Source organism: Streptomyces sp. NPDC058221, from assembly GCF_042882365.1.
In the GTDB taxonomy this organism is placed as follows: domain Bacteria; phylum Actinomycetota; class Actinomycetes; order Streptomycetales; family Streptomycetaceae; genus Streptomyces.
Genome location: NZ_JBHVWF010000047.1, coordinates 1 through 51,934 on the forward strand (window position 1 = coordinate 1; position 51,934 = coordinate 51,934).

Here is a 51,934-nt window from a genome sequence, read left to right on the forward strand (position 1 = left end):
GCCGGGGGGGGGGCGGGGGGGGGGCCGGCGCCCCCCCCCCCCCCCGGTTACGGGAGGAGTGGGGTCTCCCCTGCTCGAACGAAGTTGAGAGCTTGGGGACGGGCCAGGGGAGAAGGCCCGCCGCAGGCGCCACGCCCACCACGCGCACCCCGCTCACTCGTCCCCCTCCAGTTCCCCTTCGAGCTCCAGATACGTCGCCCGCAACCGCTCCAGCGTCTCCGCGTCCGGCTCCGCCCAGAGCCCCCGCTCCGCCGCCTCCAGCAACCGCTCCGAAATCCCGCGCAGCGCCCACGGGTTGGACTTCTTCATGAAGTCCCGGTTCTCCGGGTCGAAGACGTACTCCGCCGACAGCCGCTCGTACATCCAGTCGTCGACCACCCCCGCAGTCGCGTCGTACCCGAACAGGTAGTCCACGGTCGCCGCCATCTCGAAGGCGCCCTTGTACCCGTGGCGCCGCATGGCCGCCATCCAGCGCGGGTTCACGACCCGCGCGCGGAAGACGCGGTGGGTCTCCTCGCCCAGCGTCCGCGTCTTCACCTGATCCGGCGTGGCCGAATCCCCCACGTACGCCTCGGGCGACTCACCGGTCAGATGCCGCACCATGGCGACCATGCCGCCGTGGTACTGGAAGTAGTCGTCGGCATCGACGAGGTCGTGCTCTCTCGTGTCCACGTTCTTCGCCGCCACCGCGATCCGCCGGAACGCCGTCTCCATGTCGCCGCGCGCCGCCCGGCCTTCGAGCCCGCGCCCGTACGCGTAACCGCCCCAGACCGCGTACACCTCGGCCAGGTCCGCGTCCGACCGCCAGTTGCGCGCGTCGATCAGCGGCAGCAGCCCCGCCCCGTACGCGCCGGGTTTCGAGCCGAAGATGCGTGCCGTGGCCCGGCGGCGGTCGCCGTGCTCCGCCGTGTCCTCGTCGGCGTGCGCCCGTACGTAGTTGGCGTCGGCCGGCTCGTCCAGCTCCGCCACCGCCCGTACCGCGTCGTCGATCAGCCCCACCACGTGCGGGAACGCGTCCCGGAAGAAGCCGGAGATACGGACCGTCACATCGATGCGCGGCCGGCCCAGCTCGCTCACCGGCACCACCTCGAAGCCGGTCACCCGGCGCGAGGCGTCGTCCCACACCGGGCGGCAGCCGAGCAGCGCCAGGATCTCCGCGATGTCGTCGCCCTGGGTGCGCATGGCGGAGGTGCCCCACACGGTCAGGCCGACCGACTTCGGGTAGTCGCCCGTGTCGGCGAGGTACCGGGCGATCAGCGAGTCGGCGAGGGACTGGCCGACCTCCCACGACAGCCGGGACGGGATCGCCTTCGGGTCCACGGAGTAGAAGTTGCGCCCGGTCGGCAGCACGTTGACGAGCCCGCGCGTGGGCGAGCCCGAGGGACCGGCCGGTACGAAGCCGCCGTCCAGCGCCAGCAGGATGTGATCGATCTCGTCCGTCGTACGGGCCAGCCGGGGGACGACCTCCTCGCAGGCGAAGCCCAGGACGGCGACGGCGTCCGGGAGTTCGAGGCCCAGCACCTCCCCGACCAGACCGGCCGCGGCAGTCACGTCCCAGCCGCGCGCCTCCATGCCCTCCGCGAGGCGGCGGCACAGCTGCTCCAGCAGATCGATCGCGTCCGCGCCCGTCCGCGCCGGACCGTCCACCAGCTCGCTGAGCTCGGCGGGCACCTTCACGGCCGCGCCCGGCTTGCCGAGCAGCTCCTTCTCGCTGAGCCCGAAGTGCTCGGCGATGGCCGCCCGCAGGCCCGGCAGCGCGTTCGCCGTACCGCCCCACACCTGCGAGGCGCGCAGCACCGCGAGCACCAGGTTGACCCGGGCCTCGTCGACCGGGCCGCCGCCGAGGATGTGCAGACCGTCGCGGATCTGGACGTCCTTGATCTCACAGAGGTAGCCGTCGATGTGCATGACGAACGAGTCGAATTCGCCGTCGTCGGGCTGCTCGTCCACATGCAGGTCGTGGTGCAGCTCCGCGGCCTTGACCAGTGTCCAGATCTGCGCCCGCACCGAGGGAGCCTTGGTCGGGTCCAGATCGCTGACCAGCGCGTATTCGTCGAGCAGCTGCTCCAGTTTCGCCAGATCGCCGTAGGTGTCGGCGCGGGCCATCGGCGGGACGAGGTGGTCCACCACCGTGGCGTGGCCGCGGCGTTTGGCCTGGGTGCCCTCGCCCGGGTCGTTGACGATGAACGGGTAGATCAGCGGGAGTTCGCCGAGCACCGCGTCCGGGCCGCAGCCGGCGGACAGGCCGAGGCCCTTGCCGGGCAGCCACTCCATCGTGCCGTGCTTGCCCATGTGGACGACGGCGTCCGCACCGAATGTGTTTTCCAGCCAGCGGTAGGTGGCCAGGTAGTGGTGCGAGGGCGGCATGTCCGGGTCGTGGTAGATCGCGATCGGGTTCTCGCCGAATCCGCGCGGCGGCTGGATGAGCACCACCACGTTCCCGAACTGGAGCGAGGCGAGCACGATGTCGTCGCCGTCCAGGTACAACTGGCCCGGCGGCTCGCCCCAGTGCTCCAGCATGGAGTCCCGCATCGCCGGGTCCAGCTTCGCGAACCACGCCTGGTAATCGGCCAGTGGCACCCGCGCGGGTGCCGCCGCGAGCTGCTCCTCGGTGAGCCACTCCACGTCGTGGCCACCGGCGTTGATCAGGCGGTGGATGAGCTCGTCACCGTTGTCCGGGTGCCCCTCGACGCCGTAACCGGCATCGCGCAGCGCGTCCAGGACGCGGACCGCGGAGGCGGGCGTGTCCAGGCCGACCGCGTTGCCGACGCGGGAGTGCTTGGTGGGGTAGGCGGTGAAGACGAGGGCGAGCTTCTTCTCGGCGTTGGTCTTGTGCTTCAGCGCGGCGTGCCGCACGGCGATCCCGGCGACGCGGGCGGCCCGTTCGGGGTCGGCCCGGTACACCGGTACGTCGTCGGGTCCCTGCTCCTTGAAGGAGAACGGGACGGTGATCAGCCGCCCGTCGAACTCGGGGATGGCGACCTGCATGGCGGCGTCCATGGGGGAGAGCGCCGCGTCCGACGCGTCCCAGGCGGCGCGCGAGGACGTCAGGCACAGCCCCTGGAGCACCGGCACGTTCAGATCGGCGAGCGCGCCGATGTCCCAGGCCTCGTCGTCGCCCCCGGCCGAGGCGTCCGACGCGCGGGTGCCGCCGGCCGCAAGGACCGTGGCGACCAGCGCGTCGGTCCGGCCGAGCAGCTCGTACAGGGCGGGGTCCGCGCCGCGCAGCGAACCGCAGTACACGGCAAGCGCGTTCGCGCCGCGCGCCTCGACGGCGTCGCACAGGACATCGACGAACGAGGTGTTCCCGGAGAGCTGGTGCGCCCGGTAGAAGAGCACCCCGACGGTCGGCCGGCCCTCGATGAACTTCCGGTCGCCGTGCACCCCCCACTCGGGCATCTTCTGCGGTTCGGCGAAGCCGTGCCCGGTCAGCAGGACGGTGTCGGAGAGGAAGCGGGCCAGCTCCACGAGGTTGCCCGGACCGCCCTCCACCAGGTAGCGCAGCGCCTCGGCGACCACACCGGCCGGTGCGGAGGACTCGGCCATCAGCTCCGCGTCCGGCACCGCCTCACCGCCGAGCAGCACGGTCGGGATGCCGGACGCCTTGAGCGCCGCGAGTCCGTCCTCCCAGGCGCGCTTGCCGCCCAGCAGACGGACGACGGCGACGGCGGATCCCTCGATCAGCGCGGGCAGTTCCTCCTGGACGTCGATACGGGTCGGGTTGCCGATCCGGAAGGGTGCGCCCGAGGCGCGGGCGGCGAGGAGGTCGGTATCGGCGGTCGACAACAGCAGCACGGGGCTCGGCGGGGCGGTCGGCGGGGCGTTCATGCGAGTGCTCCAGGTGCTCCGGGGGCGATGAAGGGAAGGCCTGCCGGTGCGCCCGACTCGATGAGTCGCCACAGCGCATCGGTGTCCGCGTGTTCTTCGATGAGGTCGCCGAGCCGGTCGAGTTGTTCCTCGCGCAGCTCGGCGAAGCAGGTGTCGGGGGCGGCCACGAAGCGGCGGCCGGCGGTGTGCGCGATCTCGGTCAGGAAGCGCCGGCGGAAGACGTCGCTCTCCAGCGAGCCGTGCCAGTGGGTGCCCCACACGGCGCCGGACCGGCAGCCGTCGAGCGGCTGCCCCTGCCCGTCGGTGAGGAACGGCTCGCCGCCGCGCACATCGGCGACGCCGTGGTGGATCTCGTACCCGTCGACGGGGGCGCCGAGCGCCTCACCGGCCGGCCGGGCGAGGGTCTTCTCGCGGTCGAACCGGATGCGTACGGGCAGCAGTCCGAGTCCGTCGACGTGCCCGGCGCGCGACTCCACCTCGTCCTCGATGTGTTCGCCGAGGATCTGGTAGCCGCCGCAGATGCCGAGGACGGGGCGCCCCTCGTCGGCGCGTCGCAGCAGGGCGTCGGCGAGCCCGCGCTCGCGCAGCCAGGCGAGCGCCTTCACGGTGCCGCGGGTGCCGGGCACGATGACGAGGTCGGCGTCGTGCAGTTCCTCGGCGCGGTCCACGAACCGCACGACGACGCCCGGTTCGGCGGCCAGCGCGTCCACGTCGGTGAAGTTGGACATCAGGGGCACGGCGCAGACGGCGACGCGCAGGATGTCCTCGCCGTGCGGCGGGGCGAGGACCGACTCCCGTACGGTGCCGCGCATCGACACCCGCAGGCCGTCCTCCTCGTCGATGCCGAGACCGTGGGCGTACGGCAGTACGCCGTACGTCGGCCGTCCGGTGAGACCGAGCAGCATGTCAAGGCCGGGTTCCAGCAGGGACACGTCGCCGCGGAACTTGTTGACCAGGTAGCCGGCGATCAGCGCCTGGTCCTCGGCGGCGAGCAGTGCGGTCGTGCCGAAGAACGAGGCGAAGACCCCGCCGCGGTCGATGTCGCCGACGACCACCACCGGGAAGCGTGCCGCCCGTGCGATGCCCATGTTCACGATGTCCGTGCGCCGAAGGTTGATCTCGGCCGGACTGCCCGCCCCCTCGCAGATCACCGCGTCATACGTGCCCCGAAGCTGCTCCAGGCAGTCCACGACGGTGGACAGCAGCGTTTCCTGCCGGCCGCCGTGGTAGCCGCGCGCACTCATCTCGCCCACCGGACGCCCCATCAGGACGACCTGGCTGGAACGGTCGCTGCCGGGCTTGAGCAGCACCGGGTTCATCAGCGCGGTGGGCTCCACCCGGGCGGCCTGGGCCTGCATGGCCTGGGCGCGGCCGATCTCGGCGCCCTCGCGGGTGACGAACGAGTTCAGGGACATGTTCTGTGCCTTGAACGGTGCGACCTTCACGCCCCGGCGCACCAGCCAGCGGCAGATGCCCGCTGTGACGACGCTCTTGCCCGCGTCCGATGTGGTCCCGGCGACCAGCAGTCCGCCGCTCATGGCGCTCTCCGTCCTGAGGCACGAGGCCCTGCGGTACGGGGCTGTGCCGTGCGAGGTCCCGCGGTACGAGTTCCTGCGGTACGGAGTCCTTTCGCACGCCGCCCGGTGGTGCGGGCTCCCGCGATCCGGCGTGCGGCGACGGCCGTGCCCAGGCGGGCGGCCACGCTCACGCCGAGGGCCAGCACGCCGACGCGCCGCGAGAGCCGTACGGCACGCTCGATGTCCTCGGTCTCCACGGCCCGGCCCGTCTCCCCGTTGAGCACCGGGCGGTGCTCGACGCGGCCGCCGTAGGCGAGGGTGCCGCCGAGCCGTACGCCGAGCGCGCCCGCGAAGGAGGCCTCCACCGGACCGGCGTTGGGGCTCGGGTGCTTGGCCGCGTCCGCCCGCCAGGCCCGCAGTGCGCCGAGGGGCCGCCCGCCGGCGGCGACGGCGAGCAGAGCCGTCAGCCGTGCGCCCGGCCAGCCCGCGACGTCGTCCAGGCGGGCCGAGGCCCATCCGTAGCGCAGATAGCGGGGTGACCGGTGACCGACCATCGCGTCGAGGGTGTTGGCGGCGCGGAAGCCGACGAGCCCGGGGACCCCGCCCATCGCACCCCACACCAGGGCGCCCACCACGGCGTCCGAGGTGTTCTCGGCGACGGACTCCACCACGGCGCGGGCGATCCCCGGCCCGTCCAGGGACTGCGGGTCGCGGCCGCAGAGACGGGGCAGCCGCTCACGGGCCAGGTCGATGTCCCCGGCCGCGAGGGCGCCGCCGATGGAGCGGGCCTCGCGCCCCAGCGACGTACCGCCGACGACGGACCAGGTGGCGGCGGCGGTCAGGGCGACGGATGCGGCGGGTCGGCGGCGCAGCGCGCGGGCGGCCAGCGCCGCGCCACCCGCGGCGCCTCCGGCGCAGACCAGGGTGTGCAGCGCGCCCCACCCGCGGTGGTCGCGCCACAGACGGCGTTCGACGCCTGCCGCGGCCCGCCCGAAAGCGGCGACCGGATGTCCCCGGCGGGGATCACCGAGCAGCAGATCGCCGATCAGACCGGCCGTGGCGCCGTACGCGAAGATGCGATCGGCACGCACGGTTCAGCCGGCCGTTGCGCCTCGAAGGACCTTCGTACAGAGGACTTCTGGAAGGGGCGGCACAGATACGGACGCACGGCGGCCGGGCATGGCGATATGTCCTCACTCAGGGTCCGCGCCCTGGTTCGACGTGACCGGCGACGAGAGTCTCCTGGCTCCCGGATCCGCAGTTCCCCCGGCCTTCCAGTCCGCTTGCGTGGACCGTGACTTCCGTTGGTGGGGGACTGCTCCCCGGTGACAGTGGCGGGACCGCGCCGGATTCGCACCGGCTTCCTCTGCTGTCGCCGTAATTGGCTCCGGCAGTCCACCACGCTCTGCGAACGCCCGTCAACCTGCCGTTGACCTGCGGCGGTGCAGTGTGCTGAGACGCACATCGGGCCGGACGCACACGAGGTGCGTCCGGCCCGATGTGATGGATCGGTCGGAGGCCGCGGTTCAGGCGACGATCAGATAGATGCCGTACGCGACCGCCGCCGCGCACAGCCCGAAGCAGACGTACGCGCCCGCGCGGGCCAGCATCAGGGACCCGCCGGCCCGGCCGTCCTGTGCGGCCGGTTCGGGCTGCCTGGAGAGGCCGACGATGCCGAGGGTGAAGAGACCCACCAGGGCGACGGTGGCGACGAGGGAGACGCCGAAGACGGTGCCGAGGGCTGCCCAGTCGATGTTCATGCGGGATCTTCCTTACACCGTGGCAGGTCGTGCCGGGTCGGCTACGGACGGGGCCGGGATCGTGGTCTTGAAGTCCTGCTGTGCCTGGGCCGCGGTGGGCGGCGGGCTGACGGCCGCGATGGCGGTGGTGACGACGCCCGCGGGTTCGGCGTCCGGGGTGGCCGGAGCGCCGTCCTGGGCGCCGGGTGCGACATCGTCCTGGCCGACCGGCTTGCGGCGGGACAGGATCCAGATCGCTCCGGAGCCCGCGATCAGCAGTACGGCGACGAGCACGACACCCCAGGTGCCCTGCTTGGTGAGGTACTCCGCCCCCGCGCCGACCAGACCGGCGGCCGGCAGCGTCAGACCCCAGGCGACGAACATCCGGGTGGCGGTGGACCAGCGGACCACACCGCCCCGGCGGCCGAGACCGGCGCCCATCACCGCGCCGGAGCAGGACTGGGTGGTGGAGAGGGAGAAGCCGAGGTGCGAGGAGGCCAGGATGACCGTGGCCGCACTGGTCTGGGCGGCGAAGCCCTGCGGCGGCTTGAGCTCGGTGAGACCGCTGCCCATGGTGCGGATGATGCGCCAGCCGCCCAGGTAGGTGCCGAGCGCGATGGCCATACCGGCGCTGATGATGACCCAGACGGGCGGGTTCGAACCGGGGGAGAGGACTCCGCCGGTGACCAGGGCCAGCGTGATGATGCCCATCGTCTTCTGCGCGTCGTTGGTGCCGTGGGCGAGGGAGACCAGCCCGGCGGAGGCGATCTGTCCGGCGCGGTAGCCCTTGGCGGTCGCCTTCTCCTGGGCGCCGCCCGTGACCTTCCCGCCGATCCGGTACGTCAGCCTGGTGGCCAGCAGCGCGGCCAGTCCGGCGACGATGGGGGCGGCGACCGCGGGGAGCAGCACCTTGGTGACGACGGTGCCGCCGTCGACGGACGACCAGCCGGCGGACATCACCGCGGCCCCGATCAGACCGCCGAAGAGGGCGTGGGAGGAGCTGGAGGGGAGCCCGACCAGCCAGGTCAGCAGGTTCCACAGGATGGCGCCGACGAGCGCCGCGAAGATGACCTCGGTTCTGAGGCCGTTCTCATTGATGATCCCGCCGGAGATCGTCTTGGCGACCTCCACCGACAGGAACGCGCCTACGAGGTTGAGAACGGCGGACATCGCCACCGCTGTCTTGGGTTTGAGTGCGCCGGTCGAGATGGTGGTGGCCATCGCGTTGGCGGTGTCGTGGAAACCGTTCGTGAAATCGAACACTAGAGCTGTCACGATCACAATCGCGAGCAGCAGCGTGATGTGTTCCATTTACCCAGGCAATCGTTCGACGGCAGTGGCACGTGGAACGTAGGCAACCTGAGTGAACGGAAGATGAACTGAGAAGGGCGTTGCGGTGACTCCGATCGGAGTGCCGCCGCTCCGTTTGACCGGCGCGTGACAACGCCGAGCGAGCGGAGGGCGGTGCGGGCCCGGATTCCGGGGCCGGGACGACCTCTCGGGGAGGCGGAATCATGGGCTGCTCATCAGTGGAAAGGATCTTCGTATGAGCGAGCAGCGACGCGGACCGGTCGAACGGGCCCGGGACATCGAACAGATCCAGGACATCGAGTACGCCCGGGACATCGAACAGGCCTGGGGCGCGGTCGTCTCCACCGCCCGCAGGACGGCGAGCGAGGGTCTGGTCGTCGGGACCTCGGGCAATGTGTCGGCCCGGGTCGGCGCGACCGTCCTGGTCACCCCGAGCGGTGTGCCGTACGACCGGCTCCGCCCCGAGGATGCGGTCGGTGTCGATCTGGAGGGCAACCGGGTCCTCGGCGAACTGGCCCCCACCAGCGAACTGCCGCTCCACCTCGCCGTCTACCGGAACACCGGCGCGAACGCCGTGGTGCACACCCACGCGGTGCACGCCACAGCCGTCTCCACGCTGGTCCCCGAGGTGCCGCCGATCCACTACGCGGCCGCCCTGCTCGGCGGCCCCGTCCGGGTCGCCGCCTATGCCCGGTACGGGAGCGACGCCCTGGCCGGGAACATGCTCGCTGCCCTGCGGGACCGCACCGGCTGCCTGCTCGCCAACCACGGGACCGTCACCTACGGCTCCACCCTCGACGAGGCGTACGACCGCACCGCCCAGCTCGAGTGGCTGTGCCGCCTCTGGCTCGCCGCCAGCGCCGTCCCCGGCCGCTCCCCGGCCCTGCTCACCCCGGACCAGCTGAGCGACGTCGGGCAAGCGCTGAAGGGCTACGGACAGCCGGGCTGAGCCCGCCGTGCGCGCGACCGCCACCGGACGGCCCCCGCCCACTGGCCGAGCGGGGGCGCGGCCCTGACACTGAAGCCGTGCGCCCGGCTACAGCGACGGCAGCAGTCGTCACCTCCATCCTCGGCGCCGGTGCGGCAGCGGTCGCGGCCGGCCGGTACGCCAGCGACGTCGCCCTCGGGGCGCCGCCCGGCCGCCCCTTCCCCGCCGACCGCAGACTCACCGTGCACGCGACGGCGGCCGGGCAGGTCACCCTGACCCGGTCCTTCGCCGCGCTCAGGCCCGGTACCTACGGGCTGACCGGGGACGGCGTCCACGCCGTCGTGGGCCCGGTCATCGACCAGGCCCACCAGGCGGCCGACACCGTGGTGCGCCGGCTGGTGCGCGTCAACCGCGGCACCCTGCTGCCCGGGGCGAAGGTCCGTCTCACGCCCGAGCTGTACAGCGGCGACCCCGCCACGGCCCTCGGCCTCGGTCACCGCGACGTCGAGATCCCCGGCGAACTCGGCGCACTGCCCGCCTGGTTCGTGCCCGGCGCCCGCGACACCTGGGTCATCACCGTGCACGGCATCGGCACCACCCGGGAACACCCGCTGAACGTCATGGGCTTCCTGAACCAGCAGCAGCTGCCGGTGCTCGACCTCGCCTACCGCGGCGACGCCGGAGCCCCGCGCTCCCCGGACGGCCTCAGCCACCTCGGCGAGTCCGAATGGCGCGACCTGGACGCGGCCATCCGCTTCGCCGTGCGCTACGGCGCCGAGAAGGTCGTGCTGCACGGCTGGTCCACCGGCGCCTCCATGGCCCTGCACGCCTCGGCCAACTCCGCGCTCAGGGACCGGATCTGCGGCCTCGTCCTCGACTCCCCGGTGCTCGACTGGGCCGCCACCCTGCGCGCCCTGTCCTCCGCCCGCGGGGTGCCCTCCGCCCTGCTGCCCCTCGCCGTCCGCGCGGCCCAGGGGCAGACCGGACTGCACGGCGCCCGGCTCCTGGACACCTCGCTGCCCCGCACCCTGCACGTCCCGACGCTGATCTTCCACGGGCCCGACGACACCCTGGCCCCCTGGCTGCCCTCCCGCAGGCTCGCGGCCCGCCGCCCCGACCTGGTCGCGCTGCACGAGGTGGCCCAGGCTCCGCATGCGGCGATGTGGAACGCCGGCCCGGACCACTACGAAGAGACGCTGCGACGCTTCCTCACGCCCCTGATGTGACCTGATGTGCCGCTTCGGCCGGTTGCTCCGGACGGTGCGGACGCCCCGGAGTACCGGTGATCCGGGTTCCGTTTGGGCTTTCGGGCTGTCAGAGGCAAGACTGCTCCCGTGACGTCCCGTACCCCGCGCGACTCCAGGCTGCGACTTGTCCGCCCGCGACCCCTCGCCACCGCTCGCAAGGCTGTGATCACCCGGCGCACCAGGCCGGCTCCCCGCCCGCCCGAGGGCACCCCGCCCCGGGCGGAGCTGGCCCGGCAGGCCAGGACGGCCCTCGCCGACGCCGTGCGGATCGCCCGGTGGGCGGCCGGCGGCTCCCGCCCGGGCACGCCGCCGCTGGCCGCCCAGGCACTGGAACGGGCCGCTTCCGAGCTGCAACTGTCCCCGGACCAGGTGCGTTCCGGCTGGGACCGGGCCCGGCTCGCCGGTCTCGTCGAACTGCACGGAGAGACCGCACGCCCCGGCTGGCGGCTGCGCGCCTGGGACCGCGACGACTCCGCCGTGCTCCGTGGCTGGGTGGCGCTCTTCGACGCCTGGTCGCTCGTCCACCCGGCGCCGCAGGACATCGAGTCCACCGCGGTCGCCGAGGCCGTCGAGGCCGTGCCCCAGGTGCTCTCCCTCCTCCAGCTCTCGGCGGGCCCGGTCACCGTGCCCGCTCTGCTCGACCTGCTCGGCCAGCGCGTCGCCGAACTCCACGAGGAGCGCTGCGAGGTCCCGTACGGGCCGCAGCCGCTGCCCGCCCCCGCCGCCCACCCCGAGGCGCTGGTCGCTCTGCTGCTGGACTGGGCCCTGGAAGGACTGGCCGCGGTCGGGGCGCTCACCCTCGGCTCCGGGCACGCCACCCTCACCCCGCTCGGCAACTGGGCGGTCTGGGTCAAGCTGGAACAGATCTGCGTCGCCGCCCAGAGCCCCGCCGGGAACATCGAGCAGGCAGCCGCCGACATGCTCCTCGGCTGCGCCCGGCTCACTCCAGGCCCTGCCCGTGCCGAATACCGGGCCTGGCTGGCCGCCCGCCCCGTCGGCAGCGCCGTGGCCGAACTCCTCGCAGTGGCCCGGGGCGAGGACGCGCTGCTGCGCGGGCTCGCCTTCGAGGCTCTCCGAGTCGTCGGCGCACCCGCCGAGCCCGAGGTGCGCTCCGTCGTCGCCGACCCGTCGCTGCGGCCCTACGCGCTGCTCTGGCTCGCCGAGTACGACGGGGCCGACCCCGAGGACGCCCAGGAGGTGCTCAGCCGCGAGGAGGCCACCTGGCTCTGGGTCGACACCGCGGCGGCCGTGGCCGACCACGGTGAGACGGGGCTGCTGGTCCGCCACCTCGACTCGGCCGTACAGGGCACCGTCCCGGCCCTCCTCGACGAGGTACGGGCCGTCGGCCATCCGCGCACCGTCCAGGTCCTGGTGGCACTGGCCGCGGCGCACCCCGACCCCGCGCTCGCCAAAGCGGTCCGCAAGGCGGCGTTCCAGGTGCACACGGGCGGAGCCTGAATCGTCCGGCCGGCCGCCGGGGAGACCCACGGCCGGCCGGACCGGACCAGGCCCCGTGAGCCTGGCGTGATCCGACAGCCCTTAGCCCGCCGACCCCGGGGCGTACGTCCCGAAGCTCCAGACATTGCCCTCCGCGTCCCGCGCCATGTAGTCCCGCGAGCCGTAGTCCTGGTCGGTGGGCGGCATCAGGATCTCCACCCCGTACTCCACCGCCCGCGCATGGTGTGCGTCGATCTCGTCGACCACCACGTAGACGCCGGCCGGACCGGATCCCCGCATCGCCTTGGCGAAGATCCCCTCACGGCCCTTGGAGCCCAGCATCACCCTGCCGTTCCCGCAGGACAGCTCCGCATGCAGCACCGTGCCGTTCTCGCCCTCGTACACCGCTTCCTCGGTGAAGCCGAGACCCTCCGTCAGCGTCTTGATCGCGGCCTTCGCGTCGTCGTAGAGGACCGTCGGGTAGACCGACGGGACGCCTGCGGTGCCTGCCATCGCACTCACCCCTTCCTGTGTCGCCCGGGCGCTGGTACCTGACTCGCATGTGATCCGTGTCTCAGTCTTCCACCGGGCACTGACAATGCCCTGCCGGGCGCCGGGCCCGGAGGTGTTCTCCCAGGTCACACGTCAGCCGAAGGTGTTGCAGTCGGCCATGTCACCGCTGTGGAAGCCGGTGGTGAACCACTGCTGCCGCTGCGCCGCCGAACCGTGCGTCCAGGACTCCGGGGTGACCCGGCCCTGGAACTTCTCCTGGATCCGGTCGTCCCCGACCGACGCGGCCGCGTCCAGCCCGTCCCGGATGTCGGCCCGGGTCAGCTCGGTGACCAGCGGCCGTCCTGTCGACTCGTCCGGTGTGGTCGTCGCGTGGTGCGCCCAGACCCCTGCGTAGCAGTCCGCCTGCAGCTCCACCTTCACCGCGTTGCTGTTCTCGCCGGTCTGCCCGTCCTGTGCCCGGCCCAGCGTCCCCATCTGGTTCTGCACGTGGTGCCCGTACTCGTGCGCGACGACGTACGCCTGGGCGAACGGCCCGCCGCTCGATCCGAACTTGGTCCGCAGCTCGTCGAAGAAGCCCAGGTCCAGATAGACCTGCCGGTCCCCGGGGCAGTAGAACGGCCCCACGGCCGAAGTCGCCGAGCCGCAGGCGGTGCTGATCCGGTCGGTGAACAGGACCGTGCGGGCGTTGCCGTACGTCGCGTCGCGCCGGGTGAACTCCTGCTTCCAGTAGTCCTGCACGCTGTTGACCACTGCGACGATCCGGCAGTCGTCCTTGCTGTTGGCGTCCCGGCCGGTCCGGCAGTCCTGCTCGACCTGGGCGGCCGAGGACGCGGTGGCGGTCGTGCCCGAGTCGCCCGAGGAGAGGCCGAGCTGGTCGGGGCCGACGCCGAAGAGAAGCCCCAGGATCAGTGCGATCACCCCCGCGATACCACCGCCCACGGTGGCCTTGCCGCCCGGGATGCGGCTGCCGCGGACATCCCGGACCTCGGACGTGTCCAGATCGGCGTCGTCGTCGAACTGCATGGCACCACCCTCTGCTCGCCCGCGGCTGCCGATCGGCCCAGGGATCTGTCCGGCTGATCGGACAGGCCTTGACCGAGTATCGAATAAGTCACACCGCTATGCCCCTTTTTGCCCACGCGGTGGAGCTGATCACGGGCGCTGAGCGAGCTTTCGGCAACTGCGGTGGGAGCACGCGGAAAAGTGGTTGGACACCGCCAGTAGACTGGTCCTCATGGCAACCCTCCTTGTGCGTGTGCGTGAGTAGCGGCGTCGAGTCGTGAATCGCTAGCCGTTCCTCCGCTGTCCATTCCGCCCTGGAGTTTTCCCCGTGATCACCGCTTCCGGCATCGAGCTGCGCGCCGGCGCCCGCATGCTCATCGAATCCGCTTCCTTCCGCATCGCCAAGGGCGACCGCATCGGCCTCGTCGGCCGCAACGGCGCGGGCAAGACCACCCTCACCAAGTGCCTCGCCGGCGAGGGCACCCCCGCCGGCGGCACCATCACCCGCTCCGGCGAGGTCGGCTATCTCCCGCAGGACCCGCGTACCGGCGATCTCGACGTGCTCGCCCGCGACCGCGTCCTCTCGGCCCGCGGCCTCGACGAGACCCTCCGCAAGATGCGCGAGAACGAGGAGCGGATGGCGAACGGCAAGGGCGCCACCCGCGAGAAGGCGATGAAGAAGTACGAGCGCCTGGAGACGGAGTTCCTCACCAAGGGGGGATACGCCGCCGAAGCCGAGGCCGCCACCATCGCCGCGGCCCTCAGCCTGCCCGACCGGGTGCTCGGCCAGCCGCTCCACACGCTCTCCGGCGGTCAGCGCCGCCGTGTCGAGCTGGCCAGGATCCTCTTCTCGGACGCCGACACCCTGCTCCTCGACGAGCCCACCAACCACCTCGACGCCGACTCCATCGTCTGGTTGCGCGACTACCTCAGGAGCTACCGCGGCGGCTTCGTCGTGATCTCCCACGACGAGGAGCTGGTCCAGACCGTCGTCAACAAGGTCTTCTACCTGGACGCCAACCGCTCGCAGATCGACGTCTACAACATGGGCTGGAAGCTCTACCAGCAGCAGCGCGAGGCCGACGAGAAGCGCCGCAAGCGCGAGCGCCAGAACGCCGAGAAGAAGGCCGCCACCCTCAACGCCCAGGCCGACAAGATGCGCGCCAAGGCCACCAAGACCGTGGCCGCGCAGAACATGGCCAAGCGTGCCGACCGGCTGCTCTCCGGCCTGGAAGCCGTACGGGTCTCCGACAAGGTCGCCAAGCTGCGCTTCCCGGACCCTTCGCCGTGCGGCAAGACCCCGCTGATGGCGGAGGGCCTCTCCAAGTCCTACGGGTCGCTGGAGATCTTCACCGATGTCGACCTGGCCATCGACAAGGGCTCCCGGGTCGTCATCCTCGGCCTCAACGGCGCGGGCAAGACCACCCTGCTCCGGCTGCTCGGCGGCGCGGAGAAGCCGGACACCGGCGACATCATCGAGGGCCACGGGCTCAAGCTCGGCTACTACGCCCAGGAGCACGAGACCCTCGACCCGGACCGCTCCGTCCTGGAGAACATGCGATCCGCCGCGCCGGACCTCGACCTCGTCGCCGTCCGCAAGACGCTCGGCTCGTTCCTCTTCTCCGGGGACGATGTGGACAAGCCCGCCGGAGTGCTCTCCGGCGGGGAGAAGACCCGGCTCGCCCTGGCGACACTGGTGGTCTCCTCCGCCAACGTGCTCCTGCTCGACGAGCCCACCAACAACCTCGACCCGGCCAGCCGCGAGGAGATCCTCGGCGCGCTGCGCACGTACAAGGGCGCGGTCGTCCTCGTCACACACGACGAGGGCGCGGTCGAGGCGCTCCAGCCCGAGCGGATCATCCTGCTGCCGGACGGCGTCGAGGACCTGTGGGGTGCGGACTACCGGGATCTGGTCTCGCTGGCCTGAGCCGGTACCGCCTGCCGCCCACGCGGCGGCCGGGCCGAGGGCGCCGTCGCCCGCTGATCCACTCGCACTGGATCATTCGGCCTACACGTGATCCATCATCTGCGTGAGTACGTCTCGTACCTCGGCGCGGCGCCCGGCAGATACCTGCCGGGCGCACTCATTTCGGCCCGCAATCCCCTTGTGGCCCTGACCTGGACGTTCTTTCGGAGTCGTTTCCCGCAGGTCTCCACAGCCCCCATGGAATGCGGGATTCCGGTCGGCCCGGCGCACTCCCGGGGCGCGAATCCGGTTGCACTGACCTTGCCGAATGGGTGGCCAGGAAGCTCTGGAGGGGTGATCATGAGAGTCCAGAGCGCACTTCCCACGAGGAGGCACGGGTGGCCGAGACTCTGAAGAAGGGCAGCCGGGTAACCGGCGCCGCGCGCGACAAGCTCGCGGCAGACCTGAAGAAGAAGTACGACTCCGGTGCGAGCATCCGGGCGTTGGCCGAGGAAACCGGCCGCTCCTACGGATTCGTCCACCGGATGCTCAGCGAGTCCGGAGTGACGCTGCGAGGACGCGGCGGCGCGACACGAGGCAAGAAGGCCGCGGCGGCCTGACAGGCGTCGGCGGATCGGAGCAGGTCGCCGTACCTGCTCCGGGGTTCCACCGGTTTCGGTGGTGGCCACCCGGTCGGCCGTGCGGTCGACCGGGTGGTTACTGTTCAGTCACTTAGCTTCATGTGCTGACTGCACCCGATCCGGAGGCACTCCATGACCTCGCACGACTCCGTGCTCGACAAGGACGGCGTACGACTCACCGTCGATGACGCGATTGCCACGGTGACCCTCACCAATCCGGCCAAGCGCAACGCTCAGTCCCCCGCTCTGTGGCGGGCGTTGACAGAGGCCGGACGGGCCCTGCCCGGCAGCGTGCGGGTTGTCGTTCTGCGGGGCGAGGGTGTGTCCTTCTCCGCGGGTCTCGACCGGCAGGCGTTCACCCCGGAGGGGTTCGACGGCGAGCCGTCGTTCCTCGACATGGGGCGTGGCCCCGAGGCCGAGCTCGACGCTGTCATCGCCGAGTACCAGGAGGCGTTCACCTGGTGGCGCCGCAACGACATCGTGTCGATCGCGGCTGTCCAGGGGCACGCCATCGGCGCGGGCTTCCAGCTCGCCCTCGCCTGCGATCTGCGGATCGTCGCCGAGGACGTGCAGTTCGCCATGCGCGAGACCAGCCTCGGGCTGGTGCCCGACCTCACTGGAACGCACCCCCTGGTGCACCTGGTGGGGTACGCACGCGCGCTCGAAATCTGTGCCACCGGCCGCTTCGTGCACGCGGCCGAGGCCGAGCGCACCGGACTGGCCAATCTGGTGGTACCCGCCGATGAGCTCGACGGAGCCGCCCGCGACCTGGCCGGCGCCCTGCTGGCCGCACCGCGCGACGCCCTCGTCGAGACCAAGGCCCTGCTGGCCGGCGCCGTCTCGCGGACGTACGAGGACCAGCGCACCGCTGAACGGGCCGCACAGGGCCGTCGGCTGCGTGACCTGGCGGGCATGCTCGACTGACGTGCCACCCGGCCGGAGGCGCACCGCCTCCGGCCGCACCGCCGCGCCCGGCTTCAGCCCTCAGGCGTGCCGGGCGCACCCGGCTGTGCCGATTCTCCCGTTGCTGCCGTCACCGCCGTGACCAGCACCGCGACCGGTGGGTGCCCGTCCACCGCGTCCGCCACCGCGGCCCGTACCGCGCGTGCCACGTCGAGGGCGCGGTGGTCGCCCTCCGTCGCCAGTTCGACGCGTACGTGGTCCGCACCCGTGTGCACCGCCGCGCCCAGTACCCGGGTCAGCGTGGCGACACCGGCCACCCCGGCTGCCGCGCGGCCCGCCGTGTCCTCAGGTTCCGCCGCACGCACTCCGTCGGGTGCCTGGTCCGCCTCCTCCGGCGCGGTGTCGAGCAGCTCCGTGACCCGGAGGTCCACCTCGGCGACCACCAGGCCGAGCCGCGAGGCCGCAGCCAGCAGTGCCGAGCGGAGTGCCGCAGCGGCGATGGGCAGCGGCTGGTCCGCCGTCGCCGCCATGGTCGCCTCGATCCGCAACGGGCCCGGCGGCAGCGCGCTCGGCGGGGACGGCACCTGGGGATCGGGCGCCGCCGCCGGATCCGCCACCGCGATCCTCAGTTCCCCGAGCACCGGCCCCGGCCCGGGACCGCGCACCGCCCCGCGCAGCACAGCGGCCGCGGCCCGTTCCGAGATCCAGGCCCCGTCCGCCGGACCACCCAGAGGGAGTAGCCGCCCCAGGCCGAGTCGTTGCCGAACCGCAGCCGTCCATCCGTCGGCCCTGTGCGGGCTGTCAGCCGTCGTCATCACCCCAGCCTGCCGCATCCACGGCGCGAGTCGGGGCAAGCGCACCTAATGTGGGCAATGAAGTCCAGCCCTGCCCCCCGAAGGGAAGAACGGCGATGACCGAGACCCCACAGCGGAACCGGCCCGAGAACCCCGACACGGACGCGACGGGTGGCGACGGCAGGAATGCGCCACTGACCAAGCGCGGCGGTGGGGACCCCGCCACCCGCGGCCGTACGACGATCGCCGATGGCGTGGTGGAGAAGATCGCCGGCATGGCGGCCCGCGACGTGGTCGGTGTGCACGCGATGGGCAGCGGCCTCTCGCGCACCTTCGGCGCGGTGCGCGACCGGGTGCCCGGTGGCGGCAAGTCCGTCACCCGTGGTGTGAAGGCCGAGGTCGGCGAGTCGCAGACCGCCCTCGACCTGGAGATCGTCGTCGACTACGGCGTGTCGATCGCCGATGTCGCCCGTGATGTACGCGAAAACGTGGTCGCGGCGGTCGAACGGATGACGGGTCTCGAAGTCGTCGAGGTCAACATCGCGGTGAGCGATGTGAAGCTGCCCGACGAGGACGACGACGAGGACCAGCCCGAGCCACGACTCCAGTAGTTCTCCGTCCGAGGTAGTTGAGGAGCGCAGATGAGCATGGCTGTGGTCGGCATGGTGGCGGGCATGGCGCTCGGATTCGCCGGATATTTCGGCGGGTTCGGTGCCTTTCTGCTGGTGGCCGCCCTGGGGGCGATCGGCTTCATCGCCGGTCGCTTCCTCGACGGTGATCTTGAGCCCGGCGACTTCTTCCGGAGTCGCGATCGCGGCGACCGACGGCGGTGACGGCCGTGTCGGGGGCGAGCGGCCGGGTCGCCGCCGCGGAGCGGGGCGAGACCCGGATCGCCGACCGGGTGGTCGCGAAGATTGCCGCGCAGGCGGCCAAGGAGGCCGTCGACGAGCCGGCGGACGACGGCGCGTCGCCGCGCGCCACGGTCACCGTGCACCGGGACACCGCACGGGTACGGGTGAGTCTGGAGCTCGGGTACCCCAGTGACATCGGCCGCCAGTGCGGCGCGGTGCGTCACCGGGTCGCGATGCGGGTAAAGGCGTTGGCGGGGATGGAGGTGCCCGAAGTGGCCGTACAGGTCGAGCGCCTGCACCCCTCAGGAGCGAGCCTCGCGGCGCAGGGGAGGATCCGATGACCGAGCCCCAGAACCCGGAACACAGCACGCAGCGTCTGCCCACGGTCGAGCCGGTGGCCGGCGGTGACGTGCTCGAACTCGACCAGTCCGCCTCGGGTGCGTCGTACGAGCCGGTGCCGTCCAAGGAACGGGGCGAGGGCGGCTCCGGCCGTTTCTGGTCCGCACGCCGCATCCCGGCGGCCGTCCTGGCCCTGGTGGTCCTCGGCGGTGCAGGGCTGCTCCTCTACGACGTGGCTGCCGTCCGCGCCGACCACCCCGCGATGCAGTGGCGCCGCTCGCTGGCCGACGAGCTCGCCCGGCGGCCGCTGGACGACGTCTGGGTGCTCACCGGTGCGTCGGTCGCGGCGGCCATCGGCCTGTGGCTGCTCGCCCTCGCGCTCACCCCCGGCCTCCGTGACCTGCTGCCGATGCGTCGCGACCGCCCGGACGTACGGGCCGCGCTCGACCGGACCGCAGCCGCGATGGTGCTGCGCGACCGGGCCGTCGAGGTGTCCGGAGTGCAGTCGGTCCGGGTCGCGATGAGCCGGCGCAAGGCGAAGGTGCGGGCCGTCTCCCACTTCCGTGAACTCGACGACGTACGGGCCGATCTGGACACCGTGCTCACCACGGGCATCGGGGAACTCGGACTGACCCGGCCGCCGGGCCTGTCCGTCCATGTCCGCCGACCGGCGAAGAAGGGGTGAGCGGCGTGCTCAGAACGGTCAACCGGGTACTGCTGGGCCTCGCCGGACTGGTGCTGGTCTGCGTGGGCGGCGGAGTACTGGCCGCCGCCCTCGGACTCTCCGTACCGTCCTGGTGGCCCTGGTACGGCAAGCACGACGTACTGCTCAGCCGGGCCGACCGGTACCGCTGGCGCGCGGACGGCTGGTGGTGGCCGACGGTGATCGCGGTTCTGGCCGTGCTCGTCGTGCTCGCGCTGTGGTGGCTGCTGGCCCAGCTGCGCCGGGCCCGCCTCGCCGAAGTGCTGGTGGACAGCGGGGACGGTGAGGGCGCGCTGCTGCGCGGCCGGGCCCTGGAGGGGGTGCTCGCCGGGGAGGCGGGTGCCCTGGACGGGGTGGCCCGCGCCCAGGTCGTCCTGACCGGCAGACGCAGCACGCCGCAGGCCAGGATCAGGATGCTGATGGAGCCGCACGCGGCGCCCGACGCGGCGGTGGGCCGGCTGGCCGACGAGGCGCTCGCCCACGCCCGGGACTCGGCGGGGCTGGAGCGGCTGCCCGCCGAGGTACGGCTGAAGGCGGTCAAGCACCGCGCGGAGCGGGTGAACTGACGGACGGTACGGATCGCGGGGCGGGCCGGGGCATCCGGCCCGCCCCGCGTCGTACGAGCCGGAGGTGTTACGTCCCCGGGCCGGGCTCAGAAGCCGTGCCGGGAGCCGCCGTCGACCGGGACCATGATGCCCGTCAGGTACGAGGCGGCGGGCGAGAGCAGGAAGGCCGATGTCCGGCCGAACTCCTCCGGGGTGCCGTAGCGGCGCAGCGGGATGCGGGCCTCGTTGGCCCTGCGCGAGGCCTCCGCGTCGCCCGAGAGCGCGTCCAGTTCACGCACCCGGTCGGTGTCGATCCGGGCCGGCAGCACGCCGACCACCCGGATGCCCCGGGGGCCGAGCTCGTCGGCCAGCGATTTGGCGAATCCGGCCAGGCCGGGGCGCAGACCGTTGGAGATGGTCAGTCCGGCGATCGGCTCGTGGACGGAGCCGGAGAGCACGAACCCGATGACACCGCCCTCGCCGAGCACCTCGGCGGCCGCACGGGCGAGACGCACCGCGCCCAGGAACACCGACTCGAACGCCGACTGCCACTGCTCGTCGGTGTTGTCCGCGGCGGTGCCGGGCGCCGGGCCACCGACACTGATGAGGATGCCGTCGAGCCGGCCGAACCGCTCGCGCGCGGCGTCCACCAGCCGCTGCGCCGCGGCCGGGTCGCCGTTGTCGGCGGCGAGCCCGACGGCGTCCGGCCCCAGTTCCGCTGCCGCCGCCTCGGCACGCTTCGCGTCCCGGCCGGTGACGATCACCTTCGCGCCGTCCGCCGCCAGGGCGTGCGCGGTGGCGTTGCCCAGCCCCCGGGTCGCCCCGGTGACGATGTACACACGGTCCTTCAGTCCAAGATCCATGGCCCTATCCTGCCGCCCCGTCCTCCGGGACGTCCTGCGGGGTTCCCGCCTCGGCCAGGGCGACGGCCGTCCCCACCAGCCCGATGTGGCTGAACGCCTGCGGGAAGTTGCCGAGCTGGCGTCCGGCGGCGGTGTCGTACTCCTCGGCGAGCAGCCCCACGTCGTTGCGGAGCGCCAGCAGCCGTTCGAAGAGTTCGGTGGCCTCCTCGGTGCGTCCGGTCAGCCGCAACGCGTCCGCCAGCCAGAACGAACAGGCCAGGAACGCCCCCTCACCGCCCGGCAGCCCGTCGATGGAGGTGCCGTCGGTGCTGTAGCGGCGGACCAGCCCGTCGCTGCCCAGTTCGTCCCGGACGGCGTTCACGGTCCCCACGACGCGCGGGTCGTCCGGCGGCAGGAACCCGGTCCGGGCGATCAGAAGCGTCGCCGCGTCCAGGTCCCGTGACCCGTAGGACTGGGTGAAGGTGTTGCGCACCGGGTCGTACCCCTTCTCACAGACCTCCCGGTGCACGGCGTCGCGCATCGCCCGCCACCGGTCGGCGTCACCGGTCAGCGCCGGGTCCTCCTCCAGACTCCGCACAGCCCGGTCGGCCGCCACCCAGGCCATCACCTTCGAGTGCACGAAGTGGCGGCGCTGTCCGCGGATCTCCCACAGCCCCTCGTCCGGCTCCCGCCAGGTGGACTCCAGGAAGCCGAGCAGGCTGAGCTGGAGGTTCCAGGCGTGCGGCTTGTCGCCCAGGCCCGCGTCACGGGCCAGCCGGAGCGAGTCGATGACCTCCCCGTACACATCGAGCTGACGCTGACGGACCGCGGCGTTGCCGATCCGGACCGGGGCGGAGTTCTCGTAGCCGCGCAGCCACGGCAGCTCCGACTCGGGCAGCCGGCGTTCACCCGCGAGCCCGTACATGATCTGCAGGTCGGCCGGGTCCCCGGCGACGGCGCGCAGCAGCCAGTCCCGCCAGGCCTCGGCCTCCTCCAGATAGCCGGCCGAGATCAGCGCTCCGAGGGTGAGGGTGGAGTCCCGCAGCCAGCAGAAGCGGTAGTCCCAGTTCCGTACGCCGCCGATCTCCTCGGGCAGCGAGGTGGTGGGGGCTGCCACGATCCCGCCGGTCGGTGCGTAGGTCAGCGCCTTCAGGACGATCAGCGAACGGATCACCGCCTCCCGGTAGGGCCCCTGGTACTTGCACCGGGCGGACCACTCGGCCCAGTCGGACAGGGTGTTCTCCAGCGCCTCGTACGGGTCGATGAGGTCGGGCCGGGGTGAGTGCGAGGGGTGCCAGGTCAGCACGAACGCCACCTTTTCCCCCTCGGAGACGCTGAACGAGGAGCAGGTGGAGAACTGCTGGCCCCAGGTCTTGACCGGCGGCTCGCTGCGCAGCCAGGCGGAGTCGGGCCCCGCGACCGCCACCCGGTGGCCCTGCGAGCGGCGCATCCATGGCACGACGGAGCCGAAGTCGAAGCGCAGCCGGAGCACGGAGGTCATGTCCACGGTGCCGCTGACGCCCTCGACGATCCGCATCACATCGGGTTCCTGGTCGCGCTGCGGCATGAAGTCGATGACCTTGACCGTGCCGGTGCGGGTCTCCCAGAACGTCTCCAGGACGAGGGAGTCACCCGCGTAGGCGCGCCGGGTGCAGGTGTCCGCGCCCTTCGGGGCGATGCGCCAGTGGCCGTTGTCCTCGTCGCCGAGCAGAGCTGCGAAGCAGGCGCCCGAGTCGAAGCGGGGCAGGCAGAGCCAGTCGACAGAACCGTTTTTTCCGACGAGGGCGGCGGTCTGCAGATCGCCGATGATGGCGTAGTCCTCGATGCGTGGGGTCACGTTCTGGCGTGTTCCCGAACATGGCCCCCGCTAAGCAGCCGCCGTCCGACGTGAGGTGCGAGTCACCCCGGCGGGCGACGGCGCCGGCCCGTCCGTCAGGCCTTCGCGGGTTCGGGCTTCCCGGGCTCGGCCGCATCGCTCTGCGCCGCGGCCTCGGCAGCTGCCGCCACCAGGTCGCGCTTCTCCCGGCGGGCCAGCACCACATAGCCGACCGGGACACCGGCGGCGAACAGCCACCACTGCACGGCGTACGCCATGTGCGGGCCGATGGAGCTGTCGTCGGGCGACTCGATCAGCTCGGGGGTGTCGCCGGACGGGACGGGTCCGGTCTGCTCCAGGTAGCCGCCGAGCACCGGCCGGGAGAGCAGCTTGGCCTGCTGGGCGCTGTTGATCAGCATCACCTGGCGGTCCGGCAGGTCCGAGAGGTCCTTGATGCCGCTGCTGCCCGTCGTCTCGTCGGCCTTGAGCCGTCCGGTGACGGTCACTTCGCCCTTCGGCACGGCCGGTACCCGGGGAAAGGCGCGCTGGTCGTCCGCGGTCGGGATCCAGCCGCGGTTGATCATGACCGTGCCGCCGCCCTTGAGGTCGAACGGGATCAGCACGTGGAAGCCGATGCTGCCGTCGGTGGAGGTCCTGCGGCGGACCACGACCTCGTGCTTCTCGTCGTACGTCCCGGTGGCCTTGACCGCACGCCAGTAGTCCGAGCGCGGCACGATGTGGCCGGGGGAGGTGAGCGAGGAGACCGGGACCGGCTTCGCCTTGAGGTTGTGCGAGATCAGGGAGTTCTGCGCGACCTTGTGCTCATGCCGGTGCAGCTGCCAGAAGCCCAGCTCGATCATCGTGGGAATCATGACGAGGGCGAGGAGGGCGAGGATCAGCCACTGCCGGGTCAACAGGAAGCGGTACACCCCATGACGGTACAACTGCGTCATGGGGTGCATCGCGGAGGGGGTCGGCTGTCCGGTGCTCAGACACTGTCGATGATGCCCACCTTCCCCTCCGCGCGGGCGCAGTGACCGCCGCAGAACCAGTGCCCGTCGACCTCCACGCCCTGGCCGATGACCTGGACCCGGCAGTGCTCACAGATCGGCGCCATGCGGTGGATGGCGCAGGAGAAGCAGTCGAAGACATGGATCGCGCCCTGCGCGTGCACCTCGAAGGACATCCCGTAGTCGTTTCCGCAAACCTCACAACGTGCCATGCGCCACAGGGTGGGACGCGAGGGCGGTGGCGGGCGAGCGGCGGACGGGCGAGTCGCCCCCGGTTCACTCCGATGACGGCGCCGCCGCCGGGGCCTTCGCCGCCGGGGCCACATCCCGCAGGAGATGGGTGAACGCGCTCTCCTCCAGGATCGGGGTGCCGAACGACTTGGCCTTCACCGTCTTCGACGTCGCCGCGTCCGGGTCGTTGGTGACGAGCAGACTCGTCAGCCGGGAGACGCTGGTCGCCACATGCAGACCGGCCTCCACCGCCCGGTCCTCCAGCAGCTCGCGGTCGATCGAGGTGTCCCCGGAGAACGCCACCCGCATGCCCTGCATGAGAGGTTTGTCCTTGTCGTACCGCCCCGGGTTCGGATACGGGCAGGCCGGACGCTTGCGCGAGGGACGCCAGCTCGCCTGACCGCCGCCGTACGAGGCCTGGTAGCCGACCCGGGGAGTGACGGGGGAGTCCGACCACTCGGTCAGCGGCCGGCACTCCAGCAGCGGCAGCCGCACCCCGCCGTGCGCCGCCGCGTGCAGGCTCGGCCGGAACGCCTCGGCCAGCACCCGGGCGTCGTCCAGCGCGTGGTGCGCGCGCTGCTGCACGACACCGAAGTGCGCGGCCAGCGACTCCAGCTTGTGGTTGGGCAGCGGCAGCCGCAGCTCCTTGGAGAGCGCGATCGTGCACAGCCGCTGCTGCACCGGGGCGATCACCGAGGCCCGTGCGTACTCCCGGGCGATCATCGACCAGTCGAAGGCGGCGTTGTGCGCGACGAGGACGCGGTCGGCGAGCCGCTCGGAGAGCTGGGCGGCCACCTCCGGGAAGAGCGGGGCCCCTTCGAGCACATCACTGGTCAGCCCGTGGATCCAGACGGGACCCGGATCGCGCTCCGGGTTGACCAGGGTGTACCAGTGATCCTCGACATTTCCCTGCGCGTCCAGGCGGTAGACGGCGGCGGAGATTATCCGGTCGTCCCGTGCGAGGCCGGTGGTCTCCACGTCGACGACCGCGTACCCCTGCGGGTAGGCGGTCGGCCACGGTGCTGCGGTCTGGCGGTCGTCGAGCATGGTCACAGAGAATACGGGCCGCGACCGACAGTCCCCTATTCGGCCGTCACCCCCGGTCCCCGTCCGACGGATCCGAGTCCGCCAGCAGCCCGTCCACCAGCGCCCGCACGGACGTGGTGAACAGCCGGTCGGGGTCGGCGGGCCGGGACAGCGCACGGGCCAGCGCCGGATCCCCGTCGGCCGTCGACTCGCTCCACAGATCGCCCTCGGCGGGTGACTGGACGGGGGACCGCTCCCGGTTCCGCTCCACCAGCAGGAAGCCGACGGTGTGGATCTGCACCGCACGGACCGCGTCCGCCGCCCGTGCGCCGCGCAGCCCGGCGGCGTGCACCTCGTGGGCGAGTGCCTGCTGCGCGGGAAGGAACATCCGTTCTGTCAGCCCGCGTTCGTGGACCATCGCGATCAGGTGCGGGCGGGCACGCAGCTCGCGGCGCAGGCCGCGGGCCACCGAGACGATCCGGTCGGCCGGCAGCCTGCCGGTGGGACGCAGGGTCCCCATCTCCTCGACGGTTCGCTCCACGAGGGCGTCCAGCAGCGACTCGCGGTTGCCGACGTGCCAGTAGATCGAGGTGACGGCGGTGCCCAGCTCGGCGGCCAGCTTGCGCATGGTGAGGGCCCCCGGACCGTGCTGCCGCACGAGTGCGGCAGCGCTCGCGAGGACCTCGTCGCGGGTCAGCGCCGATCGCGCCACAGCTCCTCCAGGCTCCAGAACTCCGTTACACGCACGGCTATTTACCCTTCATCGTCTCCGGTGTAACTGTGTTACAGGCCCGGCGGGAGAGCCGGGAGGCGGACGACCGAGAAGGGTGGCACCGCAATGGCACGGGTACGGTACGGCGCACGCACCGAGGCGGAGATCGCGGCATCCCGTGAGGCCCGCTCCAAGCTCCCCGACATCTGGTCCACCGGCGTCACCGCCGTCTGGGAGAGCGACCCCGACGCGGTGGCGGCCGTCCTGCCGCCACCCCTCAAACCCTCCGGACGCCCGCTCGTCCGGGCGAGCATCAGCAAGGTCGATCTGCCCGGCTATCCGCTCGGCGCGGGCGCCGTCTCCGTCGCCGCCGTCCACGACGGGCACGAGGGCTGGTACTCGCTGGTCATGCCGATGACCCACGAGCGGGCGCTGACCGGCGGCCGGGAGGTGTTCGGCGAACCCAAGAAGCTCGGCGAGGTGAGCGTCGAACGCGAAGGTCTCGTCGTCCGGGCCCGGCTCGTCCGCCACGGCATCGCGTTCGTCGAGATCCGCGGCGCGGTCGCCGAACCGCTCCCGCTGCCCGAACCGGCCACGAAGCTCGACTTCTACTTCAAGTTCCTGCCCGCCGTGGACGGCGAGGGCTTCGACTCCGGCCCCGTACTGATCCACTGCACCCGGCACGAGAAGGTCCGCCGGCTGGAACGGATCACCGGCGACGTGGTGCTGCGCGAGTCGATGTACGACCCGGTCGCCGATCTCCCGGTGCGCCGGCTGGTCGAACTCACCATCGGCGAGAAGACCAGCGACCAGCAGGGCCGGGCGGTGGAACGGGTCGACGCCGACGCGCTGCTGCCGTACGTCCACCAGCGCTACGACGATCCGCAGCAGATCCACGACGGCCCGCCCGAAGGGAGCGTCCGATGAGGCTGGAGGAGGGGCAGACCGCCGTCGTCACCGGGGCCGCGAGCGGTATCGGTCTCGCGATGGCCCGCCGGTTCGCGGCCGAAGGGCTGAACGTGGTGCTCGCCGACGTCGAGGAGGGCGCACTCACCACGGCGGCGGACGAACTGCGCCGGGACGGTGCGCAGGTGCTGGCCGAAGTCGTCGACGTCAGTGAACGGGACTCCGTGCGGGCCCTGGCCGACGCCGCGTACGACGCCTTCGGCGCCGTGCACGTGCTGTGCAACAACGCCGGGGTCGGATCGGGCGCCGAGGGCCGGATGTGGGAGCACGAGCCCAACGACTGGAAGTGGGCCTTCGCCGTCAACATCTGGGGTGTCTTCCACGGCATCCAGGCCTTCGTCCCCCGCATGCTCGAAGGCGGCGCCCCCGGCCACGTCGTCAACACCTCCTCCGGCGACGGCGGCATCGCCCCGCTGCCCACCGCATCCGTGTACGCCGTCACCAAGTCCGCCGTCGTCACCATGACCGAATCGCTGTACGCGCATCTGCGGGCGGAGGACGCGGCGGTAGGCGCCTCGGTCCTCTTCCCGGGCCCGCACATGCTCCGCACCGGACTGTGGGAATCCCACCGCAACCGTCCCGAGCGGTACGCGAAGGAACGCCCGCGCCGGACCCCGTACCGCAGCCTCGACCAGTGGGAGAGTGCGATGCGGTCGGCGGGCCACGAGGTGGAGTTCACCCCCGTGGAGGACGTCGCCGCGACCGTCGTGGACGGCATCAGGGCCGGCCGCTTCTGGATGCTGCCGGACAGCGAGCACAGCGACAGCCAGATCCGCGCCAGGTCGCAGTCGATGCTCGACCGCGCCAACCCGTCCTACCTGGAGAAGTTCGTACTCGACTGAGGAGCGAGCCATGACCGACGACCCGTACCTGATCATCTCCTCCGACTGCCACGCCGGACTGCCCACCGAGGAGTACCGGCCCTATCTCGACAGCCGCTTCCACCGGGAGTTCGACGACTTCCTCGCCGGTCGGGACCGCCGCCGCGAGGAGATGACCCGCCTCGGGGTCCGCAACGAGGCCTTCGCCGACAAGTGGTTCCAGGACAACGAGGAAGGTCTCAGGGGTGGTTGGGACACCACTCAGCGGCTCAAGGAGCTCGACGGCGACGGTGTCGCCGCCGAGGTCGTCTTCCCCGACGCGGACGCCGTCGACAGCCGCACCGCGGCCCCCTTCGGCGTGGGTCTCGGACTCTCCGGCGACCAGGACCCGGAGCTGGGCATGGCCGGTGCGCAGGCCCACAACCGCTGGCTCGCCGACTTCGTCTCCCAGCACCCCGAACGCCACTGCGGGGTCGCCCTGCTGCCCGTCACCGGCGAGACCGGCCGGGTCGTCGCCGAGATCCACCGGGCGAAGGAGTCCGGCCTCGGCGCCCTGATGATCCCCTCCATGTGGGTGGACAAGGCCCCGTACCACGACCGCCGTTACGACCCGGTCTGGGCGGCCGCCGCCGAGACCGGAATGCCGATCGTCACCCACTCGGGCGCGGCCCCGCGCCACGAGTACGGCGACCACCTCGGGATCTACGTCTCCGAGGTCACCTGGTGGCCCTCGCGACCCCTGTGGTTCCTCCTCTGGTCAGGCGCCTTCGAACGCCACCCCGGGCTGAAGTTCGGCGTCGCCGAGTCCGGCTGCTGGTGGCTGCCGAACCTGCTGTGGTTCATGGACCGGCTCTACCTCGGCGCCCACGGCGGCAAGAAGCTCTCCCCGTTCGCCGAGCTGAAGCGCCCGCCGCACGAGTACCTCGACCGCCAGGTCTTCATCTGCGCCACCAACACCAAACGCCGCGAGCTCGCCCAGCGGTACGAGATCGGCGTCGACAACATCCTCTGGGGCAGCGACTTCCCGCACCCCGAGGGCACCTGGCCGAATTCCGCGAACTGGCTGCGCAACACCTTCCACGACATCCCCGTCACCGAGACCCGCCGGATGCTGGGCCTGGCCGCCGCCGAGGTCTTCGGCTTCGACACGGACCGGCTCGCCCCGCTCGCCGCCCGCATCGGCCCCACCCCGGCCGACCTGGGCCAGAGCGCCGACCAGACGGCCGTCGAGGCCTCCTGGGCCCGCTCGCGCGAAGTGGGCCGCCACTGGCTGACCGACAACGACTTCCCGGTCCTGGGGGCGTCATGACGGACCGCTACACCGTCATCTCCGCCGACTGCCACGCCGGCGCCGACCTCCTCGACTACAAGCCCTACCTGGAGGCGGCGCACCACGACGACTTCGACGCCTGGGCGGCCACCTACGTCAACCCGTACGAGGACCTGGTGGCCGACACCGCCGACCGCAACTGGAACTCCGGCCGCCGCCTCGCCGACCTGGAGGCGGACGGCATCGTCGCCGAGGTGGTCTTCCCCAACACCATCCCGCCCTTCTTCCCCTCCGCCTCCCTGATGGCCCCCGCACCCTCCCGGGCCGAGTACGAACAGCGCTGGGCGGGGCTGCGCGCCCACAACCGCTGGCTCGCCGACTTCTGCGCGGCGGCCCCGGGCCGCCGCGCGGGCGTCGCGCAGATCCTCCTCAACGACCCGGCGGAGGCGGTCCGCGAGGTCCGCCGCACCAAGGAGGCCGGACTCACCGGCGGCATCCTGCTGCCCGGTGCCCCACCGGGATCCGGCGTCCCGGAGCTGCACTCCCCGGCGTACGACCCGCTCTGGGCGGTCTGCGCGGAGCTGGACGTACCGGTCAACCACCACGGCGGCTCCGCCTCGCCGCCGCTGGGCGACGAACCCGCGGCCCGCGCCGTCTTCATGGTGGAGACCACCTGGTTCTCGCACCGGGCGCTGTGGCACCTGATCTTCGGCGGGGCGTTCCGCCGCCACCCCGGCCTGAAACTGGTCCTCACCGAACAGGGCTCCGGCTGGATCCCGGGCGTCGTGGAGATGCTCGACTACTACCACGGCAGACTGGTCGCCGCGGCCTCCCGGGCGGTCACCGCCGAGTCCAAGTTCGGCGCGGGCCTCGCGGACTCCATGGGCGCGCGTCCCAGCGAGGTATGGCGCGACAACTGCTTCGTCGGCGCGAGCTTCATGCGCCCGCACGAGGTGCCGCTGCGCGACCGGATCGGCCTCGACAAGATCATGTGGGGCAGCGACTACCCGCACGACGAGGGCACCGCCCCGTACTCGCGCGAGGGCCTGCGGATCGCGTACGCAGGGCTGCCGCCCGCCGAGGTCGCGGCGATGACGGGCGGGAACGCGGCCCGCGTCTACGGATTCGACCTGCCCGCACTGGACCGCGTCGCGGCGGAGGTGGGCCCGACGGTGGACGAGATCGCCGAACCCCTGAAGGAGGTTCCCGCGGGCGCCACCAGCCCCGCGTTCGCGCCGGGCGGGTCGGTACGCGTCTGGTGACACCGGGGGGTGAGACCATCCCCGGATGACGGATACCCCGGCGCACGACGAACCGCACAGCACGGGCATGGGCGCAAGGCTGAACTGGCTGCGCGCCGCCGTGCTCGGCGCCAACGACGGCGTGGTCTCCACGGCAGGCCTCGTCGTCGGTGTCGCCGGGGCCACCGACGACCGCAGCACCCTGCTGACCGCCGGCCTGGCCGGGCTGCTGGCCGGCTCCATGTCGATGGCCGCGGGCGAGTACGTGTCGGTCTCCACCCAGCGCGACTCGGAGAAGGCCGCACTCGCCACGGAGAAGCGCGAGCTCCAGGAGACCCCGGAGGCGGAACTCGCCGAGCTCACCGGGCTGCTGGAGGGCAAGGGCCTGAGTCGTGAGGTCGCCCGCGAGGCCGCCGTCCAGCTCACCGAACGCGACGCGCTGCGCGCCCACGCGGAGGTGGAGCTGGGCATCGACCCGGACGACCTGACGAACCCCTGGCACGCGGCGGGCGCCAGCTTCCTCGCCTTCACGGTGGGCGCGCTGCTGCCGCTGCTGGCGATCGTGCTGCCCCCGTCGTCGCTGCGGCTGCCGGTGACCGTGCTCTCGGTACTCGCCGCACTCGCCCTGACGGGCTGGTGGAGCGCCCGGCTGGGCGACGCGGCGGTGGGGCCTGCGGTGCTGCGGAACATGGGCGGGGGTGCGCTGGCGATGGCGGTGACGTATGCGGCGGGGGAGTTGCTGGGGGCGGCGGGGGTGTGAGGGGCGAGGGACCCGGGACAGCCTGTGGTCACGGCTCCGGCCCGGCAGCCGCATCCGCCGGTCCCGGCTCGCTCCGGTGGCCGGGACGAGCCGGGCAGCCGTACGGCGTCAGGGCTTTCCGCCGCGCTCCAGGGGGATCTTCTCGCCCGTCTCGACAGCGACCGGCAGCCGGTTCTCCGCCGGAGGCAGCGGGCAGGTCGCCAGGTCGGTGTAGGCGCAGGGCAGATTCGCGGCACGGTTGAAGTCGAGCGTCACCCCGCCCCCGGCGTCCGGGGGCGCGATCTGCAGGGCGCGGTTCGCCGCGTAGGTGGTCACCCCTGAGGTCTCGTCCGTGAACAGCACCGTCAGGCTTCCGGGGGCCCTGCCGTTGAACGCCGTGAGCCGGTGAACCGTGCCGGCCAGCTCGAACTCGACCTGGCCGGGGGAGTCGTAGACGTGTTCCAGCCCCTCGACCGCCGCACCGACGGTCACCGAGCGCGGCGCGTCGAAGGGAACGAGGCGACCGGCGCGCACCCAGCGGGGATCGGGGGCGTACGCAGGGGTGCGGGTGAATGCGGTACGCAGTGTGTTCCCGGGGTGGCGGGGACGCAGGATGTCGTGACCGCCGCGCTTGGCGACCTCGATCACCGCGTCGCCGGCGCCGGGGTACAGGCTCTCCCTCTCGCCGATCACGCCGAAGTCGTGGCGGCCGTTCACCGTCGCACCGTCGACGGTGAGTTCCTCGCCCTCCGCCAGCTCGACCACCACCCCGTCGGGCGTGCTCGACCAGGCTCCCGGGGCGTCCTCGAACCGGGTCGGTTCGGGGCTCAGCCAGTGCAGGCTCGTGATGGCGAGAAACCCGTGCGGTCCGGCCAGCACCTCCTCGTGCTCACGGTGCCACTGCTCCCACTCCTTGACGAATTCCACCTGGTCGACTTCTTGGACGCTCATGTCCGCTCCTGTGCGTGGTGTGGTGAGCCGGGACCGGCCGCTCGCCGGTCCCGGTGATGGTGCCGCCGGTGCCGTACTGGTTCGTGAGCCGGCCGCCGGTGTCCCCGCGGCGGCACGGCCGGCCACGGAGTGCACATGACGGGGGTGGTCACGGGGCACGTCCCGACCGTGCCGGTCAGGGATGCGCGGACGTCCGGTGCAGTGCTCCTTGCGTCGAGGCAGCCTTCCGGATCCCGGAGGGCCGTGCCCGGGGCCCGGGGTTCAGGGGGTCGGCGGCCGGCTGCCGTCTGCCGGGGATGGCGGCGAGCAGCTCCTTCGTGTACGGATCGGCCGGCGCCGCGAAGATGTCGTCCGTGGTGCCCGTCTCGACCAGTCGTCCGTGCCGCATCACCCCCACCCGGTCGGCGATCTGGCGCACCACGGCCAGGTCGTGGGAGATGAAGAGGTAGCTCAGGCCCAGGTCACGCTGGAGATCCACGAGCAGCTCCAGGATCTGGGACTGCGCGGACACATCCAGCGCCGACACCGGCTCGTCGCACACGACCAGATCGGGTTCCAGAGCGAGCGCCCGGGCGACAGCAACCCGCTGGCGCTGGCCCCCGGACAGCTCGGACGGCCTGCGGCGCAGCACGGCGACCGGTAGTGACACCCGTTCCAGCAGTTCGGACGCCCGCTGTGCGCGCTCCCTGCGGCTGCCGATGCCGAACGCCCGCAGCGGCTCGGCGATGACCTCCGCGACGGACTGGCGCGGGTCCAGCGACGCGTACGGGCTCTGGTACACGATCTGCATCCGCCGGCGCAGCCTCCGCAGTGCGCCGCCGCGCAGCCGGGTGATGTCCTGCCCGTCGAAGGTGACGCCGCCCTCCGACGGATCGGCCAGCCGCACCACGAGGCGAGCCGTGGTGGTTTTGCCCGAACCCGACTCCCCGACCAGTGCGAACGTCTCGCCGCGGCCGATGCTGAAACTGACGTCGTCGACGGCCCGCAGGGTCCGTGCCCCGCCCGGCCCGCCCGCGCCGGTGGGCAGCGGGAAGGTCTTCACGAGGTGACGGGCGACGACGAGGTCCGTGGCCCCGTCGGGGCTGCGGGGACCGGCCGGCGCGCTGCCCGCCGGCCCGACCGACGGTCCGGGGGCATCCCGGCGCCGGGCCACCAGCCGGCCCCCCGCCAGGCTCGGCGCGGCGGCCAGCAGATGCTGCGTGTAGGCGTGCCGAGGGGCGTTCAGCACCTGCTCCGTGGAACCCGTCTCGACGACCTCCCCCTGGGCCATGACCACGATCCGCTGTGCCCGGTCCGCCGCGACCCCGAGGTCGTGGGTGATCAGCAGGACGGCGGTGCCCGACTCCCGGGTGAGGCCGGCGATGTGGTCCAGGATCTGCCGCTGCACGGTGACGTCCAGGGCGCTGGTCGGCTCGTCGGCGATCACCAGCCGGGGCCTGGCGGCCACCGCGATGGCGATCAGCACCCGCTGCCGCATTCCGCCGGAGAGCTCGTGCGGATACTGCCTGGCCCGTACCCCGGGGTCGGGCAGACCGGCCTGCCCGAGGATCTCCACGGCCTGTGCCGCAGCAGTGTCCCGGTCGGCGAGCCCGTGGATCAGGAGCACCTCGGCGACCTGGGTCCCGATGCGCTGCACGGGGTTGAGCGACACCATCGGATCCTGCGGGATCAGCCCGATGTCACGGCCGCGTCGGGCCCGGAGCTCCCTGTCCCCCACCCGGGCGAGATCGACGCCGTCGAAGAGGACCTGCCCGGCGTCCAGTGAGCCACCGGACGGCAGCAGCCCGATGACCGAGTGCGCCGTCGTGCTCTTGCCGGAGCCGGATTCGCCGACCACCGCGACGACTTCGCCCGCCCCCACGGTCAGATCCACCCCGCGCACGGCCGGCACGACGCCCGAGCGGGTGCGGTAGGACACCCTCAACCCGCTTATGCCGACCAGTGGTTCGTCGCTCATCGTGTCTCCCTGCCTTCCCGTTCGAACGCACGGGAGATCCGGTTGGCGGCCAGCACGGTGGCCGCGATGGTCAGACCGGGCAGAGTGGTCAGCCACCATGCCGTGGCCAGGTAGTCGCGGCCGCCCGAGACCAGTGAGCCCCATTCGGGTGCCGGCGGGACGGCGCCGTAGCCGAGGAAGCTGAGCGTGGACACCTGAAGGATGACGGCGCCGAAGTCGACGGCGGCGTACACCAGCACCGGACCGGCGGAGTTCGGCAGCACATGCCGCAGCAGCACCGAGAGCCCTCGGGCCCCGGAGGAGTGTGCCGCCTCCACGTACACCGCGCCGCGCACCCTCAGCACCTCGGAGCGCATGACACGGGCGAAACTCGCCACGCTGGCGATGCCCACCGCGATGGCGACCTTGACGGTGCCGAATCCCAGTGCGGTCACCACGGCCAGTGACAGCAGCAGGCCCGGGATGGCCAGCAGGACGTCGGCGAAGCGCATCAGGACGTCGTCGAGGCGCCCACCGAGGAACCCGGCCAGCAGTCCCAGCAGCGATCCCACCACCAGGCCCACGGCCACCGCCACCACGGTCGCCTGGAGCGAGAGCGCCGAGCCGTGCACCACCCGGGCGAACAGATCACGGCCCAGCTGGTCGGTGCCGAAGAGGTGATCCGCGCCGGGGCCCTGCAGCCTGTCCCGGGGCACCCCGGACAGCGGGTCCTGCGAGGTGAACACGCCCGGGAAGAAGGCCGATACGGTCACCAGCGCCACCAGCACGACCGACAGGACAAGACCGGGGGAGCGCAGCAGGTACCGGGCCAGTCGCCGGGCCCGTTCCCCCGCCCCCTCGTGGACGGGGTGGTCCGGGGCCGCCGGGCGCGTGCCCTGCGCCGTGCCGGTCAGTGCCTCGGCGGTCGCGAGCTCGGTCATCGTGCCACCGCCCCGGCCGTCGTGATCCGTGGATCGAGCAGCGGGTAGACGAGATCGACCGCCAGATTCGCCAGCACGAACACCAGCGCGCCGAACACCACCAGCCCCTGGACCACCGGAATGTCCTGGGCGCTCACCGCCGTGGCGGTGATCCGCCCCACCCCGGTCCGGGAGAACACCGTCTCCACGACCACCGAGCCCGCCAGCAGATTGCCGGTCAGTATTCCCAGCACCGTGAGCGAGGGAATGGACGCGTTGCGGGTGGCGTGCCGCAGGTGCACGCGTGCCCGGCTCGCACCCTTGGCCAGCGCTGTCTCCACGTAGGGCTCGGCGAGGGTGGTCCGCAGGCTCTTGGCGAAGACCTGGGCGATGACCGCGCCGGTGGGCAGGGACAAGGTGATCACCGGCAGGACCAGGCCGGCGAAGCCCTCGTTGCCGATGGCGGGCAGCAGGCCCCACCGGAACGAGAAGAGCTGTACCAGCACCAGGCCGACCAGGAACGTCGGCGCGCAGACGCCGGCCGCGGGCAGCGACAGCAGCACCTGCCGCAGCCAGCGCCACCGGGTGTACGTACCCAGGAACGCCACGCCCGCGCCCAGGGCGAGCGCCAGCACCAGGGCCGCGGAGGTGAGCTCCAGGGTGGGCGGCAGGTTCGAGGCGATCAGGTGGCCGACCTGGTCGCCGCTCTGCACCGAGGTCCCGAAGTCCCCCTGGAGGGCGTGCCAGAGCTGGGTGCCGTACTGCTCGATGACCGGCTTGTCGAACCCGTACGACTTCCTCAGCTCGGCGAGCTGCTCCGGGCCGATGTCGTTGGTCTCGCCACCGCCTGCCGCCATGATCGACACCGGGTCGCCCGGCAGCAGGTACAGCACCCCGAAGGACAGGGTGAACGCCGCCCAGAGGACGAACACCGACTGCGCCAGCCGTCGCGTCAGATACTTCCTCATGACAGCCACGTGTCGTGGAACTGCAGCCTGGACGAGGCCTCGAAGTCCAGGTCGTGGACCTTGTCGGACAGGCCCAGGACGGTGGTCAGTTCGAACGCCGGGATCTGGTAGCCCTTGTCCAGCACGATCTTCTGGGCCTGCGCCACGTACGCCGCGCGCTCCTTCGGGTCGCTCGCGGCGGCCTGCTTGTCCAGGAGGCCGTCCAGCTCGCTGTCGGAGAGATGGCCGAAGTTGAGGAGCTGACCGGAGAATCCCGTGCGCAGGATGTCGGGGTCCACCCGTGTCGAGTTGCCCCAGGAGAAGTCGTAGTCGCCCTTCTGCCGGAGGGAGACGAAGTCCCCGATGGTGGTCGACTGCAGGACGATGTTGACGCCGACCTTCTTCAGCTGCTGCTGGATCAGCTCCAGGGCGGTCTGATTGGGGCCGAAGTTGGACGCCCACACGACCTTGAGGGTGAGCTTCTTCCCGTTCTTCGTACGGATGCCGCCCGGTCCGGTCCGCCACCCCGCTTCGTCGAGGAGCTTCCGGGCTCCCGCGGCGTCATGGCCGAGCCCGTCGCTCAGGTCGGTGTAGTCGGCCGTGGTGCTCGCCAGTGCGCTCGTGGCCGGCTCGTAGCTGCCGCTCAGCACCGTGTCGACGATCTCCTGCCGGTCGACGGCCTTCTGGACCGCCTGCCGGACCCTGACGTCCTTGGTGACGGGCCGCGCCACGTTCGCCGAGAGCGCGAACGGCAGCCCCGGGTTGGCCCGGCTCCGCACCGCGAGACCGGCGCTCTTGAGCCCTGCCTCGTCCTGCGGCGCCACTCCGCCGATCGCGTCGACCTGGCCGGACTGCAGGCTGCCGGTGCGTACCCCGGACTCCGGGATCACCTTGAAGGACAGCTTCTCCAGGTAGGCGGGCCCCTTGCGGCTCCACAGCGAGGAGCCCCAGGCGTATTTCGCGCGCCGGCGCTCCTCCACGGACTTGTTCGGTGTGTAGTCGACGAGCGTGAACGGTCCGGAGCCGACCAGGTTGTCCGTGCACCGCTTGTCGGCGGGCAGCTTCACCGTCGACTCCGCGAGCAGCCCGAGCGTGAAGGTCGACGTCGCCTGCAGGAACTGTGCGTTGGGAGTGGAGAAGGTGACCTTGGCGGTGTAGTCGTCGACGACGGTGGTGCTCCGGTAGCCGCCCAGATAGCTGCTGCCGAGGACCGCCTTGGCCCCCAGCCCGATGATGCCGTCGAAGTTGCTCTTCACCGAGGCCGCGTTCACCGGGGTGCCGTCGCTGAAGGTGACTCCCTCGCGGAGGCGGAACGTGAACGTCTTGGCGTCGTCGCTCACCTTCCAGGACTTCGCCAGCCAGGGCACGATCTTGCCTGTCTTGGGGTCCTGGTCGGTCAGCGAGTCCACCAGCTGGCGGGCCGGATAGATCGCGTCGTTGTTGCCTGCCTGCTGCGGGTCGACGCAGATCGGGTCGGATGCCAGGGCGAAGGTCAGACGGCCTCCGGAGTGCGGGGTCGAGCCGCCCGGGCTGTCCGCGGAGGACGAGGAGCAGGCGGTGGCGCAGAGCGACAGGACGGTGACGGCGGCGAATGAGGTCAGGGCGGTGCGGCGCTGCGGACGTGGTCCGGACATCGGTGTGTCTCCAGGACAGGAAAGGGGAGATTCCCGGACACGGCGAGCGACCTGCGCGGACAAGGGTGCGGGCAGGCGGGCGACAGCCGTGGGCGGGCCGGTCAGGCGGTAATGACGTCAGGCCCGACAGATGGCGCTGGAGACGCGGTGCAGATCGATGTGGCGACGGGCCGAGAGGCGGGTCCGGAAAAATCCCGCGCGGCGCATACCAGCAGCCCGGCTCGGGGGCGTGGCCCCGGCGTCAGTCGGCTGGTACGGCATGGGAGGCGCGGTCCTTTCGCACATGCGGCATCGTCCGCCAGGGACGGTGCCACGCAACGTATCAGCTCGAACACCGGTATGAGAAGGAAGAGTTGGCGCCGCTCTTGACGCCATTGTCCAACCGTGACCGAACGGCTAACGTGAAGAGATCACACGTATCGGCGGCCTTCCCTCGAACCGCTGACGACCCGACGGCTGTGAGGTGACCGGCATGCAGGCGCGATCCTTCCGCGAGTGCGACGACCGCGTGCCGCCCCACGCCGGGCTCTTCGAGCTGCTGGTCGCCCGGCGCCACGTCGACCTCCTCCGGGTGAGCAGCGCGCTGTGTCCGGGGACGTCTCCGCGCCGCTGAGCGCGTACGCACTGCTCGCCCCGGCCCGCGCCGCCTTCTGAACGCGCCGCCCTGCGCGGCAGCCCGCGTGCGCCGCGCGTCCGCCATCCCCTTTTTCTCCTGTGCCGACGTCTGTCGCGAGCCCCTGAGGGCTGTCCCGTAACCGGGCCATCGCCGCGTCCGGCATGCCTGCACACCTGACCGAGAGGATCACGGTGCCCAAGAGCACCGCACGCCCCGGCGTGTTCGCCGCGCTGCGGGTGCGTGACTACCGGATCTACTGGAGCACGGGCCTGATCTCCAACACCGGCACCGCGATGCAGGGGGTGGCGCTCGACTGGTTCGTGCTGAACCTGACCCACAACGGGACCGCCGTCGGCTGGGCCGCGGGGCTGCAGTTCGCCCCGGTTCTGGCCTTCGGCCTGTGGGGAGGGGTGCTCGCCGACCGGTACGACCGGCGCACCGTGCTGCTGTGGGCGCAGTCCCTGTACGCGCTCCAGGCGCTGCTCCTGACGGTCACCGTGCTGTCCGGCAACGCGCCGCTGTGGCTGGTCTACCTGCTGTCGTTCGGCCTGGGCTGTGTGTTCACGGTGGAGAACCCCGCCCGGCTCTCCTTCGTGACGGAGCTGGTCGGGCGGTCCCTCATCACCAACGCGGCCGGGCTGAACATCCTGTCCCTGAACGCGGCCCGGCTCATCGGACCCGCGATCGCCGGAGTGCTGATCGCCCTCATCGGCACGGGCGGGGTCTTCGCGGTGAACTCCGTGTCCTTCGCGGTGGTTCTCGCGGGCCTGCTGACCATCCGTCCCCGGCCGGGGCCGGCCGCCACGGAGCGGCCTCCATGGGTGGGAGGGGGAGCGGCCGGGCTGCGCTATGTCGCGGCGAGGCCCGAACTGATCGCGGTCTTCGCGGTCTTCGGCCTCGTCTCCACCTTCGCGCTCAACTTCTCCACGACCCTCACGCTGTTCGCCGGCCGGGTCTTCGACGTCGGCTCCCGCGGCCTCGGCTTCATGTCGACCGCGCTGTCCGTCGGCACGATCGCCGGAACGCTCATGGCCACACGCCGCGCCTCACCGCGGGTGCGGACGGTGGTCGCCGGCGCGGTGCTGTTCGGGCTGTGCGAGGTGCTGGCCGCCTCCATGCCGACGTATGCCGCCTTCCTCGCCCTGCTGCTGCCGGCCGGATTCATGCTGATGACCCTCAACACCGCTGTCAGCGCCTTCGTCCAGTCGGAGGTCAGCGACGCGATGCGCGGGCGGGTGATGGCCGTCTACACCGTGATCTCGATGGGCGGAGCTCCGATCGGCGGTCCGGCGATCGGCTGGGTCTCCCAGCACGCGGGGGTGCGCTGGGGAATGGCGTCGGGCGCCGCGGCAGCCGTCGCCGCCGCACTCGCGGTGGCGCTGTGGCTGTCCCGGCAGCGGTCCGGCGCCCGGCCGTCCCGCCATGACGCGCCGGCTCCCGCCCCGCGCCCTGTCGCCGCGTGCCCTCCCGCTCCATCGCCTGCCAACTCGTACGCACCTGAATCCACTTCGACCGGAGGTACCACCCCATGACTGACCGCGAATCCGGGTTCGCCGGACTGCGTCTGGCCCTGGAAGCCGACGGCGACGGCGCCCACCCCGCCGCCTGGCGCCATTCCGGGCGCCCGCCCGGTGCCGTCCTCGGCCCCCGCGCGCTGCGCGAGGTGGTCGCAGCGGCCGAGGACGCGGGTTTCGGCCTCGTCACCTTCGCCGACGCACCCCTGCCGCCCGGTGCGGGCCCGGACGCGGCTGGACGGCTGGAGGCCGGGACCCGGGCCTCGTACGCCGCGCCCCTCACCGACCGGATCGGCCTCGCGCCCACCCTGCACGTCGCGACCACGGAACCGTTCCACCTCGCCACCCAGCTGGCGAGCCTGGATCACGCCTCGCACGGCAGGGCCGGCTGGGTGGTCGGCGCTGCGGCGGGACGGGACGCGCTCGCCACCGTCGGGGGAGCGCCGCTCTCCGCCGCCGCGCTCGCCCGTGAGAGCGCCGATGTCATCGACACCGCCCGCGCCCTGTGGGACTCGTGGGAGGACGACGCGGTCATCAAGGACCTGGCCAGCGGCCGGTTCCTGGACTCGGAACGGGTGCACCACATCGACTTCGAAGGCGCCTCCTTCACCGTCAAGGGGCCCCTGATCACTCCGCGCCCGCCACAGGGCCAGATCGTCGTCCTGGCTCCTGACACGCTGGACGCCGACGCGCGCGCCGATGTGGTCCTGGTCGGCCGGCCGGATCTCGCCGCAGTCGCGGCCCGCGCGGCCACGGCCAGGGAAGCGGGCGCGCCACTGGTCTTCGCCGAGGTGGAGGTGGTCCTCGACGCGGCGGTCCCGGCCAAGGACCGGCTCGCCGAACTGGACGCTGCCGCAGGCCGGCCGGAGTCCGGACGGCTGCGTCACGCCGGCTCCCCGGAATCGCTGCTGGACCTGCTGCGCGAGCTGGCCGATTCGGTCGACGGAGTCAGACTGCATCCGGCCGTACTCGCCGTCGACCTGCCGGTGCTGGCGGAGCGGGTGCTGCCGAGGGTGACCGGGGCGGGGCCGCGGCGTGTTCCCCGGACCGGTACCACCCTGCGCGAAACGCTCGGCCTTGCCCGTCCCGCCAACCGATACGCCGCCGCCGCGGCCACGAACGCCTGAGGTGACTGCCATGACCGAACGCCATTCCCGTCCCCGGCTCCACCTCGGTGTGTTCTTCACCGGCGTCGGGCCCCAGCTGATCTGGACAGACCCCGGAGCCCCCTCGCACACGGAGTTCCAGACGTTCACCGACATCGCGCGGACCCTGGAACGCGGCCTGTTCGACGCGTTCTTCCTCGGCGAGGGCCTGCGGGTGAGGGAGAACCGCGGCAAGGTCTTCGACCTCGATGTGGCGGGCCGGCCGGACGCGATCACACAGCTGTCCGCGCTCGCCGCCGTGACCGAACGCATCGGCCTGGTGGCCACCCAGAACACCACGTACAACTATCCGGCCGACCTGGCCCGCCGGCTGGCCAGCCTGGACCTGCTGTCCGAGGGCCGGGCCGGCTGGAACATCGTCACCACCGACAACGCCTGGACCGGGGCGAACTTCCGTCACGGAGGCTGGCTGGAGCACGAACGCCGCTACGAGCGCGCCGGGCAGTTCGTCGAAGCCGCCAAGGAGCTGTGGGCGTCCTGGGCACCGGACGCCGTCGCGGCCGACGGCAGCGAGTCGAGCTGGGCACGGCCCGGCTCGATCGGCCCGGTGGAGCGGGACAGCGACCTCGTGACGCTGCGTGCGAGGGCCACCGTGCCGGGCAGCCGTCAGGGCCGTCCGGTGCTGTTCCAGGCCGGGGACTCGGACGGCGGCCGCGAACTCGCCGCCCGCCATGCCGACGTGGTGTTCTCCGCCAACACCGAATACGGCAAGGCCGTTGCCTACGCGGCCGATCTGCGCGACCGGCTCGCCCGCCACGGCCGGACGCCGGACTCGCTGCGGATCCTGCCGGGAGCGAACGTCGTCCTCGGTGACACCGCGGCCGACGCGAAGGAGAAGGCACGCTGGGTGCGCGGCGAGCAGATCAACGGGGTGCGGGCCATCGCCTTCCTGGAGCAGTACTGGGGCACCGACCTGTCCGCCTACGACCCGGACGGCCCGCTCCCCGGCATCGAGCCGAGCGAGGGCGAACTCGACCCCTCACGCGGCACGATCTCCATCGACCGCCGTACCGGCAAGGCGGCCCAGATCCGCAAGTGGCGGGAGCTCGCGGCCGAACGCGGCCTGTCCATACGTCAGCTGGTGCTCGAAGTGTCCCCGGGGCACCCGTCGTTCGTCGGCACCCCTTCGGCCGTCGCCGACGAGTGGACCCACTATGTGGACACCCGCGCCGTCGACGGCTTCAATCTCCTGCCGCACCTGCTTCCGGCCTCCGTCACGGACATCGTCGACAAGCTCGTCCCGGAACTCCAGGAACGCGGGGTCTACCGCACCGAGTACGGGGGCACCACCCTGCGTGAACACCTGGACCTGCCCCCGCTGGGCTGACGGCCGGGCGGGCAGGGACGGAGCGCGGTGAAGTGCCGTACGGCGATCGCGCTGTCAGAAGTCACCAAAGATTGCTGACAGCGCGTCTCGCATACTTGTTGGTAACAACGTCTATCCCGGGCCGGTCCGCCGCTCTACGGTGCAGACATGCCGACGAACCTGCCCGATGTAGTGCTCTGGTCCATACCGGCCTTCGTCCTGCTCACCGTCCTGGAAATGGCGCTCCACCACTTCCACCCCGACGAGGAGGCCGCCGGCTACGAGGCCAAGGACGCCGTCACCAGCATCACCATGGGGCTGGGCAGCCTCGCCTTCGACCTGCTGTGGAAGGTGCCCATCGTCGCGATCTACACGGCGGTGTACGAGCTGACCCCGCTGCGCGTGCCCGTCCTGTGGTGGTCCGTCCCACTGATGCTGCTGGGGCAGGACTTCTTCTACTACTGGTCGCACCGCGGACACCACGTCATCCGGATCCTCTGGGCCTGCCACGTGGTCCACCACTCCAGCCGGAAGTTCAACCTCTCCACCGCGCTGCGCCAGCCCTGGACGTCGCTGACCGTCTGGCCGTTCTACCTCCCGCTGATCGCCTGCGGTGTCCACCCGGCGGCGCTCGCCTTCTGCTCGTCGGCCAACCTCGTCTACCAGTTCTGGGTGCACACCGAACGCATCGACAAGCTGCCCCGGCCGTTCGAGTACATGCTGAACACGCCCTCTCACCACCGCGTCCACCACGCCTCACAGGGCGGCTACCTCGACCGGAACTTCGGCGGCATCCTCATCGTGTGGGACCGGTGGTTCGGGTCCTTCACCGCGGAGGCGGAGCGGCCCGTGTTCGGGCTCACCAAGAACATCGACACGTTCAACCCGCTGCGCGTCGCCACCCACGAGTACGCCGCCATCGCCCGCGACATCCGTGCGGCGGGCAGCTGGAGCGAGCGGGCCGGGCGGGTCTTCCGCGGGCCGGGCTGGCAGCCGGCCGGCGCGGGACCCGTGAGCGCCCGCGCGGCCGCTCCCGCATCGGCCTCCGCACCCGAAAGCACCGGATGACCGCCGGCCCTGCTCCGGACCGGCGGGAGCGTCTCGTACGCCCCCTGCTCATCGCCTTCCTCGCCGTCTGCGCCGCCGACCTCGTCGCGGTCCTCACCGACAGCGGAGTCACGCACCTCGTCGCCAAACCGCTGCTGATGCCCCTGCTGGCGGGGTACGCCGCCGCCCGGCGCGGGCCCCGGCCGCTGATCGCCGCACTGCTCCTCGGCTGGGGCGGCGACGTGTTCCTGCTGGCCGACGCCGACCTCGCCTTCCTCATCGGGATGGGCTGCTTCGCGGCCGGGCACCTCTGCTACCTCCGGCTCTTCGGACGGGCCCGCAGTGGCCTGCTGCCCGGCATCCTGTACGCGGCTGTAGCGGCCGTGTTCGTCACCCTGCTCTGGGACGGGCTGCCGGCCGGGCTGCGGATCCCGCTCGCGGGCTACAGCGTGCTGCTCACCGCCATGGCCTACCGCTCCACTCTCCTCGGCCGGTACGCCGCCGCCGGCGGTGCGCTCTTCCTGGTCTCCGACGGGCTGATCGCCACGGGTGTCGCCGACTGGCCGCAGGCGCCCGCACCCGATTTCTGGATCATGCTCACCTATGTGGCGGCGCAACTGCTGCTGACCCTGGGGGCGCTCGCGCCGGGTGCGCGCTGCGCCGGTGCCGGCCCCGGGGCGTACCGTGAGCGGAGTATCAGCATCTGAGATCAGCAAGGACCCCCACGCATGCGCGCCACCGTCATCCACGCCCCCCACGACATCCGCGTGCAGGAGGTGCCGGACCCGGCGATCCAACAGCCCACCGACGTGGTGCTGCGAGTCCTGCGGGCCTGCATCTGCGGCAGCGACCTGTGGGCCTACCGCGGTGAGTCCGCCCGGCAGCCCGGCCAGAGGATCGGCCACGAGTTCCTGGGGATCGTCGAGGAGACGGGCTCCGAGGTCAACGGCTTCGCCGCCGGCGACCTCGTCGTCGCCCCCTTCGTCTGGTCCGACGGCACCTGCGCCCACTGCGCCGAGGGCCTGACCACCTCCTGCCCGCAGGGCGGGTTCTGGGGTTCGGTCGGCTCCGACGGCGGTCAGGGCGAGGCCGTACGTGTTCCGTTCGCCGACGGCACGCTGGTCAAGCTGCCGGCCGCCGCGGCCTCCGACGACCACCTGCTCACCGCGCTGCTGGCCCTGTCCGACGTCCTCGGCACCGGCCACCACGCCGCCGTCGGCGCCGGAGTGAGGCCCGGCTCCACGGTCGCCGTCGTCGGTGACGGCGCCGTCGGCCTGTGCGGGGTCATGGCCGCCAAGCGGCTCGGCGCCGAACGGATCATCGCGCTCGGCCGCCACCAGGTGCGCACCGACATCGCCCGCGCCTTCGGCGCCACGGATGTCGTCGCCGAACGCGGCGACGCCGCGGTCGCCGCCGTACGGGAACTGCTCGGCGGCGAGGGCGCCCAGGCGGTGATCGAGGCCGTCGGCACCGAGCAGTCCATGCGCACGGCCGTGGAGATCACCCGCGACGGCGGCTCGATCGGCTACGTCGGCGTACCGCACGGCAGCGGCACCGGGCTGGACCTCGGCGTCATGTTCGACCGCAACATCGCGCTGCGCGGCGGCGTCGCCCCCGTCCGGACGTACATCCCGGAGCTGCTCCCCGACGTCCTGTCCGGCACCATCGACCCGTCGCCCGTCTTCGACCTGGCCATCGGCCTCGACGACGTCCCGGCCGGTTACAAGGCGATGGACGAGCGCACGGCGCTGAAGGTTCTCATCAAGCCGTGAGCCAGGCGGCCGTGTCCGCCCCGAGCGGCCCGGGCGGACGCGGCCAGTCGGCGGGTGACCCGTCGAAGGAGACCGGCGACCGCGCATGGCGCAGTCGGCCCAGCGGGCCGTCGGTCTGGGTGAGCCACTTCTCCGGGTCGTAGGGGCCGGCCTCCCCGCGGTCCGTTGAGGCGGGGATCTCGTCGGTCAGCCAGGCGGCGGTGCGGGCGAGCGAGAGGCCGACCAGCCGGGAGCCGCCCTCGTCGTGCTGCTCGGTCAGCGCCCGCAGCACGGCCGCGGCCAGCAGATAGCCGGTGCCGTGGTCCAACGCCTGGGCGGGCAGCGCCCCCGGCGGGCCGTCCTGCGCCCCCGGTGCGGTCTCCGTCGCCGCGATGCCGGTGGCGACCTGCACCAGGCTGTCGAAGCCGCGCCGCCGGGCCCACGGACCGTGCTGCCCCCAGGCCGACAGCTGCCCGATCACCAGACCCGGCCTGCGTGCGGCCAGGGACTCCGGCGTCAGGCCGAACCGGTCCAGCGCCCCGGGCCGGTAACCGGTGACGACGACGTCCGCCCCCGCCAGCAGTTCCTCGAAGGCGGCGCGGCCGGTACGGCTCGCCAGGTCGAGGGTCGCCGACCGCTTCCCGAACCCGGTGTCACCGTGTGCGTCCGGGCTCTCCGGGAGCTGCGGGGCGTCGATCCGCATCACGTCGGCACCGAGCAGCGCGAGCGTACGGGTGCCGACCGGGCCCGCGATGACCCGGGTGAGATCCAGGACGCGCAGCCCGGCAGCGGGCCGCAGCGGTGCACCGGTGAGTGCGGCGGTCCGCCGGACCGGGGCATCGCCGATCACTTCCCGCTCCACCAGCGGTACGCCGGAGAGTGCGAGGCGGCGCGGGTCGGCGGCCCACTCCCCGGGTGTTCGGGCGGCGACGGCCAGCCCGCCCGTGGCATACACCGTCTGCTCGATCTCGGCGGCCCGCCGCCCCTCGAACGACGCGGCCACCGCGGCCACGGCCGCGTCGTCGGCGGTGTCCGCGGACAGCCCGAGCGTGCTCAGCAACCGTGCCCGGTGATGCGGGTAGTTGGCGTGCGTACGGACCCAGCCGTCACCGGTACGCCAGAACCGGGACAGCGGGGCGAACGTCGTCGGGGTGCGGCCGTCGATGCGCAGATGGCGCTCGCTGACGAAGGCGGTGGCCACCGCACCGTCGTGGACCCGGACGCGTGGCACGGGCCCGCCGCCGCGGCGGGCCGTCAGCTCGGCGGCGCCCAGCGAGCAGACCGCGACCGCGGAGCGGGCGAGCTCCAGCACGGGCAGCCGGGCGGGCAGCAGCCCCGCCGGTCCTGTGGTCTCGACACGGGTGAGCAGCGCGGGGTCACCGCCGAGAGCGGCCCAGGCCTGCTCGGTGCCGGAGAGGGTGAGACGATTCATTCCCGCACTATGGCACCGGGTGCCATCCGCAGGACAGGGCGGTACGGGGGCCGGAGTCCACCGGCCCCCGTACCGGACCCGTTACCAGCGGACCGCGTCCAGGGCGTCCACCACACCGGCTCCGTAGAAGCCGTTGTGGTTCCTGCCGCCCTCGCAGACCGCGTCGACCGTGCCGTCAGCGTCGATGTCGTACGGGGCACCGCACGCGGTGGCATCGGCCTCCACCGCCAGCAGCGCCTTCACCGCCGCCGCCGACGCGTGCGGATGCCGTGACTTGATCAGGGCCACGACGCCCGCCACATGCGGGGATGCCATCGACGTGCCCGCCATGTAGCCGTACTCGCCGCCCGGCAGCGTCGACAGGATCAGACCGTTCGTCGCGGGGGGCTCGGGCGGCTGGTAGGCCGTCGAGTCGCCGCCCGGGGCGGCCACGTCGATGACGCCGTCCCCGTAGTTCGAGTACGAGGCCTTCAGCCCCTTCGCGCCCGTCGCCGAGACCGTCACGACACCCGGCAGCATCGCCGGGATGTCGAGGCAGGTCTTCGGGTCGATCGTCCGGGTGACCGGATCGGTGTCGTTCGGGCTGGACACGTCGTCGATCGCGTCGACCGCCAGATCCTCGGCCGAGTTGCCCGACGCGGCGACGTTGACCGTGCCCCTGCTCTCGGCGTACCGGGTGGCCCGGGCGACCGCCTCGACCAGGGCGCCCTGGTCCGGGTCGTCCTTGCAGTTGAACATCCACGGGTCGGTGTAATAGCTGTTGTTGGTGACATCCACGCCGTGCTCGGCCGCCCAGACGAAACCGCAGACGACGGCCTCGGTGTAGAAGAAGCCGTCCGGATTGCCCACCTTGATACCGGCGACCTTCACACCCGGCGCCACGCCCGTCACCCCGATGCCGTTCTTCGCGGCGGCGACGGTGCCCGCGACATGGGTGCCGTGCGGGCTCTCACCGGTCTTCGGGCGCCAGGAGCCGGCCGTGGTGTCCGGCGCCCCCGACACACAGTTCGCCGAGGCGTTCCGGTCGAAGTTCGGAGCGATGTCCGGGTGCGTGTCGTCCACGCCCGTGTCGATGACCGCGACCGTGACGTTCCGGCTGCCCAGCGACTTCTTGTGCGCCTTGTCCGCCTTGATGGCGGGCAGATCCCACTGCAGCGGCTCCATCGGGTCCTGGTCCGCGGTCGCCCGCGCCGCGGCGCTCCGCTCCTGCTCCGCGGTGAGCGGCTGCTCGACCCCGATGTCCTTGGTGGCCGTCGGGACGATCGGGTTGGTGCGGGTGGCGCCCGCGGACTCCACGCCCCTGACCTTGCGCACGGACCGTGCGAAGTCCGGGTTCTGCGAGTGGACGACGAGGACACCGATCCGGTCGTAGGCGATCACCACCGTGCCGCCGGCCCGCTCCACCGCCTTGCGCACCTGCTTGACGGTGCCGTGACCGCCCCGCGTGTTCACCACATACGACAGCTTCGGCCCGTCCGTCGCCGCCGCCGCGGGCCGGGCGTCCACCGGCGATGCGGTCGCGGCGCCGGCCGGCAGGAAGCCGAGCGAGACGGTGAGGGCCAATCCGACGGGCAGCACCAGTGCGCGCGTCCGTCTGGATCCCAGATGAGCCATGGGGTCTCCACTTCATCCGTGTCAGTCGACCGGACACGGGCGCGCCCAGTCGCGTACATGACGAGTGAAGCTATCGCCGATCATCCCGGCTCATCAATGAGTTCACGGCAACCCGTCTCCGCCGGAGCGTCCGAAGGAGTGACAGGGAGAAGACCGGAACAGCGGTGAACCGCTTCGCCACGCGCCGCGTGCCGTTGTCAGGGGAGGCGTACCACCACCCCCCGATATCGAGGTCCGCAGTGAAATCCACCGTCCCCACCACCACCGCACCCGCGTCGCGAGGAGATTCCGTGGCTACCGATGCACCGCCGCCCGAGGGCAGTACGGAGACAGGGCCGGCCCAGCCCACGACCGAGGCCTTCGTCGCGGAGCAGGCGAGCGCGGAATTCGGCGAACTGCGCCGCGCACACCGCTCGTTCGCCTTCCCACTGACCATCGCCTTCATCCTCTGGTACCTGCTGTACGTGCTGCTGTCCAACTACGCCGGCGGCTTCATGGGCACGAAGGTGTTCAGCAACTTCAACGTGGCCTTCGTCTTCGGCCTCGCCCAGTTCCTCTCCACCTTCCTCATCGCCTGGTTCTACTCGCGGCACGCCAACACGAAGCTCGACCCGAAGGCCGAGGCCATCAAGTCCCGTATGGAGGCCGACGCATGAGCGCCGCGTACCACTCCCACACCGCCGTGCTCGCCGCCTCCTCCACCACCGAGCACCGGCCGCTGATCATCACGCTCTTCGCGGTCTTCGTCGCGGCGACCCTCGGCATCACCGTCTGGGCGGGCCGGCAGACCAAGAACGCCTCCGACTTCTACGCCGGCGGACGGCAGTTCACCGCCTTCCAGAACGGACTCGCGGTCTCCGGCGACTACATGTCCGCCGCCTCGTTCCTCGGGATCGCCGGAGCCATCGCGCTCTTCGGCTACGACGGCTTCCTCTACTCGATCGGCTTCCTCGTCGCGTGGCTGGTCGCCCTGCTGCTGGTGGCCGAACCCCTGCGCAACTCCGGCCGCTACACCATGGGCGACGTCCTCGCCTACCGGATGCGGCAGCGCCCGGTACGCACCGCGGCGGGCGTCTCCACCATCATCGTCTCGATCTTCTACCTGCTGGCACAGATGGCAGGAGCGGGAGTTCTGGTCTCCCTGCTCCTCGGCATCACCAGCGACGCGGGAAAGATCCTCATCGTTGCGCTGGTCGGCGTACTCATGATCGTGTACGTCACCATCGGCGGCATGAAGGGCACCACCTGGGTGCAGATGGTCAAGGCCGTGCTGCTCATCGCCGGCGCCATCCTGATGACCTTCATGGTCCTGTGGAAGTTCGACTTCAACGTCTCCGACCTGCTCGGCACCGCGGCCGAGAAGAGCGGCCACGGCGCGTCGTTCCTGGAGCCCGGACTCAAGTACGGCGCCACCGGCACCTCGAAGCTGGACTTCCTCTCCCTCGGCATCGCCCTGGTCCTGGGCACCGCCGGCCTGCCGCACATCCTGATCCGCTTCTACACGGTGCCCACCGCAAAGGCGGCCCGTAAGTCCGTCAACTGGGCCATCGGCATCATCGGCGCCTTCTACCTGATGACGATCGCGCTCGGATTCGGCGCCGCGGCCCTCATCGGCCCGAAGGAGATCATCGCGAAGAACCCGGCAGGCAACGCGGCTGCTCCGCAGCTCGCCGAGTACCTCGGCGGAGTCGGCTCCACCGGCGGCGCCGTCATGCTCGCCGTCATCTCCGCCGTCGCCTTCGCCACCATCCTCGCCGTCGTCGCGGGCCTCACCCTCGCCTCCTCGTCCTCCTTCGCCCACGACATCTACGCCAACGTCATCCGCAAGGGGAAGGCCAGCGAGAAGGAGGAGATGCGGGCCGCGCGCTGGGCCACCGTCTTCATCGGTGCGGCCGCGATCCTGCTCGGCGCCTTCGCCCGCGACATGAACGTCGCCGGCCTGGTGGCGCTCGCCTTCGCCGTCGCCGCATCGGCCAACCTGCCCACGCTCCTCTACAGCCTCTTCTGGAAGCGGTTCACCACCCAGGGCGCGCTGTGGTCGATCTACGGCGGTCTGGCCAGCTCGGTGATCCTGGTGCTGTTCTCGCCGGTCGTCTCCGGAAACGAGAAGACCTCGATGTTCAAGGGCGTCGACTTCGCCTGGTTCCCCCTGGAGAACCCCGGCCTGATCTCGATCCCGCTGGGCTTCCTGCTCGGCTGGATCGGCTCCCTCCTGTCGAAGGAGGAGCCGGACAAGGGCAAGTACGCCGAGCTGGAGGTCAAGTCCCTGACCGGCATCGGCGCCCACTGAGAGCAGGAACCGAACCACAGGAGCCGGCTGCTCGTACGGCTCCTTCACCACGGCCGCGTCGTAGAGTCCTACGACGCGGCCGTGCCGTAACTCGTGCCAAACGGGCCCCTCCGATGTCACACCTCTCGCGTAGTCTCGAAAGAGTCAGCAACCGCAACCGGGAAATCAGCCGGAGGAGGGGGCCCACCGTGCTCATCGACACCTATGACCGGGTCGCCACCGACCTGCGCGTATCGCTCACCGACCGGTGCAATCTGCGCTGTACGTACTGCATGCCCGAGGAGGGCCTGCAGTGGCTGGCCAAGCCCGACCTGCTGAGCGACGACGAGATCGTCCGGCTCGTCCGCATCGCGGTCACCCAGCTGGGCATCACCGAGGTCCGCTTCACCGGCGGCGAGCCGCTGCTGCGCCCCGGGCTCGTCTCCATCGTCGAACAGTGCGCGGCCCTGGAGCCCCGCCCGAGGATGTCGCTCACGACCAACGGCATCGGCCTGAAGCGGACCGCCGCCGCGCTCAAGTCCGCAGGCCTGGACCGGGTCAACGTCTCGCTGGACACCCTGCGAGCCGACGTCTTCAAGACCCTCACCCGCCGGGACCGGCACCGCGACGTCCTGGCCGGCCTCGAAGCCGCGCGGGACGCCGGCCTCACCCCGGTCAAGGTCAACACCGTCCTGATGCCGGGACTCAACGGCGACGAGGCACCCGACCTCCTCGCCTGGGCCGTGGACAACGCGTACGAGCTCCGCTTCATCGAGCAGATGCCGCTCGACGCCCAGCACGGCTGGAAGCGCGACGGAATGATCACAGCAGGTGACATCCTGACGTCGCTGCGCACCCGCTTCGACCTCACCCCGGAGGGCGAGGACGAGCGAGGCTCCGCCCCGGCCGAACGCTGGCTGGTCGACGGCGGACCGCACCGGGTCGGCGTCATCGCCTCCGTCACCCGGCCGTTCTGCCGGGCCTGCGACCGCACCCGGCTCACCGCCGACGGGCAGGTGCGCACGTGTCTGTTCGCCCGTGAGGAGACCGATCTGCGCGGCGCACTCCGCTCGGAGGCGCCGGACACGGAGATCGCCCGGATCTGGCGGCTCGCGATGTGGGGCAAGAAGGCCGGATCCGGTCTGGACGACCCGTCGTTCCTCCAGCCCGACCGCCCGATGTCGGCGATCGGCGGGTAGCGCACCTCAGGGCCTGTCCGGCGACTCCCACTCCGCCAGCGTCACCACATCCTTCAGGAAGCCCCGCACATCCAGGAACGAGGAGAGATGCTCCCGGTGCTCGTCGCAGGCCAGCCACGTCTTGCGGCGCTCCGGGGTGTGCAGCTTCGGGTTGTTCCAGGCAAGCACCCACACGGCGTCGGCACGACAGCCCTTGGCGGAGCAGACGGGGGCTTCGGCAGCGTTCTCGGCCGCGGATTCAGGGGAGTTCACGGACTCAACCCTAGAGCCTTCGATTCGGCCGGCCGCAGGGGAGCGGCCGCCTGACGCATCCCCTGCCGGAGAAAAGGCGACGCCGAGCAGCCACGGGGGGAGCTGCCCGGCGTCGGTCCGTCGCTCCGACGGGGGATGCGGAGCGCTTTTGAAGTATGTCACGCAGACCGGGGTGCAGTGCACTGGAACTACATGATTGATCTGAGCTTTTCTTGAGCTTGGGCCCGTCGTGGTCCGGCCGTACGGGCCCGGCGGTACGGCTCAGCCCTGCCCCTGCGGATCGGGGGAGCGGAAGACCTGGTCGGATCCCGGGGCCGGTTCCGCAGGGCCTGCCACCGGAGCGGCCCCGAGCACCGGCCGCGTCGGGGCCGGGACGAACGTCGAGGGCAGCGAAGGGGTGTTCTCCCGCCCGGCGTTGGCGATCACGACGGCGACGTACGGGAGCAGCACGCCCAGTGCCAGCCCCACGATCGCCACATAGCGCTCCACGTTCCACAGGGCC

50 protein-coding genes and 1 riboswitch are annotated in these 51,934 nt (G+C 71.8%); of the genes, 26 read left to right on the forward strand and 24 right to left on the reverse strand.

Annotation, left to right across the window (positions count from 1 at the left end; genetic code table 11):
• Positions 1-153: 153 nt before the first annotated feature.
• The 5 genes from cobN to ACFVW8_RS17160 form a co-directional block, all read right to left on the reverse strand.
• Complete coding sequence (gene cobN, locus ACFVW8_RS17140; protein WP_389690667.1) at positions 154-3,828, reverse strand: cobaltochelatase subunit CobN; 3,675 nt, start codon at positions 3,826-3,828, stop codon at positions 154-156.
• Complete coding sequence (locus tag ACFVW8_RS17145; RefSeq protein ID WP_389690669.1) at positions 3,825-5,366, reverse strand: cobyric acid synthase; 1,542 nt, start codon at positions 5,364-5,366, stop codon at positions 3,825-3,827. Before ACFVW8_RS17145 ends, cobN begins: the two co-directional genes overlap by 4 nt.
• On the reverse strand, positions 5,363-6,436 hold the full coding sequence (locus ACFVW8_RS17150) for a cobalamin biosynthesis protein (RefSeq protein ID WP_389690671.1): 1,074 nt from the start codon (positions 6,434-6,436) through the stop codon (positions 5,363-5,365). Before ACFVW8_RS17150 ends, ACFVW8_RS17145 begins: the two co-directional genes overlap by 4 nt.
• Positions 6,437-6,580: 144 nt before the next feature.
• Positions 6,581-6,713, reverse strand: a riboswitch (cobalamin riboswitch).
• A gap of 158 nt (positions 6,714-6,871) precedes the next feature.
• Positions 6,872-7,105 carry a hypothetical protein gene (locus ACFVW8_RS17155; RefSeq protein ID WP_389690673.1) on the reverse strand — a complete coding sequence of 78 codons (234 nt, stop codon included), beginning with the start codon at positions 7,103-7,105 and terminating at the stop codon, positions 6,872-6,874.
• Positions 7,106-7,117: 12 nt separating this feature from the next.
• Positions 7,118-8,395: an inorganic phosphate transporter gene (locus ACFVW8_RS17160; protein WP_389690675.1), complete on the reverse strand. Its 1,278-nt coding sequence runs from the start codon at positions 8,393-8,395 to the stop codon at positions 7,118-7,120.
• Positions 8,396-8,630: 235 nt separating this feature from the next.
• Between ACFVW8_RS17160 and ACFVW8_RS17165 the strand changes: the two genes are divergently transcribed.
• The 3 genes from ACFVW8_RS17165 (at position 8,631) to ACFVW8_RS17175 (ending at position 12,028) form a co-directional block, all read left to right on the forward strand.
• Positions 8,631-9,344, forward strand: a complete 714-nt coding sequence (locus tag ACFVW8_RS17165; protein ID WP_389690677.1) for a class II aldolase/adducin family protein — start codon at positions 8,631-8,633, stop codon at positions 9,342-9,344.
• 77 nt (positions 9,345-9,421) lie between these two features.
• Positions 9,422-10,549 carry an alpha/beta hydrolase gene (locus tag ACFVW8_RS17170; protein WP_389690679.1) on the forward strand — a complete coding sequence of 376 codons (1,128 nt, stop codon included), beginning with the start codon at positions 9,422-9,424 and terminating at the stop codon, positions 10,547-10,549.
• Between the two features lie 183 nt (positions 10,550-10,732).
• A complete protein-coding gene (locus ACFVW8_RS17175; RefSeq protein ID WP_389690756.1) occupies positions 10,733-12,028 on the forward strand; it encodes a hypothetical protein in 1,296 nt (431 codons plus the stop codon).
• A gap of 81 nt (positions 12,029-12,109) precedes the next feature.
• Here ACFVW8_RS17175 and ACFVW8_RS17180 read toward each other — a convergent pair whose 3' ends face one another.
• Positions 12,110-12,520 carry a VOC family protein gene (locus ACFVW8_RS17180; RefSeq protein ID WP_389690681.1) on the reverse strand — a complete coding sequence of 137 codons (411 nt, stop codon included), beginning with the start codon at positions 12,518-12,520 and terminating at the stop codon, positions 12,110-12,112.
• 132 nt (positions 12,521-12,652) lie between these two features.
• Positions 12,653-13,543, reverse strand: coding sequence for a neutral zinc metallopeptidase (locus ACFVW8_RS17185; protein ID WP_389690683.1), 891 nt, complete (start codon positions 13,541-13,543; stop codon positions 12,653-12,655).
• A gap of 307 nt (positions 13,544-13,850) precedes the next feature.
• Between ACFVW8_RS17185 and ACFVW8_RS17190 the strand changes: the two genes are divergently transcribed.
• The 3 genes from ACFVW8_RS17190 (at position 13,851) to ACFVW8_RS17200 (ending at position 16,993) form a co-directional block, all read left to right on the forward strand.
• On the forward strand, positions 13,851-15,449 hold the full coding sequence (locus ACFVW8_RS17190; protein WP_389690685.1) for an ABC-F family ATP-binding cassette domain-containing protein: 1,599 nt from the start codon (positions 13,851-13,853) through the stop codon (positions 15,447-15,449).
• 377 nt (positions 15,450-15,826) lie between these two features.
• Positions 15,827-16,048 carry a helix-turn-helix domain-containing protein gene (locus ACFVW8_RS17195; RefSeq protein WP_007263382.1) on the forward strand — a complete coding sequence of 74 codons (222 nt, stop codon included), beginning with the start codon at positions 15,827-15,829 and terminating at the stop codon, positions 16,046-16,048.
• Positions 16,049-16,201: 153 nt separating this feature from the next.
• A complete protein-coding gene (locus ACFVW8_RS17200; RefSeq protein ID WP_389690687.1) occupies positions 16,202-16,993 on the forward strand; it encodes an enoyl-CoA hydratase/isomerase family protein in 792 nt (263 codons plus the stop codon).
• A 53-nt stretch (positions 16,994-17,046) separates the two neighbouring features.
• Here the strand turns inward: ACFVW8_RS17200 and ACFVW8_RS17205 are convergent, their stop codons facing one another.
• Positions 17,047-17,787: a hypothetical protein gene (locus ACFVW8_RS17205; protein WP_389690689.1), complete on the reverse strand. Its 741-nt coding sequence runs from the start codon at positions 17,785-17,787 to the stop codon at positions 17,047-17,049.
• 95 nt (positions 17,788-17,882) lie between these two features.
• Between ACFVW8_RS17205 and ACFVW8_RS17210 the strand changes: the two genes are divergently transcribed.
• Genes ACFVW8_RS17210 through amaP form a run of 5 tightly spaced genes read left to right on the forward strand, consistent with a single transcriptional unit; the run spans position 17,883 to position 20,225 of the window.
• The gene (locus ACFVW8_RS17210; protein ID WP_389690691.1) at positions 17,883-18,377 is read left to right on the forward strand and encodes an Asp23/Gls24 family envelope stress response protein; all 495 of its coding nucleotides are present in this window, start codon (positions 17,883-17,885) and stop codon (positions 18,375-18,377) included.
• Positions 18,378-18,407: 30 nt separating this feature from the next.
• The gene (locus ACFVW8_RS17215) at positions 18,408-18,599 is read left to right on the forward strand and encodes a hypothetical protein (protein ID WP_136330255.1); all 192 of its coding nucleotides are present in this window, start codon (positions 18,408-18,410) and stop codon (positions 18,597-18,599) included.
• Positions 18,596-18,958, forward strand: a complete 363-nt coding sequence (locus ACFVW8_RS17220; RefSeq protein ID WP_389690693.1) for a hypothetical protein — start codon at positions 18,596-18,598, stop codon at positions 18,956-18,958. Before ACFVW8_RS17215 ends, ACFVW8_RS17220 begins: the two co-directional genes overlap by 4 nt.
• A complete protein-coding gene (locus tag ACFVW8_RS17225) occupies positions 18,955-19,641 on the forward strand; it encodes a DUF6286 domain-containing protein (RefSeq protein WP_389690695.1) in 687 nt (228 codons plus the stop codon). The genes ACFVW8_RS17220 and ACFVW8_RS17225 overlap by 4 nt, the downstream gene beginning before the upstream one ends.
• A complete protein-coding gene (amaP, locus tag ACFVW8_RS17230; protein ID WP_389690697.1) occupies positions 19,638-20,225 on the forward strand; it encodes an alkaline shock response membrane anchor protein AmaP in 588 nt (195 codons plus the stop codon). The genes ACFVW8_RS17225 and amaP overlap by 4 nt, the downstream gene beginning before the upstream one ends.
• A gap of 86 nt (positions 20,226-20,311) precedes the next feature.
• On the opposite strand, the gene ACFVW8_RS17235 is transcribed toward amaP, so the two are convergent.
• From ACFVW8_RS17235 to ACFVW8_RS17260, 6 genes are all read right to left on the reverse strand, one after another.
• Positions 20,312-21,067 (reverse strand): SDR family oxidoreductase, encoded by a 756-nt coding sequence (locus ACFVW8_RS17235; protein WP_389690699.1) that lies wholly within the window; start codon positions 21,065-21,067, stop codon positions 20,312-20,314.
• A gap of 4 nt (positions 21,068-21,071) precedes the next feature.
• A complete protein-coding gene (locus tag ACFVW8_RS17240; RefSeq protein ID WP_389690701.1) occupies positions 21,072-22,883 on the reverse strand; it encodes a glycoside hydrolase family 15 protein in 1,812 nt (603 codons plus the stop codon).
• A gap of 95 nt (positions 22,884-22,978) precedes the next feature.
• Positions 22,979-23,791, reverse strand: coding sequence for an SURF1 family protein (locus ACFVW8_RS17245; RefSeq protein WP_389690758.1), 813 nt, complete (start codon positions 23,789-23,791; stop codon positions 22,979-22,981).
• A 59-nt stretch (positions 23,792-23,850) separates the two neighbouring features.
• Positions 23,851-24,084, reverse strand: coding sequence for a hypothetical protein (locus ACFVW8_RS17250; RefSeq protein WP_389690703.1), 234 nt, complete (start codon positions 24,082-24,084; stop codon positions 23,851-23,853).
• Between the two features lie 64 nt (positions 24,085-24,148).
• Positions 24,149-25,156 (reverse strand): DEDDh family exonuclease, encoded by a 1,008-nt coding sequence (locus ACFVW8_RS17255; protein ID WP_389690705.1) that lies wholly within the window; start codon positions 25,154-25,156, stop codon positions 24,149-24,151.
• Between the two features lie 40 nt (positions 25,157-25,196).
• Positions 25,197-25,841, reverse strand: coding sequence for a TetR/AcrR family transcriptional regulator (locus ACFVW8_RS17260; RefSeq protein WP_389690707.1), 645 nt, complete (start codon positions 25,839-25,841; stop codon positions 25,197-25,199).
• A 126-nt stretch (positions 25,842-25,967) separates the two neighbouring features.
• Between ACFVW8_RS17260 and ACFVW8_RS17265 the strand changes: the two genes are divergently transcribed.
• From ACFVW8_RS17265 to ACFVW8_RS17285, 5 genes are read left to right on the forward strand one after another with little or no spacing between them, the layout of a single operon-like run.
• Positions 25,968-26,768, forward strand: coding sequence for an acetoacetate decarboxylase family protein (locus ACFVW8_RS17265; RefSeq protein WP_389690709.1), 801 nt, complete (start codon positions 25,968-25,970; stop codon positions 26,766-26,768).
• Positions 26,765-27,649, forward strand: a complete 885-nt coding sequence (locus ACFVW8_RS17270; RefSeq protein WP_389690711.1) for an SDR family NAD(P)-dependent oxidoreductase — start codon at positions 26,765-26,767, stop codon at positions 27,647-27,649. The genes ACFVW8_RS17265 and ACFVW8_RS17270 overlap by 4 nt, the downstream gene beginning before the upstream one ends.
• A gap of 10 nt (positions 27,650-27,659) precedes the next feature.
• Positions 27,660-28,937 carry an amidohydrolase family protein gene (locus ACFVW8_RS17275; protein WP_389690713.1) on the forward strand — a complete coding sequence of 426 codons (1,278 nt, stop codon included), beginning with the start codon at positions 27,660-27,662 and terminating at the stop codon, positions 28,935-28,937.
• Positions 28,934-30,160 carry an amidohydrolase family protein gene (locus ACFVW8_RS17280; RefSeq protein WP_389690715.1) on the forward strand — a complete coding sequence of 409 codons (1,227 nt, stop codon included), beginning with the start codon at positions 28,934-28,936 and terminating at the stop codon, positions 30,158-30,160. The genes ACFVW8_RS17275 and ACFVW8_RS17280 overlap by 4 nt, the downstream gene beginning before the upstream one ends.
• Positions 30,161-30,185: 25 nt before the next feature.
• Positions 30,186-30,899, forward strand: a complete 714-nt coding sequence (locus tag ACFVW8_RS17285; RefSeq protein WP_389690717.1) for a VIT family protein — start codon at positions 30,186-30,188, stop codon at positions 30,897-30,899.
• Between the two features lie 108 nt (positions 30,900-31,007).
• Here ACFVW8_RS17285 and ACFVW8_RS17290 read toward each other — a convergent pair whose 3' ends face one another.
• From ACFVW8_RS17290 to ACFVW8_RS17315, 6 genes are all read right to left on the reverse strand, one after another.
• Positions 31,008-31,829, reverse strand: coding sequence for a DUF1684 domain-containing protein (locus tag ACFVW8_RS17290; protein WP_389690719.1), 822 nt, complete (start codon positions 31,827-31,829; stop codon positions 31,008-31,010).
• 175 nt (positions 31,830-32,004) lie between these two features.
• Entirely contained in the window at positions 32,005-33,786 is a 1,782-nt protein-coding gene (locus ACFVW8_RS17295) for a dipeptide ABC transporter ATP-binding protein (RefSeq protein ID WP_389690721.1), read from the reverse strand.
• Positions 33,783-34,706, reverse strand: a complete 924-nt coding sequence (locus ACFVW8_RS17300; protein WP_389690723.1) for an ABC transporter permease — start codon at positions 34,704-34,706, stop codon at positions 33,783-33,785. Before ACFVW8_RS17300 ends, ACFVW8_RS17295 begins: the two co-directional genes overlap by 4 nt.
• Positions 34,703-35,653: an ABC transporter permease gene (locus ACFVW8_RS17305; protein ID WP_389690725.1), complete on the reverse strand. Its 951-nt coding sequence runs from the start codon at positions 35,651-35,653 to the stop codon at positions 34,703-34,705. Before ACFVW8_RS17305 ends, ACFVW8_RS17300 begins: the two co-directional genes overlap by 4 nt.
• The gene (locus ACFVW8_RS17310; RefSeq protein WP_389690727.1) at positions 35,650-37,266 is read right to left on the reverse strand and encodes an ABC transporter substrate-binding protein; all 1,617 of its coding nucleotides are present in this window, start codon (positions 37,264-37,266) and stop codon (positions 35,650-35,652) included. Before ACFVW8_RS17310 ends, ACFVW8_RS17305 begins: the two co-directional genes overlap by 4 nt.
• 117 nt (positions 37,267-37,383) lie before the next feature.
• Positions 37,384-37,641, reverse strand: a complete 258-nt coding sequence (locus ACFVW8_RS17315) for a putative leader peptide (protein WP_389690729.1) — start codon at positions 37,639-37,641, stop codon at positions 37,384-37,386.
• Positions 37,642-37,738: 97 nt separating this feature from the next.
• Between ACFVW8_RS17315 and ACFVW8_RS17320 the strand changes: the two genes are divergently transcribed.
• The 7 genes from ACFVW8_RS17320 (at position 37,739) to ACFVW8_RS17350 (ending at position 44,687) form a co-directional block, all read left to right on the forward strand.
• Complete coding sequence (locus ACFVW8_RS17320) at positions 37,739-37,879, forward strand: putative leader peptide (protein ID WP_389690731.1); 141 nt, start codon at positions 37,739-37,741, stop codon at positions 37,877-37,879.
• Between the two features lie 194 nt (positions 37,880-38,073).
• Positions 38,074-39,414, forward strand: a complete 1,341-nt coding sequence (locus ACFVW8_RS17325; RefSeq protein ID WP_389690733.1) for an MFS transporter — start codon at positions 38,074-38,076, stop codon at positions 39,412-39,414.
• Entirely contained in the window at positions 39,411-40,523 is a 1,113-nt protein-coding gene (locus tag ACFVW8_RS17330; protein WP_389690735.1) for an LLM class flavin-dependent oxidoreductase, read from the forward strand. Before ACFVW8_RS17325 ends, ACFVW8_RS17330 begins: the two co-directional genes overlap by 4 nt.
• A 10-nt stretch (positions 40,524-40,533) precedes the next feature.
• Entirely contained in the window at positions 40,534-41,889 is a 1,356-nt protein-coding gene (locus tag ACFVW8_RS17335; RefSeq protein WP_389690737.1) for an NtaA/DmoA family FMN-dependent monooxygenase, read from the forward strand.
• 147 nt (positions 41,890-42,036) lie between these two features.
• Positions 42,037-42,936 (forward strand): sterol desaturase family protein, encoded by a 900-nt coding sequence (locus ACFVW8_RS17340; protein WP_389690739.1) that lies wholly within the window; start codon positions 42,037-42,039, stop codon positions 42,934-42,936.
• A complete protein-coding gene (locus ACFVW8_RS17345; protein WP_389690741.1) occupies positions 42,933-43,622 on the forward strand; it encodes a lysoplasmalogenase in 690 nt (229 codons plus the stop codon). The genes ACFVW8_RS17340 and ACFVW8_RS17345 overlap by 4 nt, the downstream gene beginning before the upstream one ends.
• A 21-nt stretch (positions 43,623-43,643) precedes the next feature.
• The gene (locus tag ACFVW8_RS17350; protein WP_389690743.1) at positions 43,644-44,687 is read left to right on the forward strand and encodes a zinc-dependent alcohol dehydrogenase family protein; all 1,044 of its coding nucleotides are present in this window, start codon (positions 43,644-43,646) and stop codon (positions 44,685-44,687) included.
• Here the strand turns inward: ACFVW8_RS17350 and ACFVW8_RS17355 are convergent.
• Both ACFVW8_RS17355 and ACFVW8_RS17360 read right to left on the reverse strand, forming a co-directional pair.
• Positions 44,677-46,098 (reverse strand): CoA transferase, encoded by a 1,422-nt coding sequence (locus ACFVW8_RS17355; RefSeq protein WP_389690744.1) that lies wholly within the window; start codon positions 46,096-46,098, stop codon positions 44,677-44,679. The two genes, ACFVW8_RS17350 and ACFVW8_RS17355, sit on opposite strands and share 11 nt — an antisense overlap.
• A gap of 81 nt (positions 46,099-46,179) precedes the next feature.
• Positions 46,180-47,712 (reverse strand): S8 family serine peptidase, encoded by a 1,533-nt coding sequence (locus ACFVW8_RS17360; protein WP_389690746.1) that lies wholly within the window; start codon positions 47,710-47,712, stop codon positions 46,180-46,182.
• A gap of 290 nt (positions 47,713-48,002) precedes the next feature.
• Between ACFVW8_RS17360 and ACFVW8_RS17365 the strand changes: the two genes are divergently transcribed.
• The 3 genes from ACFVW8_RS17365 (at position 48,003) to moaA (ending at position 51,180) form a co-directional block, all read left to right on the forward strand.
• Positions 48,003-48,368, forward strand: coding sequence for a DUF485 domain-containing protein (locus tag ACFVW8_RS17365; RefSeq protein WP_389690748.1), 366 nt, complete (start codon positions 48,003-48,005; stop codon positions 48,366-48,368).
• Complete coding sequence (locus ACFVW8_RS17370; RefSeq protein ID WP_389690750.1) at positions 48,365-50,002, forward strand: cation acetate symporter; 1,638 nt, start codon at positions 48,365-48,367, stop codon at positions 50,000-50,002. The genes ACFVW8_RS17365 and ACFVW8_RS17370 overlap by 4 nt, the downstream gene beginning before the upstream one ends.
• Positions 50,003-50,190: 188 nt before the next feature.
• Complete coding sequence (gene moaA / locus ACFVW8_RS17375) at positions 50,191-51,180, forward strand: GTP 3',8-cyclase MoaA (protein WP_389690752.1); 990 nt, start codon at positions 50,191-50,193, stop codon at positions 51,178-51,180.
• A 6-nt stretch (positions 51,181-51,186) separates the two neighbouring features.
• Here the strand turns inward: moaA and ACFVW8_RS17380 are convergent, their stop codons facing one another.
• Positions 51,187-51,432 carry a hypothetical protein gene (locus ACFVW8_RS17380; protein WP_384134920.1) on the reverse strand — a complete coding sequence of 82 codons (246 nt, stop codon included), beginning with the start codon at positions 51,430-51,432 and terminating at the stop codon, positions 51,187-51,189.
• A 261-nt stretch (positions 51,433-51,693) separates the two neighbouring features.
• Positions 51,694-51,934: DUF3099 domain-containing protein (locus ACFVW8_RS17385; RefSeq protein ID WP_389690754.1), on the reverse strand; the 241-nt coding region annotated here is incomplete at its 5' end.

Bases quoted from the DNA above. Each gene is read 5' to 3' on its own strand.
- ACFVW8_RS17330 (WP_389690735.1), top strand. From the start codon at position 39,411: ATGACTGACCGCGAATCCGGGTTCGCCGGACTGCGTCTGGCCCTGGAA.
- ACFVW8_RS17280 (WP_389690715.1), top strand. From the start codon at position 28,934: ATGACGGACCGCTACACCGTCATCTCCGCCGACTGCCACGCCGGCGCC.
- ACFVW8_RS17250 (WP_389690703.1), bottom strand. From the start codon at position 24,084: ATGGCACGTTGTGAGGTTTGCGGAAACGACTACGGGATGTCCTTCGAG.
- ACFVW8_RS17315 (WP_389690729.1), bottom strand. From the start codon at position 37,641: ATGGCGTCAAGAGCGGCGCCAACTCTTCCTTCTCATACCGGTGTTCGA.
- ACFVW8_RS17145 (WP_389690669.1), bottom strand. From the start codon at position 5,366: ATGAGCGGCGGACTGCTGGTCGCCGGGACCACATCGGACGCGGGCAAG.
- ACFVW8_RS17185 (WP_389690683.1), bottom strand. From the start codon at position 13,543: ATGCAGTTCGACGACGACGCCGATCTGGACACGTCCGAGGTCCGGGAT.
- ACFVW8_RS17340 (WP_389690739.1), top strand. From the start codon at position 42,037: ATGCCGACGAACCTGCCCGATGTAGTGCTCTGGTCCATACCGGCCTTC.
- ACFVW8_RS17345 (WP_389690741.1), top strand. From the start codon at position 42,933: ATGACCGCCGGCCCTGCTCCGGACCGGCGGGAGCGTCTCGTACGCCCC.
- ACFVW8_RS17225 (WP_389690695.1), top strand. From the start codon at position 18,955: ATGACCGAGCCCCAGAACCCGGAACACAGCACGCAGCGTCTGCCCACG.
- ACFVW8_RS17335 (WP_389690737.1), top strand. From the start codon at position 40,534: ATGACCGAACGCCATTCCCGTCCCCGGCTCCACCTCGGTGTGTTCTTC.
- ACFVW8_RS17235 (WP_389690699.1), bottom strand. From the start codon at position 21,067: ATGGATCTTGGACTGAAGGACCGTGTGTACATCGTCACCGGGGCGACC.
- ACFVW8_RS17200 (WP_389690687.1), top strand. From the start codon at position 16,202: ATGACCTCGCACGACTCCGTGCTCGACAAGGACGGCGTACGACTCACC.
- ACFVW8_RS17160 (WP_389690675.1), bottom strand. From the start codon at position 8,395: ATGGAACACATCACGCTGCTGCTCGCGATTGTGATCGTGACAGCTCTA.
- ACFVW8_RS17300 (WP_389690723.1), bottom strand. From the start codon at position 34,706: ATGACCGAGCTCGCGACCGCCGAGGCACTGACCGGCACGGCGCAGGGC.
- ACFVW8_RS17155 (WP_389690673.1), bottom strand. From the start codon at position 7,105: ATGAACATCGACTGGGCAGCCCTCGGCACCGTCTTCGGCGTCTCCCTC.
- ACFVW8_RS17295 (WP_389690721.1), bottom strand. From the start codon at position 33,786: ATGAGCGACGAACCACTGGTCGGCATAAGCGGGTTGAGGGTGTCCTAC.
- ACFVW8_RS17205 (WP_389690689.1), bottom strand. From the start codon at position 17,787: ATGACGACGGCTGACAGCCCGCACAGGGCCGACGGATGGACGGCTGCG.
- ACFVW8_RS17360 (WP_389690746.1), bottom strand. From the start codon at position 47,712: ATGGCTCATCTGGGATCCAGACGGACGCGCGCACTGGTGCTGCCCGTC.
- ACFVW8_RS17355 (WP_389690744.1), bottom strand. From the start codon at position 46,098: ATGAATCGTCTCACCCTCTCCGGCACCGAGCAGGCCTGGGCCGCTCTC.
- ACFVW8_RS17275 (WP_389690713.1), top strand. From the start codon at position 27,660: ATGACCGACGACCCGTACCTGATCATCTCCTCCGACTGCCACGCCGGA.
- ACFVW8_RS17265 (WP_389690709.1), top strand. From the start codon at position 25,968: ATGGCACGGGTACGGTACGGCGCACGCACCGAGGCGGAGATCGCGGCA.
- ACFVW8_RS17305 (WP_389690725.1), bottom strand. From the start codon at position 35,653: ATGAGGAAGTATCTGACGCGACGGCTGGCGCAGTCGGTGTTCGTCCTC.
- ACFVW8_RS17215 (WP_136330255.1), top strand. From the start codon at position 18,408: ATGAGCATGGCTGTGGTCGGCATGGTGGCGGGCATGGCGCTCGGATTC.
- ACFVW8_RS17165 (WP_389690677.1), top strand. From the start codon at position 8,631: ATGAGCGAGCAGCGACGCGGACCGGTCGAACGGGCCCGGGACATCGAA.
- ACFVW8_RS17320 (WP_389690731.1), top strand. From the start codon at position 37,739: ATGCAGGCGCGATCCTTCCGCGAGTGCGACGACCGCGTGCCGCCCCAC.
- cobN (WP_389690667.1), bottom strand. From the start codon at position 3,828: ATGAACGCCCCGCCGACCGCCCCGCCGAGCCCCGTGCTGCTGTTGTCG.
- ACFVW8_RS17180 (WP_389690681.1), bottom strand. From the start codon at position 12,520: ATGGCAGGCACCGCAGGCGTCCCGTCGGTCTACCCGACGGTCCTCTAC.
- ACFVW8_RS17350 (WP_389690743.1), top strand. From the start codon at position 43,644: ATGCGCGCCACCGTCATCCACGCCCCCCACGACATCCGCGTGCAGGAG.
- ACFVW8_RS17370 (WP_389690750.1), top strand. From the start codon at position 48,365: ATGAGCGCCGCGTACCACTCCCACACCGCCGTGCTCGCCGCCTCCTCC.
- ACFVW8_RS17285 (WP_389690717.1), top strand. From the start codon at position 30,186: ATGACGGATACCCCGGCGCACGACGAACCGCACAGCACGGGCATGGGC.
- ACFVW8_RS17310 (WP_389690727.1), bottom strand. From the start codon at position 37,266: ATGTCCGGACCACGTCCGCAGCGCCGCACCGCCCTGACCTCATTCGCC.
- ACFVW8_RS17210 (WP_389690691.1), top strand. From the start codon at position 17,883: ATGACCGAGACCCCACAGCGGAACCGGCCCGAGAACCCCGACACGGAC.
- ACFVW8_RS17290 (WP_389690719.1), bottom strand. From the start codon at position 31,829: ATGAGCGTCCAAGAAGTCGACCAGGTGGAATTCGTCAAGGAGTGGGAG.
- ACFVW8_RS17270 (WP_389690711.1), top strand. From the start codon at position 26,765: ATGAGGCTGGAGGAGGGGCAGACCGCCGTCGTCACCGGGGCCGCGAGC.